Origin of the sequence: Bacteroides cellulosilyticus (assembly GCF_020091405.1) — a bacterium.
GTDB lineage: Bacteria > Bacteroidota > Bacteroidia > Bacteroidales > Bacteroidaceae > Bacteroides.
On record NZ_CP081903.1, the window covers coordinates 2,827,881 to 2,885,551 of the forward strand.

The window sequence follows — 57,671 nt, forward strand, 5'->3', positions numbered from 1 at the left end:
AATCATCAGATGGAAAGAAAATAGTGCCTAGTATTTATAGAGCGGACCAGCCTATTCCACTTTTGGCAGGCATTTTACCCAATATAGGCATCAGTACGAAAGCATATGCTGAAAGGATGGAATACTTCAAAACATATTCCACCATATCATTGAAGGAACAGTCGCAAACCCGTTCGACCCATAAGGGGATAATAAACAATATTGTTATATACATTTCTTTCAAAGACCAACAGACTTTCTTAACTAAAAGAAGTGTATATGATGCCCGATTAAATAGCATGACTAATAGCGCAGGATCTCTAAAGCACTATTATGATGAGGTTTCTTATGGGCAATTAGATATTCAATCATACCATTTTCCGGCTACAGACGATATGGGAACGGTTACAACTGGTTATGTTGATTACAGAAATCGTGGCTTTTACCGGGCATATAATGCAACTACGAATCCGGAGGGTTATAGTAGCAGCACGGAGACCGTTGCACGTGAACACAGTTTAGTGGTAAATGCAATTGATGCTTTGAGAAGTGAAATAGAGCAAACTCTCACAGCAGAAGAGATAGACAGTGACAATGATGGCTATGTGGATAACATCTGTTTTGTCATACAAGGAAGAAGTGATGGGTGGAGTGATTTGTTGTGGGCACATCGTTGGTCACTCTACACTAGAGAATGTTATATTCACGACAAGAGGGTTATGGACTACGTCTTTCAGCCGGAAAATCAAGTAACTACCAATACTCTTTGCCATGAGATGTTTCATGCTTTAGGGGCTCCGGACCTATATCACTATAATGATGATGCCAAATATTTAGATCCAGTGGGAAACTGGGATCTAATGAACAATGGATGGTGCCACATGGGAGCTTATATGAAATGGAAATACAGTGGGCAAATGTGGGTTACAGATATGCCACAAATCACGGCATCAGGACGTTTTAATGTCGTAGCTCTTGCTAAAGGGCCTGAAAATGTATGTTACAAGATAGCATCTACGTCGCCTGATGAATATTATGTTGTTGAATATAGGAAAAAAGAAGGCATTTATGAAAAAAATATCCCTCGCTCCGGAATATTGGTTTATTTGATAAATACCAAAGTTACAGAAGGAAATAGGAATGGACCACCCGATGAGGTATATATCTATCGTCCTTATGGTACATTGGAAAGTAATGGAAATATTGATGAAGCTGCTTATCCTACTACTAAAGGTCCTGTGATTACGAATCACACCTATCCAACTCCCTTCCTATCCAATGGAGAAGATGGAGGACTACGATTAAGTAATATTGAAATTAATGGGGATATAGCTTCTTTTGACATTGAAATAATAACAACTGATATCCATGAGGTGGAAAAAGAAGATGTGGTCGTGTATGCAGACGGGTATTTGATTATAAAGAATGCGGAAGGAATAAGTCAAATAGAAATTTGCAATATGCAAGGAATAGTCGTTAAGACTATTACCGACTTATCGAACCAGATTCCTATAACGGACTTATCAAGTGGCATTTATATTATGCGTGTCAACACCTCATTAGGTGAATACATCAAGAAAATGATAATTAAATAAAAATGTTACTATGAAAAAATACATTGTCTTTTTACTGCTTAGTAATATCTGTTTCCTCTCATTAGAAGCTCAGACTGTTAAGCATTTTGTTTTTCCAAATGAAATGGAAGCCGTCATCCTCAAAAAAGGAGGAGGTAAATCTTCGATGAAACTAAATTATAACAAGGCAACAGAAGAAATGGTCTACTCTGATACTGATGGGCAAAAGAAAGCACTATATCCTATCAGTCAAATTGATACAATATACTTTAGTTCAAGGAAATTCATCCCTTCAGGAAAGGGCTTTGAAGAAGTATTGCTGACAGGGAAGTACCCTCTATATGCTTCTTACCGTTGCCGGCTGAGTGCCGGAACTCAGAATATAGGTTATGGTAGTTCTTCTACAACAGCTGTTGATAACATTTCATCGCTTAACACCGGAGGGGAGATATATCAATTGAAGTTGCCGGAAAATTATAAAGCTGAGCCTTATACTGTATATGCAATAGCGATTAATGGTCAAAACAAGCATTTCAGGAGAATAAAGGAAATTACAAAGATATTTCCAGAATTAAAAAAAGAAATAAGCGACTTCCAAAAAAAGAATAAGCTGAAAAATAATAATGATGGAATCATTTCGATTATTCGATATATCTCTTCACTATAATTACATTTACATACTTCCTAATATATAGATAAAGATAAATAATTGAAACACAAATGCAGGGGGATATTCACATGAGCATACCCTCTGTATTTGTGTTTTAATCATTTTAGTAAAAGTAGTCTATTCTTACATATTCTATTTCTAGGAACACTAAAATAGATGAGCCAATAAAACAAATGTAAGAATTAAAATCTTTATCTTATTAAATATAAGCATATTAACCATTATGATGGGATTATATATAGTAGAACATTAGAATGCACATAGACTAGTGGTATTAACATATATGTCTTATTATCAATTATATACATTATTATTCTATGAAATATCATAGTTCTCTAAATATTCATATTTATCTGATATAAAACATTATACGTATATTGTAGTTCTGCGAAGACTTTGCGGGTTTCGTATATTGGTATGCAGACACAAGAAGTGGGCATTAAACCGAATGTAAAGATCATAATGAAGCCCGATACCGAGATGCTTGAAGAGGTAATGGTGGTAGCTTTCGGTACGGCGAAGAAGTCGGCCTTTACTGGTTCGGCAACGGTCGTTAGTGCTGAAAAGCTTGAGCAGTCACAGGTGACGAGTGTCACAGATGCTTTGGCAGGTGCTGTGCCGGGTGTGACGCTGACCTCTAATAACGGTGCTCCGGGTGCATCTGCATCCATCAAAATTCGCGGTTTCAGTTCGTTGAATGCCGGAAACGACCCTTTGATCATTGTTGACGGTGCTCCTTACAGCGGTGACCTTAGCAATATCAATCCTAATGACGTTGAATCAATGACCGTATTGAAGGACGCTGCCTCGAATGCACTTTACGGTGCGCGTGGTGCCAACGGTGTGATTATCATCACCACTAAAAGAGCCAACATGAGTGGTGAAGCCAAAGTGACTTTCGATGCCAAATGGGGTGCCAATACTCGCGCACTGAAGAAGTATGATGTGATTACTGACCCTGCGATGTATTACGAAATGCATTATGGCGCAATGAAGAACTATTATATGAACCAAATGAACATGAGCGACCAAGCTGCATGGATTGAGGCAAACAATAATTTGTTTGGCTCCAACGGCGGTTTGGGTTACAATGTCTTTACTGTTCCCGAAGGGCAATATCTGATTGGACAAAACGGCAAGCTTAACCCCTATGCTACATTGGGTAGGGTAGTGAACTACAAAGGACGTGACTATCTGCTCACTCCCGATGATTGGGATAAGGTTGGTTCGCGTACCGGCTTGCGTCAGGAGTACAACTTCTCGATAAGCGCAGCCAACGAAAAATCTTCTTTCTATGTCTCTTTGGGCTATTTAGGAAATGAAGGTATCACTGAAGGCTCTGACCTGAAGCGTCTGACTGGTCGTTTGAAAGCTGATTATCAGGCTAAGAAATGGTTGAAGGTGGGTGCGAATATGTCGTACGCACGTTTTGACAGCAATTCATTAGGTAACAATGGATCAAGTTCTTCTACTGCTAACGTCTGGGCATTCACTACTCAGATGGCTCCCATCTATCCCGCTTACGTGCGCAATGCTGACGGAAGCATTATGGTTGATGGCAATGGCATCGAAATGATGGACTACGGTAGCGGTATCAATGCCGGTATGCAACGTCCCTTTATTGCTGACGCCAACCCTATTCAGGATAATAAGCTTAACACCAGAAATGCCGAAGGAAACGCCCTTAGCGGTAACGCTTTTGTGGACATCACTCCGCTGCCGGGACTGAAGGTGACACTGAACGGTACTTTCAACTTGGATGAGACACGTTGGACTTATGTCTACAACCCTTATTATGGGCAGTTTGACTCCACAGGTGGTACAGTGAGCAAGTCTCATCAGCGTGATTATGATTATAACCTGCAACAGCTTGTTTCTTATGCCACCTCGTTTGGTGACAACAACTTCGACATTTTGTTAGGACACGAATATTACGATTATCGCCTAAACTATCTGGGCGCCAGCAAGTCTAAAATGTTCTCTCAGGATAACCATGAATTAGATGGTGCTGTAATTGACGGACAGGCAGCTACTTCTTACAAGAGACGTCGCAATAATGAAGGTTACTTCGGCCGTTTACAGTACAATTTTGACGAGCGCATTTTCGGTTCCGCTTCTTTGCGTCGCGATGCTTCCTCACGTTTCCACCCGGACTATCGTTGGGGTACATTCTGGTCAGTAGGCGGTGCATGGCTCATCAATAAGGAAAGCTGGTTTTACGCTCCATGGGTGCAGGAACTGAAAATAAAGGCGTCTGTTGGTTCGCAGGGTAATGATAATATCGGAGATTTCCGTTATACCGATGTATTCGATATCATCAATTCCGACAATAAGGTTGGTACTGCATTTTACAGTAAAGGTACTAAGGATATTACTTGGGAGACCAACACTAACTTCAATATCGGTGCGGAATTTCAGCTGTGGAACCGCGTGACCGGTAGTATTGAGTACTATAGACGTAAGACTTCGGACATGCTGTTCTCATTCTCTGTAGCTCCCTCTTTGGGCTATTCTTCCTACTTCGACAATGTGGGTAACATGGTGAACAGCGGTGTGGAAATGGACTTCAACGTGAACATCTTCAACACTCGCAACTTCACATGGGACGTTAATCTCAATATCTCCACGCTGAAGAACCGCCTGACAATGCTCGACCCCGACAAACAGATTTCTACCGAATACGCTGCCGACGGCAAGGGATATAAAGGTTATTCCAGCGGTAATTTCTTCATTGCTGAAGACCTGCCCATGTTTACATGGCGCATGAAAGAATATGCCGGAGTGAACGAGGACGGTGAATCCCTGTGGTATCGTAACACTAAAGATGAAGAGGGAAACGTCACTGGACGTGAAACTACCAAAACTTATGCCGATGCTGACTATTATATCACTGAAGAGACCTCCATTCCTAAGGTATACGGTGGTTTCGGCACCAAACTGAAAGTATATGGTGTGGACTTTGGTATTAACTTCACATATCAGATTGGCGGCAAGCAGTATGACGGTACGTATGCCTATTTCATGTCCTCACCTTCTGGTTCGGCCGGTTCCAATTACCACAAGGACTTACTGAATGCTTGGACTCCTGAGAACACCGGCAGCAATATTCCGCGCTTCCAGCTCAATGACCAGTATTCGGCATCAGCGTCCACACGCTTCCTGACCAATGCCAGCTTCCTGAACATTCAGAACATCAACGTGGGTTACACGCTGCCTTCCAGATGGACAAAGAAGATGGCCATCAGTTCATTGCGCCTATACATGTCGGCTGAGAACGTGTTCTACTGGTCTAAGCGTAAAGGTTTCGACCCGCGTCAGTCGTACAACGAGACCACCAACGCCACTTATTACTCGCCGATGCGTACCATCTCCGGCGGTGTGACATTTGAGTTCTAAACCTAAAACATAGATTATAATAATATGAAGAAGAATATATTCAAACTATTTTCGGCCATGGCGATATCGGCTACGGTATTGACAGGCTGTATAGAAGAGATTTTCCCTGAAAACTCTACCGCAACCTCCGAGCAAATCGGTGCTTCGGCTTCAGCGCTTGAGGCTGCAATCAATGGTCTGCCGTCGCAGATGGTGCAAGGCTATCTGGTGTACGGAAGGCAAGTTCGCGAAAGCGACCTCGCTTACCCTTCGCTGATGCTGGTTCAGTCCGAACTTCTGGGTGATATTGTTGCCACAGAATACGGTTATGACTGGTGGTGGCGCTACAGCGCAAACTACGGCATGGCTGATAACACTTATGAGTCGTTCCTGCCTTACTTTGCCCTGTATAAGTTTATCAAGTCGGCCAATGATGTGATAGCAGTAGTTGATGTTACCGACCCCACCATTTCCGATGAAATGCGTGGATACGGAAGTATGGCTCATGCCTTCCGTGCTTTGGACTATTATACACTGATGGTGCTTTTCGAACCGGTGGAAAACATCTACACCGATTGCAGCAAGATATTGGGACTTACAGTGCCCATCGTGACCGAGGCGACCACCAACGACATGGCTAAAAACAATCCACGTGCAACACGTGAGGAGATGATGGCTTTCATACTTTCTGATCTTGACAAGGCCGAAATCGGTTTAGCAGATTACACGCCTACTAGCAAAACTTTCCCCGACTTGTCAGTGGTGTATGGCTTGAAGGCCAAGGTGTATATGTGGAATGGAGAGTATGCCAAGGCAGCCGAGTATGCCCGCAAGGCTATCGATGCGTCGGGTGCAACGCCCATGACTGCCGCACAGTGGAACAACTCCATCACAGGCTTCAACACCGCCACTTCTTCATGGATGTGGTATCTCCATCCCACAGCCTCCAATATGGGTAATCTTGCTAACTTTATAGGTCACATCTCCAATGAGGCTGGCTGGGGTTATGCGGACTTGTCGAAACTTCAGATAGCGCGTTCGCTCTATGACGAGATAGCCGACAACGACTTCCGTAAGTACTCTTTCCTCGATCCGGACAGAAGTTTCTATAATTATCAGTCGGTGCAAGGCAAGGAGTGGCTGGATGAACAACCCGACTATATGTCGCTGAAGTTCCGTTGCGTCAATGGTGACTACAAGATTTACTCCGTTGGTGCAGCCGGTGATATCCCCGTAATGCGTGTGGAAGAAATGTATTTCATAGAGGCCGAAGCCGTAGCTGCCAGTCAGAATGTGGCGGCAGGCGTGCAGCTGCTGAACGATTTTATGAAACGATACCGTCAGCCTGACTATAACTGTGTGCTGACCGACCTACGTGCTGTTCAGCTTGAAGTGCTGAAGCAAATGCGCATCGAGTTCTGGGGTGAAGGCATCGCATTCCCCACGGCCAAGCGTCTGAAACCGGGTGTAATCCAGAACTATGAGGGAACCAACTACATAGAGGATATTTTCAAGATAAACTGTGAAGGCGTGAAACCCAACTGGGCATTGGTGATTCCAAAAGATGAAGTGGATTCAAATATAGCTCTCCAGGGCAAGAACAATCCTGATCCTTCAGGTTCCATCCCCACACGTCCTACTCCGATAGGCACGTATGCACCGGGTAATAATTAACCAACAAGTTAACTTTTAATAGAATTTGTATATGAACAAGATAAAGAACATATTGAGTGCCATGCTTTTGCTGGCACTTCCACTGGCTTTCACTGCCTGTGGTGACGATGTGGAATATTCACCTGCTGACAAACCTGTAAACGCCCAAGTGTATTTCCCGACCACAAATGGTGCGACTGTTGATTTGAGCAAAGACAAGACATCGTTCGACGTGACTCTTATGCGTGCCAAGACTGATGAGGCGATTACCGTGCCTATTACAGCTACGGGGGGTGGCAGCTTTTTCACTATTCCAGCTTCTGTCAGCTTTCCCCAAGGCGTTGACAAGGCTGTGTTGTCCATCAGCTATAACCCCGAGTCGCTGGAGTATGATGCATATTCTGAAATCAAACTGACTATTGGAGATGAAAGTGCGACCACTCCTTACGGTATGGCTCAGTATGTGTTCAAGGCGGGTATTCCGGCTCCTTGGACTTCTCTGGGGAAGGCTACTTTCAGCGATGCTTTCTTGTTTGCCAATAAATATAGTGTGGAGCTGCAACGCAACGATCTCAATCCGAGTTTATATCGTCTGGTTGATCCGTATTCTGAAGGGTTAACTAAGGAAGGCTTTACTTCTAATGGCGACCAGAGCCCCTACGTGGAATTCACCCTATTGAAGCCGGGAGACAAGATAGGCAATGTGACCATTACAATGGAAGATCTGGTTTATTTCCCATATTACTGTACCGGTTTCTTTAATACATCAAATGACTATAATACAAATGTTGACGCCCACCATCCTTCCGACTTCTCCAGCCTTAACAGCGAAGCTGCTTGGACGTTCAACAGGGTTCTCCAGTATCAGGCTGATGGCACACCTGCAGGAGTGCAGCTTGCCCCATATTACTATATGGATGGACATGGCGGATGGAACAACACGCAGGCCGACGGTGTTGTGACCATCATTTTCCCTGGAGCTGTGCTTTCCGACTTCTCCGTAACCATGGAGTATAAGGGTAGCCTTACCGACCCCAGTGGATATAATTATGCCCTGGCTGCTGTGGAACTTGGAGCTGATGTGACAGAAGCTCGTTTGGCTCTTGTTCCTGCTAGCGCTGACCTGGATGAAGTGGTTGATGGCATCATTGAGGAAACGATTGAGTATGTTTCTCTCAAAGAAAACGGTGAGGTTAAATTACAGGCTTCCGGCAATGGCGTATATTACTTGGTGGCTGTGTCGTATGGTGCCAACCCGGATGGTGAGACTGAGGCTCAGGAAGCGTCTTATATTGAGTTCAAGCACGTGGCTTCTTCAGAACCTGCGACTCCGATTGAAGCCTATGCGGGCGATTGGACTCTTGATGGCGTAATTGGTAACAGAAGGTACACCTTGCCTGTTACTATTACCAAGGTTGACGAGAAAACCTTGACTGTGCAGGGTGCGCTTCCTTTGGAAGGTTATGATGACACTTTCACTTTATCGTATGATGATGGACGGGGATATGTCATTCTGAAACCGCAGGCAGTGGCTCCTCTCAATGATGATCCGATGCGGGTAGTTCCTTTAAACTTGGACGCCGGTAGTTTTACTAGCACGGAAACTATGACAGGACGTATGTCGGACAATAGCATCGTTTTTGAAAATACGTTTGGTAATCAAGGCAATTGGACGTCATTTGCTTATCTGGCCAGTACTGAAGAAGGCGCTAGTTTGATATCTTATTATTCTTCGGTATTCGCACCGCTTGCCAGCCAAGCACAGGCGCTTAGCTTTAAATCGCTTGCTACCGTTGCTGTCAGGGATATGAAGTTGGTGAAAGTTGCTCCCGAAAAGACTGCCAAATCAGTGAATCTTAATATATTCATCAAAAACTTGAATGGTAATAGCTGGGAAAGACGTTCGCTTGATACGGGAATGCCCGTCTTGAGGAAGTAAGGACTTTCCGAGATATACTAAAGGGAGTTTGCAATTAATCCGTGTGAATATTTGCATACTCCCTTTTTGTTATTCGGGTAATGACCGCATGAAACCTGTATTCTAAGTTTAATTATTCTAATAAATAGTTTCTATGAGAAAATTACTACTCCTGTCTTTAGTCCTTTTATGCAGCTTAACAGCATGGACGGCCCAACGTTCTCCGGAAGAAGCTTTTTCCGTGGCGCGAACCTTTTTCATGCAGTCATCCGCTGCCGTGACTCGCACTGCCGGTGATATTCAATTGGTGGCGGTTTCTAATGATTTGCTCGAGTCCGCATCTACCCGTGGTGTGGGAGGAACGGCCTTTTATGTCTATAACTATGCGCAGTCTGCCTATGTCATAGTATCCGGTGATGATCGTATGAAGCCGATACTGGGGTATTCGGATAGTGGCGGTTTTGTTACTGAAAACTTACCGGTGAATATACTTGGGTGGCTGGAACTGTACAATTCCGTCTATGCTGAACTGGCTAATGGCGGAAAAGCGGTTGCCGAATCTAAACAGCTAACTACCACCAGCTTTCCGCCGTCTGTAGCTCCTTTGTTGGGAAGCATCTGTTGGGATCAGGATGCACCTTATTATAATGCCTGCCCGCTTTATCGGGGAGAGCGCTGCGTAACGGGATGTGTAGCTACGGCAATGGCTATGATTTTAAAATATTACGAATACCCGGTAAAAGGAAAAGGTACTCATTCTTATAAAACTCCTAATGGAATTGAATGTTCTTTTGATTACGGAAATACTACCTTTGACTGGAATAATATGCTTCCGCAATATTCTGGAACCTATACTGCCGAACAGGCTGATGCTGTTGCTCAATTAATGTTGGCCTGCGGTGTAGCGGTCGATATGCAGTATTCACCTTCCAGTTCCGGAGCTTACTCATACCAGGTAGGTCAGGCCTTAATTGACTACTTTGGATATGATGGTAATTTAGGCTTGGCATATCGTCAATATTTTACTTCTGCCGAATGGATGAACCTGATTAAATCGGAGATTAATGAGAAACGTCCTATTTACTATTTCGGATCATCGGATGATGGAGGGCATGCATTTGTTTTTGACGGTTATGATGCACAGGATATGGTTCATGTTAATTGGGGATGGAGTGGCATTAATAATGGATACTTTGAAGTCTCTTCTTTGAATCCCAGTTCTCCCGGTATTGGTGGTGGAAGCAATCTTGGAGGTGGTTTTACACAAGGCCAGGCAATGTACCTGGGACTGCAACCGCCTAGCGCATCCTCAAGATATACTTCACACTTTTCTCTTGCAAAGTTACAAACGAATAAAAAAGAATTTTCCAAGGGTGAAAGCTTTACTCTTACGGCTACTGAAATATATAATATGAATCTGCTCTTCAAAGGCGGTTCGTTAGGGTTAATTGTAGAAAAGGATGGAAAGCAGTCTGTGTTGTGGAGCAGAGAATTGGAGAGTATAGAGACTTACTATGGATACGGAAGAATATCTATTTCAAATGTTACGATCCCCAACGATTTTGCCAATGGAACTTATGCAATGTATTTAGCGACCCAAGATATACGTGAGTCGACTTGGAGTCGCGTACGTGGTGATTATGGTTCAGAGACGCAGTTTACGCTTGTCGTGACCGATGATCGATGTACCTTGACTCCATTTACGGGAAATCTGATGATTGGGGAAGAATTAGATGGAAGGCTCGAAATCTTACATAATCTCTATAGTGGGCGTAGAGCCGATTTTAGGGTGTTGCTTTCCAATAGCAGCCCTACCGATGAATTTTATGGTGATGCAGGCGTACTGTTTGCTACGGCGGATGGCAACTATACGATTGTGGGCCTGGTGGGGGCTACCCAATTAGAACTGAAACCGGGAACGGATAATAGAGATATATCGATTTCCACGGATTTGGTTTATAAACGGGGAGATGTCTCTACTGAAATTCCGGTTGGAGATTATTACATTTGCCCGTATGTGCAATGGGGAGGATCTGTGTATAACATTAGTGGAGAATGGATAGCCGTTACTGTCGGCAGAGCGTTGGGAAGCCCGACTTTGGTTATAGACAATGTACGTTTGGAGAATAGCCAACTTCAGGTGGGAGAAAAACTTAAGCTATTGGCCGATTTGTCATTAGGTGGAACGGGTAATGTATATGACGGAACTTTGAGGGCAGCGATTTTTGCAGTCGGTCAAGGTACTACGTCCAACTTGCATTATGCTAATGTGTTTGTAGAAGAAGGCCGGCCTTATGATTTTGAGTTGGAGATTGACCCTCAAATTGGGGAGGGCAGTTATACGATTAACTTATATAAGCAAAACCTTCTGGGAGGATATGATAACACTCCGGTAAGCAGGCTCAATTTCTCTGTAGGACCGGTCACTGGCATTGAAGATGAAATAGCCGATAAAGACGGGATTATCATTGTCCGGCAACCGGTAGAAGATATTCTTAGTATCCATACTTCTCATGCGGCCCGAATGATCTCTATCTATAATCTATCCGGACAGCAGATGATGATGCAAAAAGAGTTCGAAGATAAAAAAGAGTATTCAATTTCGGTAAAGGGGCTGGCAACTGGTTATTATATTGTAATCTTACAATCTGTTGACGGAAAGACTTATCGAAGTAAGTTTATCAAGAAATAAAGTTTTTTATATATGTTGATCCTTTTCAGACATTTATTCATTTTTGAGCGGTTATGAATCTTTTCACCACAGAGGACACAGAGAACGCAGAGTTTTTAGACTTCTAATTCAGAGATAATTATAACCTCTGTGCTCTCTGTGTCCTCTGTGGTGAAATAATTCCTTTCTGTACCGTTATGAATCTGTTTCAACTTCTGATTCGCATGATTAGTTTGCACGTCTAAGCGTAACCAATTTCAAGTGATGCCTGAATTAATTGTTTTCGCTCCATCAATTAAGTTTTTTTATTGCAAGAAATAAGTAAGATGTTTATAGGCAACTTATCGGTTGGTTATAGCCGTCCAATAAGTCGGCTATAGACAGCTTATTGGATGGCTATAAACATCCTACTTATTTCTTGCATGAAAGAAAATTAATTATTGCACTGTAGGAAGTTAATTGATGCACAGCTTGAAGTTAGTTATTCCTAATCAGAACAACCGCATCAAAAGTTTGATCATTTCTTTTCCCTAATGAACCTATTTCAACTACTGAATCGCATTATTTGCAAAATAGTAGCAGGAAATATTTGTAAAGTGATAGATTTCTGTAACTTTGCGATTTCTTGTTTATTATTGTTTAATTATCCTAATAAATAATGCCTATGAAGAGATTACTACTCCTGTCTTTAGTTCTTTTATGCAGCTTATCAGCATGGACAGCACAACGCTCTCCGGAAGAGGCTCTTTCTATTGCACGAACTTTCTTTATGCAGTCATCCGGGGCTGTAACCCGTAATAGCGGTGAAGTTCAATTGGCGGCAGTTTCTACTGACTTGCTAAAATCTGCATCTACCCGCAGTGTAGGAGGAACAGCTTTTTATATCTATAACTATGCACAGTCTGCTTATGTTATAGTATCCGGTGATGACCGTATGAAGCCTGTACTGGGCTATTCGGATAATGGAAGTTTCATAACTGAGAACTTACCGGTGAACATACTTGGGTGGCTGGAACTTTATAATGCCGCTTATGCTCAACTGGGTAATGCCGAAAAAACGGTTACTGAACCTAAACTGCTTACTAAAACAAATTTTCCGGCATCTGTATCTCCTTTGCTGGAAAATATATGTTGGGATCAAAGTGAGCCTTACAATAATACCTGTCCTCTTTATAAAGGAGAACGTTGTGTGACGGGATGTGTAGCCACGGCAATGGCTATGATTTTGAAATATCATGAATATCCTGTAAAAGGAAAAGGTACCCATTCTTATAAAACTTCCAGTGGAATTGAGTGCTCTTTTGATTATGGAAATACTACTTTTGACTGGGATAACATGTTGCCGCAATATGTTAACTCTAGCTATACGGCTGAACAAGCAAATGCAATTGCTGAATTGATGTATGCTTGCGGTGTTGCGGTTGATATGGAATATTCTCCTTCCGGTTCTGGAGCTTTTTCTTTTAAGGTGGGACAAGCTTTGATTGACTATTTCGGTTATGATGGAAATATAGGATATATATACCGCCAGTATTTTACTTCTGAAGAATGGATGAATATGATAAAGACTGAACTCAGTGAGGGACGTCCTGTACTCTATAATGGTGTATCCAAAGATGTAGGGCATGAATTTGTTTTTGATGGCTACGATCCTCAGGATATGGTTCATGTGAATTGGGGCTGGGGTGGTTCCAATAATGGTTATTTTGAAGTCGTTTCCCTAGATCCCTCATCTCCGGGTATTGGCGGAGGTACAAATCTTGGCGGCGGTTTTATCTATCAACAGGGAATGCTTATCGGGCTTCAACCTCCTGTCACATCGTCAAAATATACTTCTCATTTTTATCTTTCAAAACTTGAAGTTGATAAAAAAGAGGTCGTTAAAGGAGAAAGTTTTGATTTCACAGTGACTGAACTTTATAATATGAGTACGAAATTCCAAAATGGTCAACTGGGTTTAATTGCTGAAAAAGACGGTAGACAGTTGGTATTATGGAATACATTTTTAGGAGATGTAAATACTAATTATGGAACTAAAGGGCAGGTATTTTCGAATATCAGAATTCCCAATGACCTGGCAGATGGAAGCTATGCACTATATTTAGCGACTAAAGATGTACGTGAAACAAGTTGGAGTCGTGTACGAGGCGGATATGGTTTTGAATCCCAGTTCACACTTACTGTTACTGGTAATAAATGCATGTTTACCCCATTTACCGGCAACTTGATGCTACAAGAAGATCTAGATGGGAGTGTAGAAATCTTGCATAATCTATATAGTGGGCGTAAAGGTGATTTCAGGATGTTATTTTCCAATAAAAACGCAATAAGTGAATTTTATGGTTTGGCAGGTGTAATGTTTATTACTACAGATGAAAAACCGCAAATCATAAGCCTGACTGGATATACTCAGTTGGAACTAAATCCGGGTACAAATAATAGAGAAGTCATCATTTCAGGAGATTTGGTTTCTAACCTAACAGAAATATCTACGGATATTCCTGAGGGAGATTATTATATTTGTCCGGGTGTACAATGGGGAGAATATGTATATGGCATTGGAGAATTGCTTCCTGTCACTGTTAATAAAGCCTATGGAAATCCAACTTTAGTGCTAGCTAATGCATGTTTAGAGAAGAATCAGCTTCAGGTAGGGGAAAGGCTTAAGCTGATGGCGGATTTGTCATTAAGTGGAACTGGTAATGTATATGATAAGACTTTGATGGCAGCTATTTTCACTGTTGGTCAGAGTTCAACATCTAATTTGCACTATGCAGATGTTTTTATAGAAAAAGACAAGTCTTTGGACTTTCAAATGGAAATTGATCCGCAAATTGGTGAAGGCAACTATAGTATCAATTTATATAAACCTGAACTACTGGGGGGGTATGATGGAAATAAACCACTATGCAGGCTCAGCTTTTCTGTAGGACCGGCCACCGGTATTGAGGATGAAGTAGCCGATAAGGACGGGTTAGTTATCTATCAGCAGCCGGTAGAAGATATTCTTAATATCCGTACTTCTCATGCAGCCCGAATGATCTCTGTCTATAACCTGTCCGGACAGCAAATGATACAGCAAAAAGAATCAGGGGATAGGAAAGAGTATTCTATTCCGGTAGGAGGGTTGGATGCAGGCTGTTATATTGTAGTATTGCAATCAGCTGATGGTAAGATATACCGGAGCAAATTTATGAAACGTTAGACTATATATATTTATAATGGTGAAACGAGGCTGTTCTATTAACTTAGGATGGCCTTGTCTTTTTAAAAAAAGTATTTAAAATCATTTGACGAACCATATATTTCAGTAATTTTGTCTTTTCTAATGAACAACAAGATAGTGATTTGTGTCATTCGTTGAGGTGCTACTAAACCAACTAACCCCTAACTATATGAGGTGTACGCTACTCTTTCTATTTATTCTTCTTGCAAATCGGCTTCTTGCTGATAATGTAACAGCAGAGCAAGCTCATGCTTTAGCTACCGATTTCTTTAAAACGAATGTTCAAACCCGTAGTACTGCCGCGTCACCACAGTTACAATTAGTTTGGGATGGAGAAGATGCGAATACCCGTAGTGTAGGGAATCTTCCGGCTTTCTATGTCTTTAATAGTACCGACCGGAAAGGTTTTGTTATTATTGCCGGAGATGATGTGGTTATGCCTGTACTAGGCTATTCTTTCACAAACAGCTTTGTGAAAGATGGGATGCCTTCGAATCTGAAAAGTTGGATGAATGGACTGAAAGAACAGATCAATGAGGCAAGAGAGACGGGACTGAATACTTCTGATGTTGTATCTGAAGCGTGGAGAGGGGTGTCGGATATGACAACCGGAGATGTGGTAAAGCAATATAAAACAGCGGAGTGGGATCAAGAGAGTCCTTATAATACGCTTTGTCCTAAAATTGAAGGCACACAGACTGTTACAGGGTGTGTGGCAACTGCTATATCCATATTGATGCGATATCATCAATGGCCGAATGCAGGAACGGGTACTCTTCCTGCTTATAGTTATGATGCGCTAGTTAGTGGAGCCAAAATTCACCAAAATGTATCGGGGAGAACTTTGGGACATACTTATGCTTGGAACGATATGCCACTTCAATATGATCGGAATTCATCCGAGATTTCTAAAAATGAAGTTGCTACTTTGATGTACGACTGCGGTGTTATGGCTCAATCACAGTTTAATATCGCTTCTGCCGGTGGAACCGGTGCCGCTACATTGACAGCTATTCATGGATTGGCAGAGTATATGAATTACAATAAAAGCATGTTGTGTCTTCGTCGTGAATGGTATTCGGATGCAGAGTGGATACAAATGCTGGAAAATGAAATAATGACAGTAGGCCCTGTGCTTTACGGTGGAGCTACTCTTAGTAATGAAGGACATCAATTCATATTGGATGGATATACAACGAAGGATTATTTTAGAGTAAATTGGGGGTGGAGTGGCCATAGCAATGGTTATTTCCTGATTTCAGCTTTGAATCCGAATAATCAGGGAGCAGGTGGCAGTACTGGCGGTGGCTTTGTCGCGAATCAAGACGCTTTGTTCGGGCTAAAGCCGGCGGAAGGAAATTCAAGCTATCAAACATTATTGGCCATGCTTGCTGGGAAATCTCAAGATGGAACTTATTATTCCGGCTTGGAAACCTCTGAAACTCAATTTAATGTAAACTCTTCCTTTATTGTGAAGTGCGGCTTCCTCTGGAATTTGGGATTAGACTCGTTCTCGGGAAAAGTAGCTTTGGCTATGGTTGATAAGAATCTGAATATAAGAGAATTTATATCAAGAATTTCGGATATTCCAAGTATGCAGACATATTATACAGTGTCCTTTGCTCCTTCCTGTAGAATCTCATCGACTCCACAACCCGGTGATCGTATTGTTGCAGTCTACAAAGGAACAAATGATGGCGAATGGAAAGTGGTTCATGGTGGTCCTGATACCACGAATGAGATTATTGTTAAGGCTGATCCTACTTCAATTATAGAGACGAGGCAAGAAATACGATTTACTGCTTTCTGTGATAAGCAACAGGAAACCGTGGTTGTTCATTTGCCGGAGAATTCCCACAGGGTGAATCTATATGATGTAAATGGGCGTCTGTTGAAACAAATATTGTCTGAAGGAAAAGAAACTATAACTTTTTCTTGCCGGGAATATCCTACGGGAGTGTATCTTTTGCAGGCTGTAACGGACAAGGGAATCCATCAATGTAAATTTTTAAAATGAAAAAGAGGATTAATATTGTAATCGCAACCTTACTTGTACTATTGGCGGGTTGTCGTTCTGCGAAAAAAGAAACAATGGTCACATCTGATATGCAAAAGATAGAAATGAATTCTGGAGCAATTACTCCACAGCTGACAGGTGGTAATCCGGCCTCCACCTCTCCGGTGGTTTATATTTATAAAACCAAGGCTGATTATTCACACCAGGTACCGGTGATGATGGATGAGGCTCGTACCCGCATTTTGTCCTATCCTGCGCCCGGGGATTTGAAAATGGGGGATGGGTTACGTCTGCCTACTCTTTTGAATAAGGGATACTTGCTGGATAATAAGGGAATAGGTCCTAATGTGGCTTTTCTTACCTATACGTATGAAGAGTATAGCCAGTTGCCCACAGCACCTTCCATGGCCGATCTGATGTCACATATTCTTGATAAGTATCCTTTACTGGAAATTCGTGCATGCGGTCGCCGTGCTGATTATAAAGATATTGTTATAGAATTAAATGAGAAAATAGCAGAAGGATTTCTGCAAAAATAATTATATTTGTCGCCCAATATATAATAAATAGGTATAGTAAATGAAAGAATTTGTAATCTCCGAAGTACAGGCAGAAACGGCGGTATTGGTTGGTCTCATCACAAAAACACAGGATGAGCGTAAGACAAACGAATATCTCGATGAACTGGAATTCTTGGCTGAGACAGCCGGGGCGGAAGTAGTGAAACGATTTACCCAGAAGCTGGATCAGGCACATTCTGTGACCTACGTCGGCAAAGGTAAACTGGAAGAAATTAAAGAATATATCCGGAACGAAGAGGAAGCCGAACGGGAAATCGGTATGGTGATTTTCGACGATGAACTCTCCGCGAAACAGATACGTAACATTGAAGCTGAGTTGAAGATCAAGATATTGGATCGCACCTCGCTTATTCTTGATATTTTTGCCATGCGTGCACAGACAGCCAATGCAAAGACGCAGGTGGAACTGGCACAGTATAAATACATGCTTCCCCGTCTGCAACGTTTGTGGACCCACTTGGAACGCCAGGGTGGCGGTTCCGGTGCCGGTGGCGGTAAAGGTTCAGTGGGACTTCGTGGTCCGGGTGAAACGCAGTTGGAAATGGACCGTCGTATCATCCTGAACCGTATGTCATTACTGAAAGAACGTCTGGCAGAGATCGATAAGCAGAAGTCAACCCAGCGAAAGAACCGTGGACGTATGATACGTGCGGCATTAGTGGGATATACCAATGTGGGCAAATCCACATTGATGAACCTGCTTGCCAAGAGCGAAGTATTTGCAGAAAATAAACTGTTTGCAACATTGGATACTACAGTGCGCAAGGTGATTATTGACAATCTGCCGTTCCTGCTTTCAGATACGGTTGGTTTCATCCGTAAGTTGCCTACTGACCTGGTGGACTCTTTCAAGTCGACACTGGACGAAGTGCGCGAGGCGGATCTGCTGTTGCACATTGTGGATATTTCACATCCGGATTTTGAAGAACAGATAGAAGTAGTCAATAAAACATTGGCGGATATCGGTGCATCCGGTAAGCCAATCATACTTGTATTCAATAAAATAGACGCTTACACCTATGTGGAGAAAGCGGCTGACGACCTTACCCCCAGAACAAAGGAAAACTTAACACTCGAGGAACTGATGAAGACTTGGATGGCAAAGATGGAGGATAATTGCCTCTTTATCTCTGCCCGTGAGAAGATCAATTTGGAGGAACTGAAGAGTGTGGTTTATGCACGCGTGAAAGAACTGCATGTACAGAAATACCCTTATAACGATTTTCTTTATCAGACCTACGAAGAAGAGTAATCAATGATGAATGAAGAATGATGAATGAAGAATCAGGCTGCACACTATTGTGCTGCATGGTAATTCTTCATTCTTCATTCATCATTCTTAATTTAATTGTTATGAATTACAGACATTTAACCGAAGACGAAGTACTCCGGTTGAAAAGCCAGTCGTGTCTGGCGGATGATTGGGGGAAAGTAATGGTAGCAGAAGACTTTGTTACCGAGTTTGTACATCACACCCGGTTCTCGGGAGATGTGCGTTTAGGCGTGTTTCAATCAGAGTTCACATTGCCGGGTGGAATTAAAAAACATTCCGGTTTGCGTCATGTAACGCTCCACAATGTCACGGTGGGGAATAACTGTTGCATTGAGAACATCCAGAACTACATTGCTAATTATGAGATCGGGCATGACACATTCATTGAGAATGTAGACATCATCCTGGTGGACGGATTGAGTAAATTCGGTAATGGGGTAGAAGTATCCGTACTGAATGAAACCGGTGGGCGTGAAGTACTTATCAATGATAAACTTTCCGCGCATCAGGCTTATATCCTGGCGCTTTACCGCCACCGTCCGGAGTTGATTTGCCGGATGAAGTCTATAACAGACTTCTATTCCAATAAGCATGCCTCCTCGGTAGGTACTATCGGCAATCATGTGATGATACTCAATACAGGATCTATCAAGAATGTACGTATCGGAGATTATTGTCACATCTGCGGAACTTGTCGTCTTTATAATGGTAGCATTAATAGTAATGCGGAAGCACCGGTACATCTCGGCCATGGAGTTATTTGTGATGATTTTATCATCTCCTCCGGTTCACATATAGACGATGGAGCTATGCTGAGCCGTTGCTTTATAGGTCAGGCCTGTCGTTTGGGACATAATTATTCAGCGTCCGAATCGCTTTTCTTCAGTAATTGCCAGGGAGAGAATGGCGAGGCATGCGCTATCTTTGCCGGACCGTTCACGGTGACGCATCATAAGTCCACTTTACTGATTGCCGGTATGTTTTCATTCATGAATGCCGGTTCGGGTTCCAACCAGAGTAATCACATGTATAAGTTAGGCCCTATCCATCAGGGAACATTGGAACGTGGTGCTAAAACTACTTCCGATTCCTATATTCTTTGGCCCGCCCGTGTAGGCGCTTTTTCATTGGTAATGGGCCGCCATGTGAATCATTCCGATACTTCTAACTTGCCTTTCTCCTATCTGATAGAGCAGAACAATACTACTTATCTTGTACCGGGTGTCAACCTGCGAAGTGTAGGAACCATCCGTGATGCACAGAAGTGGCCGAAGCGTGATGGACGTACGGATTCCAACAAACTGGATTTCATCAATTACAACTTACTCAGTCCCTATACCGTGCAGAAGATGTTCAAGGGACGGGAAACTTTGCAGAACCTGCGCCATGCTTCGGGCGAACTTTCCGATATCTATTCTTTCCATAGTGCGAAGATCCGTAACTCGGCATTGGTGAAAGGTATCAAGTTCTATGAGATCGCCATCCATAAATTCCTTGGAAACTCTGTCATCAAACGTCTGGAAGGTATTGAATTCAAAAGTAATGAAGAAATACGTACCCGCCTGAAGCCCGACACCACAGTGGGTAGCGGTGAGTGGGTGGACATTTCCGGCCTGATAGCTCCGAAGAGCGAGATAGATGCCCTGATCAATGATATCGAGTGTGGCAAAGTAGACCGTCTGAAGTACATCAATGCTGAATTTGAGAAGATGCATCAGAACTACTACACTTATGAGTGGACCTGGGCTTATGAAAAGTTGGAGGAATACTACGGAATCAAACCGGACAATATAACGGCTACAGACATCATCCGCATTGTAGAGAAGTGGAAAGAAGCGGTAGTCGGGTTGGACCGTATGGTGTATGATGATGCCAAGAAAGAATTCTCACTTGCCTCCATGACGGGCTTCGGTGCCGACGGTTCGCGCGCAGAGAAAGAAATGGACTTTGAGCAGGTACGCGGCGACTTTGAAAGTAATCCGTTTGTCACCGCTGTGCTGAAACATATTGAAGATAAGACAGCGTTGGGTGACGAATTGATAGGCCGTATGCAGAGAGTGTCATCATTTTCACTCTAATTAAAGAAATATTTCAATAATAGTTCTTACCTTTGCTACACGATTCATTAATTTAATTTACGAGTAATTATGGCAACAACACCTCCGTTCAAGTATCAACCTATGTTTGAGCATGGGGAAGATAAGACTGAGTATTATCTGCTTACAAAAGATTATGTATCTGTAAGCGAGTTTGAAGGAAAGCCCATTCTGAAGATTGAAAAAGAAGGTCTTACGGCAATGGCTAACACAGCTTTCCGCGATGTGTCATTTATGTTGCGCCGTTCGCACAATGAGCAAGTTGCTAAGATTTTGCGCGACCCCGAAGCAAGTGATAATGATAAATATGTAGCACTGACCTTCCTGCGCAATGCAGAAGTTGCTTCAAAAGGCGTGCTTCCTTTCTGTCAGGATACCGGTACGGCTATCGTTCATGGTGAAAAGGGACAGCAGGTATGGACTGGTTATTGTGATGAAGAAGCTCTTTCGCTGGGTGTCTACAAAACATATACTGAAGAAAACCTGCGTTACTCTCAGAATGCTCCGTTGAATATGTACGACGAGGTAAACACGAAGTGTAACCTGCCTGCACAAATAGATATCGAAGCTACCGAGGGTATGGAATATAAGTTCCTTTGCGTGACCAAAGGCGGTGGTTCGGCCAATAAGACCTACCTGTATCAGGAAACAAAAGCAATCCTGAATCCCGGCACTCTGGTTCCTTTCCTCGTTGAGAAAATGAAGACGCTGGGTACAGCTGCTTGTCCTCCTTACCACATCGCTTTCGTTATTGGCGGTACTTCTGCTGAGAAGAACCTGCTGACGGTGAAGCTGGCTTCTACTCATTATTATGATGAGTTGCCCACTACGGGTAACGAATACGGACGTGCCTTCCGTGATGTAGAACTTGAGAAAGAAGTGTTGGAAGAAGCTCATAGGATTGGCCTCGGTGCACAGTTCGGCGGTAAATATCTGGCTCATGATATCCGTATCATCCGCCTGCCTCGTCATGGTGCATCTTGTCCGGTAGGTCTGGGCGTTTCTTGCTCTGCCGACCGTAACATCAAGTGTAAGATCAACAAAGAAGGTATCTGGATTGAAAAACTGGACAGTAATCCGGGCGAACTCATCCCGGAAGAAATGCGTCATGCAGGCGAAGGTGCCGTGGTTAAGATAAACCTGAACCAGCCGATGGCAGATATCCTGAAGGAACTGACTAAATATCCGGTGGCTACACGTCTGTCATTGAATGGTACGATTATCGTAGGCCGTGACATTGCACATGCTAAGCTGAAAGAACGTCTGGACCGTGGTGAAGATTTGCCACAGTATATCAAGGATCATCCGATTTACTATGCCGGCCCTGCCAAGACTCCGGTTGGTATGGCTTGTGGCTCTATGGGCCCCACTACTGCGGGACGTATGGACTCGTATGTAGAGTTGTTCCAAAGTCATGGTGGCAGCATGGTTATGCTTGCTAAGGGTAACCGTAGCCAGCAGGTGACGGATGCTTGCAAGAAGTACGGTGGTTTCTATCTCGGTTCTATCGGTGGTCCTGCCGCTATCCTGGCACAGAACAACATCAAGAGTATCGAATGTGTAGAATACCCCGAACTCGGTATGGAAGCTATCTGGAAGATTGAAGTGGAAGACTTCCCTGCATTCATTCTGGTAGATGACAAAGGCAACGATTTCTTTAAACAACTGAAACCTTGGAATTGTAGTAAATAAGAGGAATCTTTCTATAGATTAAGTGAAAGCTGTCCCGAAGAAGTTGATTAACTCCTTGGGATAGCTTTCTTGGTTTTCATACGACCTCCTTCCCATCTTTCTTATTTGTTCCTAAGTATTCTATTGTGGAATCTATATATCAGAAAAATAATAAGATATCCTTGTATGCCGATACTAATTCCTATCTTTACGCCTTTAAAATCAGATTAATCTTATTGACAGTTATGGAAACTACTCCTCACATTTCTCTGAAGGCGAGCTCCCGTGTCGTCTGGCTGGATGTTGTGCGACTGATAGCCATGTTTACCGTGGTTTGTTGCCACTGCACAGACCCTTTCAACTTTTATCCGGGAACGGCTCCGAATATTGAAGATATCAAATTCTGGGGTGCCGTCTATGGAGCGGTACTACGTCCGTGCGTGCCTCTTTTTGTGATGATAACGGGAGCTTTATTGCTCCCTGTGCGTGGCGATGCATCCGTATTCTATAAGAAACGTATTCCACGTGTGTTTTTTCCGTTTCTTATCTGGTCGGTGATTTATAATCTTTTCCCTTGGATTACAGGATTGCTGGGAGTGGAACCGCGGGTGATTCTTGACTTCTTCCCGTACTCGGGCGAAGAAGTGATGCGCCAGTCTTTAGCTGTCAGCATGGGATATATTGCAGAACTTCCTTTTAATTTTTCTATCCTCGATGTACACATGTGGTACATTTATTTGCTGATAGGCCTCTATCTGTACTTGCCGATATTCTCCGCTTGGGTAGAGAAAGCTTCGGAGAAAGCCAAACTCTGGTTCTTGGCTGTATGGGGAGTGACATTGCTTATACCTTATTATAATGAGTTTGTAGCGCAATACTTATGGGGAACTTGTTCGTGGAACTCATTCGGCATGCTTTATTATTTTGCCGGTTTTAATGGATACCTGCTTCTGGGACATTATCTGCGCAACCATGACTGGACTGTACGGCAATCCGCACTGATAGGCGTTCCTATGTTTGTGGTGGGCTATACGGTTACTTTCTTCGGTTTCCGCCACATGACGGCATTGCCGGACTTTACGGATGAAATGCTGGAATTGTTCTTCACCTACTGTTCGCTGAACGTGGTGATGATGACTATTCCTGTATTTATGTGGGCAAAGAGAGTGAACATTCGTTCGGAGCGGGTGATAAAAGCATTGTCCAACCTGACGCTTTGCGGTTTTGGAATCTATATGATACACTACTTCTTCACAGGGCCCGCAGTGGTACTGATGCGGGCGGCAGGTGTTCCGTTGTGTTTGCAGATACCTGTCGCCGCAGTGTTGGCATTTGGCGTTTCCTGGCTTCTGGTGGCAATGGCGTACCGTTGCTTCGGAAAGAAGACGAAATGGGTATTGGGATAGGATAAAAAATAGGGGCAGTGTATGCTGCCCCGAAGCTATTATTTATTGTGTTTCTTTTTCCACTGCTCGTACTTCTTCAGCACTTTCAGCCCGTCACTATTATACCAACTGTATCCGTTGCGGCGCTCATATCCGATTTCGGAAATATCGAACTTCTTCACCCCATCACGATCGCTAACGAACGGACGATTGTCTTCTAAAGTATAGAAGCGTGCCCACAGGGGAGGGCAATCCGTACACGGAACCATACGGAAGTCCTTCTTGCCTTCATCATTCGTGAAGAACTCTTTTTTCATCCCTTCAATCTTTGATGCTTTGAACCATTCGATTGCGTTCTCTATACATGCGATGACCTCTTTTGAAGGATTAGGCAGAGACATTAGCAGGATGACGATGTTGTCCGATTCGGCGCCACTCAGTGAGGGAAGTTCGTAGGCACGTGCTTTGGCTGGGGCAAGGGTATGTTCATCATGCTGCGCACACCACACGGTAGGCTTGCCGTTCAGGATAACCTGCGTTTTGAGGATACATTCCACACCCTTATCGAAGGCGGTGCGGGCACGGTCGCAAATGCTGTCGGGAACATATATGTAGGGAGCTTTCTTCTCGTATACCTGACGCAGCAACTCCATAACGTTTACCATTGCATTGTCGTTGTAAGTGATATGAGTATAATAACCCTTGGGACGGGGCCAGAACTGCGGCCAGCCACCGTTGGGATATTGGGCTTTGAGAATATACCGGATACCATCCAGAGCGGCATTTTTGTACTTTTCGGTATTAGTGGCCAGATACAGGCGGGAGAGGTATTCGATTTCCGTACTGGTTGCATCGTTGTCTATCGTACTTTCGTTTACATCATCCTTGGAGGCGAGTACGTCTTCACGTTCTTGCTCTGTCAGTTCGGCAGGCATATAGATGTTTTTGGGCCAACCGCCGGTGGTTTGTTGATAAAGCAATACATTGTCGCCAATGCGGATGGCCTCAGTTGTTTTAAAGAATTCATCGTCCAATTTAGGAGCCATTTTCACCCAGGTTTTATAGGGCTTCTTCTCTTTGTAGTTTACGTTCTCTTGTGCAAATACATTTGTCAGGCATAACAAGGCCAGACAACACAGGCAAATCTTTTTCATGGTCGTTGTTTTTTATAGTTCTATGATGGCAAAAGTAGAGGAAAAAAACTCGCCTGATGGGGAATATTTGTTTTATTCCAGGTATTTTGTTACTTTTCCACTGATTTGCAACAAAGAAATTTCGCATAATTTAGTGTTGTACTCTGCTGAAAGAATTCTTTCTTCTGCATCTAAAAGGCTCTTCTGTGCTTCACGCATTTCGATACCTGAAAGGTTTCCCAGCATATAACGCTCCATGGCAATTTCATGGTTTTCTTTAGCAGCTACAAGGTTCTGGCGTTCCAGGTTCAGCATTTGCAGATTGTTTTGGTAAGCTTGCCATAAGTTGCTCAGGTCTGCACGTAAGGCTTGTTCCAGTTGTTCGCGTTCCAGGCGGGCATTCTGAATGGCAATACGTGCATTGTTGCGTTCCCGGCGACGGTTTCCATCGAATAGGTTGAAGCCGATAGTCAGGCCGAAGTTGGCACCAAGATTACCGCGTTGGATGTTAGTGGCGATATCGTATTTGTTGAAGGTATAGCCATAACCACCGTTCATCTTCAGATAAGGATAGTCGCGGGAACAAACCTTTTTGTAATCCAGCTGGGCAAGCGTGTTGTTTTGATAGGCTTTCAACAGAGAAGCGTTGGTTTGCAGAGTCATGTTCCAAAGCTCTTCAAAGTTTAGTCCACCGTCTACGTTGATCAGACTGTCCTGAACGATGATGGGCTGGTCTACATCTTCGTTCGCCATCAGTTCGTTCAGTTGGATACGGGAGGTATGCAGCAACTCTTGCTGTTTCATATACTGGGCACTGTCTGCATTGAAGTCTACCTTTGCCTGTTGGTAATCCAGACGGGAGAAGTTACCGATGTGATAACGCTCTTCCACGATACGCAAACGCTCTTTGGACAAAGATACGGCATAGCGGAAATTATTCAGACGGATCTTATGTTGCAGATAGTTGTAATATTCGGCAGCGATGTTGGCTATCAGGTCTTCTACGGCGATACGGGTATTGGTTTCACCTTGTCTTTCCAACTCTTTCAGACGTTGGTAGTTGGCGGTGATGTTGAAGCCGTCGAAGATAGTCCAGTTCAGATTAAGCCCCACGTTCATGGTCTGATCGAATACACCATTCTCTTTGACATGTTCTCCGGTAGCCCGCACTTTACTGTCTGTATTGTCTACGGTTCCTTTATAACTTGCAGAGAGGTCAAGTGTCGGCAGATAACCGGCGTTTCCCAGCGTGGCGTTGTTTTTGCTGACTTGTTCCTCGTTGCGGGTAATGCGCAGCGAGTAGTTATTTTGAAGCCCGTATTCCAAGCAGGACTTTAATGTATAAGATTGCGGCATCTGCGCTTGCAATGCAAGCGAGGTGCTACAAATGGCTATGAGGGATAAAATCGTACGTTTCATGATTTCTTTAACTTACTTCTGTTAGTGGATACATAACTATATATGGCAGGTACGATATACATAGTGAGGAATGTGGATACCAACATACCGCCCACTACGGCTGTACCCATGGCAATGCGCTGGTTACAACCTTCACCCGAAGCGAATGCCAACGGTATTAGTCCGAGAATGGTAGAAGCACTCGTCATTAGGATGGGGCGCAGACGTTGCAGGGATGCATCCTTGATGGCTTCCATTTTATCTTCTCCGGCTTCCTGTTTCTGGTTGGCAAACTCTACAATAAGGATACCGTTCTTTGCCACCAGACCAATCAGCATGATGATGCCAATCTGACTGAATATATTCATCGTAATATCGTTGAAGTACATGAATACCAAGGCTCCGGCAATAGCCAAAGGCACGGTAAGCATGATAATCAACGGATCTTTGAAACTCTCGAACTGCGCTGCCAGAATCAGGTAGATCAGCAGAATTGCCAATACAAAGGCAAACATCAGACTGGAAGAACTTTCCCTGTACTCTTTGGAGTCTCCCGTCAGTGCGGTACGGAATGTCTCATCCAATGTTTCTTTGGCAATCTTATCCATCTCGTCCAATCCTTGTCCGATGGTTTTCCCATCAGCAAGTCCGGCAGAAATAGTGGCGGAAACGAAACGGTTGTAACGGTACAATTGCGGAGGGGCGATACCGCCGGTCAGTTCAATCAGGTTGTCCAACTGCACCATTTCACCTTTATCACTACGAATATAGATGCCTTTCAGGTCGGAAGGCTTGTTGCGTTGCTGGCGGTTGATTTCACCCAATATTTCGTATTGCTTTCCGTTCATATAGAAATAACCCATACGCTGACCGCTCAATCCGTATTGAAGCGTTTGCGCGATATTGCGTGTGCTTACTCCCATGATACTTGCCTTGTCGCGATTGATATTGATGCGGGCTTCCGGCTTGCTGAATTTCAGGTTCACGTCGGCCATCTGGAAAACCGGATTTTCATAAACCTTCGCCATAAATATCGGCAACACCTCTTGTAATTTCTCAATGTTGGTAGCCTGCAATACATATTGAACCGGCATACCACCGCGTCGTCCACCGAAAGAGGACGATTGCTGTACGAACGAACGCGCCTTGGTCTTTTTCTGTACAGCCTGCGAAATCTTTTCGGCTACTTCCATCTGTGTGTAGTCACGCTCTTTCATGTCTTTCAATGTGATACGCACGTTACCGCTACCACTTGACACGCGTGCCGTTACCGATTCTGCATCCGGCAGAATGGAATCTACCAACTGGTTGATGTCTTCCGTATAATCCCGTATGTATTCGTAAGTCACACCCTCCGCACCACGCACGTTGATACTGATTTGCGAGCGATCTTCCAATGGTGCCATTTCGGCAGGGATGGCATTCCACAGATATACGATAATGATTAATGTTCCTAATACAAGTGGCATGGCCAGCCAGCGTTTACGGAGAAAAATTTCCAATGACCGGCTGTAGATGCGGTTCATTCCTTCAAAGAATGGTTCGGTTTTTATATAGAACCAGTTTTTCTTTTCTTGTTTCACTAACAACTTGGTGGCAAGCATCGGAGTGAAGGTCAATGCGGCAAAGGAGGAAATGATCACCGAACCGGATACCACGATGCTGAATTCGCGGAAAAGCCGTCCCGTCATTCCGTCCATAAATACGATAGGGAAGAACACGGCTACCAGCGTGATGGTGGTAGAGATTACAGCAAAGAAAATTTCCTTGGCGCCCTCGATGCCGGCCTCTTTCGGCGGCATTCCGCGTTCAATGCGGACATAGATGTTTTCCGTCATTACAATGGCGTCATCCACCACCAGGCCTACTGCCAGCACTACCGCCAGCATGGAAAGCACATTGATAGAGAATCCTGCCAGATACATCACAAAGAATGCTCCGATAAGCGAAACGGGGATCACGATACAGGGCACCAGCGTTACACGCCAGTCGCGCAGGAAGAGGAAGATGATGATGATGACGAGAATGAATGCCACGTATACCGTTTCCTTTACCTCATTGATAGAGGCGCGGATAAACTTGGTATTGTCGAAACCATAAGAGTATCGCACATCATCCGGAAGGTCTTTCTTCATCTGTTCCATGCGTTCGTAAACGGCATCGGCAATCTTGATGTGGTTGGCGCCCGGTTGAGGTACCACAACAATACCTACCATTGGTACGCCATTCATTTTCATGTAGCTCTTGATGTCCGCAGGACCCAGTTCCGCCCGTCCGATATCACTGAAACGGACAATGCGGTTGTTGTCTTCCCGCAGGATAAGATTATTGAATTCTTCTGCCGTGTGCATCAATCCCAATGTACGGATGGTAAGTTCCACCGTATTACCTTCGATACTTCCGGACGGGAGTTCCACATTTTCTTTATCTACCGCATTCTTTACGTCTATGGGGGTAATGCCGTAACCCGACATCTTGATAGGATCGAGCCAAAGGCGCATGGAATAACGCTTTTCCCCCCAGATACTGACACCACTTACGTCTGCAATGGTCTGCAATTGCTCTTTGACGGTGAGGTCTGCAATCTCGCTCAATTCCAGCAAGGAACGTTTGTCGCTTTGCAATGCTACCATCAGTATAGGCATGGCGTCCGCATCTGCTTTTGATACGGTAGGAGGGTCACAGTCGCGAGGCAAATAACGTTGGGCGCGTGAAACTTTATCACGCACGTCGTTTGCAGCCGTTTCCAGGTCTACGGAGAGTTCAAATTCTACCGTAATACGGGATGAACCTTGCTGGCTGACGCTGGACAAGGAACGGATTCCCGGAATACCATTGATGTTTTGCTCCAATGGCTCGGTAATCTGGTTTTCGATAACATCGGCATTTGCACCCGGGTAGGAGCAGGATACCGAAATGATGGGATTGTCCACTGACGGATATTCGCGGACGCCGAGATAGCTGTACCCGATCAGTCCAAAAAGCAGGATGATAAGGGTAAGCACTGTGGAGAGTACCGGGCGCCGTATGCTGAGTTCGGATATGTTCATAAGGCGTCTGGTTTAATAGATGTTATCCAATGTTACGGGTAGTCCTGTGCGGAGCTGCAATGTTCCGGAAATTATAATTGTATCTCCGGTCTGCAAACCCTGCAATACTTGGGTTTCAGCTTCTGTACGTATGCCAGTTTGTATTTCTACAGGCTGGGCTTTTCCCGATTTATAAAGGAAAATCTTGTCCTTACCCATTTCCGGAACGATAGCTTCGGATGGAACGGCAAGGGCATCATGGATTTCATTTTTACTTAAACGGATATCCGCATAGCGTCCGGGCATTACATTACCGCTGGCATTGGGGTAGAGGGCACGCAATGTCAATGTATGGGTGTTTTGATCCATTCTCGATTCACGTGCGTACACTTTGGCATGGAAGGTTTCAAGTTTACCCTCAAGTCCGAAGTTTACTCCTGCACCGATTTTAACGTCATTGGCATAACGTTCGGGAACGGAAAATTCTACTTTCAGCGGAGATATTTTTGTGAGTTTGGCAACGATAGTAGTGGGGGAAGCATAGGTTCCGACACTGACCTGACGCAGACCGATTACACCGTCGAACGGGGCACGAAGCTCGGTTTGTGCAATGTTAGCTTCTATCAGGTCTATGTCTGCATTCAGGGTTGCCAGTTCAGTTTTTACCTGCTCGTAGGCTTCCTTACTGACTGCATCCCGCTCCAATAATGCATTCTGGCGAAATACGCGGTCTTCTGCCAGTTTCAGTTGGGCAACAAGACGCTGCAACTGTGCCTGTAAAGGCCGGTCGTTCACTTTAGCCAGCAGTTGACCTTTTTTAACCTGGCTGCCTTCCTCAAAATTGATTTCTATGATTTTACCTGAGGTTTCGAAAGAAAGATCCACTTCTTCATCAGGTAACAGGCTACCGCTGATTTTGATTTCATCTTTGAGCAGCTGTGGCTTTATGATCTTTGCGTTTACATTTAATGCTTTTTTGCCATTGCGGTTACTGCTCATAACTTTGTCGGCAGCTGCCAATTCTTTATTCTCTTTAGGAAGCTGGGAATAAATACCCCAACCTATCAGTCCGGCACCAATGAAAATGATAATGCCCCATTTAACTTTTTTATTCATGTATCAGTATTAGTATTATATCAGATATTAAGTTAGATTATGTAGCACTAATTGGACATATTAGGAACAGAAAGGTTTAATGCGAGAAGCGTTAAAAAAGGTGATAAAGTGATATGAAAAAGGGTGATAAGGTGATAAAGTGATAAAATGCTAAAGTGATAAGCAAATGCTTTATCACCTTATCACCCTACCACTCTTTTTTTAATACGCCGCTCTGTATTTACCTTCCTCTTTGTCTTCCAACATGTTAAGGTATGAGGCATAACGTGATTCGCTGATGTAGTGCTCCTCCACGGCTTTTCGTACAGCACACCCCGGTTCGTGGCGATGCGTACAGTTACCGTAACGGCAATCGGCGGAGAGCTTAAATATCTCCGGAAAGTAGTGTCCTATTTCCTCCTCTTCCATATCGAATGTTCCGAAACCTTTGATGCCTGGTGTGTCAATGATATATCCGTCTCCCGGAACGGGAAACATCTCAGAGAACGTAGTGGTGTGCATTCCTTTGTTGTGGTAGGTGGAAATCTCACCCGTTTTTACGTCCTGTTCAGGCAATATTGCGTTGATGAGCGTTGATTTTCCTACACCGGAATGACCGGAGAAAAGTGTTACCCGCCCTTTAAGTTCTTCCTGAATGAGTTCAATGCCTTCACCGGTTTTGGCGGAGACTTTGAAGCAGGGATAACCGATAGTGGTATAGAGATTGATGAGGCTGTTCATATAATGAAGTTCCTCTTCATTGTATGCGTCTATTTTATTGAAGATGATTTTTACCGGAACACGGTATGCTTCGGCAGAAGCCAGAAAACGGTCGATAAAGGTGGTGGATGTTTCCGGATAGTTGACCGTTACGATAAGCATGCTTTGGTCAAGGTTTGCAGCGAGAATATGCGATTGCTTGGAGAGATTGGAAGCACGACGGATAATGTAATTTTTCCGGTCTTCTATTTCACTGATGAAAGCAGTTCCTTCCGGATTCAGAATGATTTGGACATAGTCTCCCACAGCTACCGGGTTGGTACTGCGAATGCCTTTTAACCGGAAGTTACCCTTGATTTTGCACTCCACACATTTACCTTCGTCGGTTTTTACCAAATACCAACTACCTGTATTTTTTATTACCAGTCCCCTCAATTCAATTGACAGTTGATAACTGACAATTGACAATTAACGTTTGGCAGAATCCCTTTACTATTATGTCATAGGGTAATTGTCAATTATTAATTGTCAATTGTCAATTGGTTTTTATACGGTCATGATTTCTTTGTCCTTTGCAGCCAGCATATCATCAATTTGCTTGATGTATTTATCGTGAATCTTCTGCAATTTCTCTTCACCTCCCTTTTGTGCATCTTCTGCCAGGCCGTCTTTAACAGACTTTTTCAGGCCATCGATTGCATCACGGCGGGCATTACGTACGCTCACTTTGGCAGTTTCGCCTTCACCTTTACATTGTTTGGCAAGTTGTTTACGACGTTCTTCGGTCAGCGGTGGAATGCCGATACGGATGATTTCACCGTTATTTTCCGGCATGATGCCAAGGCTGGAGTCGATGATGGCTTTCTCAATCACCTTGAACATGCTTTTGTCCCAGGGCTTGATGACTATACTACGGGCATCCGGAGTATTTACGGCAGCTACGTTATTGATGGGAACCATGCTTCCATAGGAATCCACACGGATACCGTCCAGCAAACGAACGTCTGCTTTTCCGGCGCGGATGTGAGCCAATGCTTCTTCCAGATACATGACGGCCATATCCATTTTTTCTTGCGCTTCATCTAAGATTTCTTTTACTTCTCTCATATTCTTTGGTTTTGGAGTTTTACTTCTCTAATTTTGATTGAACAAAAGTAGATTATTTTTTGATAATCTGCAAGCTCTCAAGGCAGAAAGCAGGATAAGAAAACTTATTTCTTATCCTATCGGAAGCTCTATCACCATCCGTGTCCCTTCCGTATAGGTAGAATCGATATATATTTTCCCTCCCAAGTGCTTTGTTATTTCATGACAAACATAAAGTCCAAGCCCGGTGCCAGGTATAAAATCGTCTATCTTTGTGAATGCTTCAAATACCCATTCCCTTTTTTCCGGTGGAATGCCGGGACCGGTATCTGTGACGGATATAATCAGCTTGCTTCGGGTGTCGTTTTCGTGGCAGTTAAGGATGATACTGCCTTGTGGGGTAAATTTGTTGGCATTGGCCAGCAAATTACAAATAGCTTTGGCAAGGTATTGGCGGTTTGTCTGATAAGTCTGTGAAATACATTGATTCTCAATCCGGTACTCAGTGTTCGGTTTGCGGAATTTCCGTGTTTCTATTGTCATGCATTCTTCGCACAACTGCCCAATGTAAACCGTACCTACTGGGAGCATATCATTGGTGCAGCCCAGTTGTGATATTTCCATCATATCGTCCATCAGGTTGGTTAATTGTGTTATGCCTTGTTCAATGCTTTCCTTCATTTCAGTTTTCATATCCTCTTCAACTTCTTCACTCAGAATGATACTGCTGAACCCTTGAATAGCGTTGAGAGGGGTACGTATCTCATGCGACATGGAGTTCATGAAGATTGTTTTCATCTTCTCACTCTCTTTGGCTTTCCGGCTCTCTGTCTCCAGATTCAGTTTTAGATGACGGGTGATGCGCAAAATGCGATAGACGTGTATGAGCCATCCGGCAAGAACTACCAGCAAGAGACTTATCAATGCGATGTATATGCCCTGTTGGCGGGATATCAGGTTAGCTTTGTCCAGTTCCAAACGGCTGACGTCGTATTGGGTCTGTAGCTCTGTCAGTTCTTCGGATATGTTTTGTGACTCGATGGAATCTTTAATGGTGATGTAATCCGTAATTGCCTGGTAGGCTTCCTGCCAACGACTGGATAGGGCAAGATATTTGCTCCTTTCTTCGTAATAATATGAATTGTCCATCCCATATTGGGGAGCGGTTCTGATGACAGAATCACAGCACTCAATGGCTTTGGGATAGTCTTTTATATAGCTATAATAATTTCGCGCTACATCGTAATAATAAAAGTCCAATGGAGGCACCACGTCCTGTGGATAAAGTTTTACCATACGCTGGAACTCTCCAAAGTAGTAATCCATCTGGTTGCGCCCTATTTCATCACCATGATTCAGCATGCGGGCAATGGCTGCAATCTCTATCTGGTGTGAGAGGAATATGCGTTTTTTTACTTTGGGCAGTTGGCGGTATTCTTTGTAAAGCTCCATCAGTTCCTGGGTATACTTCAAATCCGAGCTGCCTAATCCCAACAAAAATTGGGTTCTGAACAGGTAGTCTTCTTCAAGTGGTATGGTGCGTGCTATTTTCAATCCCTCTTGCAGATAGCTATCCCAAGGCCTTAGCTGGTCATTGCTGCCTTCCAGCATTAGTGAGATGACTCCAAGCGCATACAGTCTCCTCATGTAAGGATAAGGGTTTGATGCCTGAAATACTACTTGACTATCTGCTACTAATCTCTGTGCCAGTTCTTTCCGCTGTGTAAAACTGCGTATGTCATGCATCATGCCCAGATATTGCAAAACTACTTCTTTGGGCTTTCCCCGCAGATGGATGCGGGCTTTTTCAATCCACAAATCGGCAGAATCCAATTGACAGAGATTGAGGTGACGCAGTGCCAGCGAACGAACGGAGGTGAACATAGCGTCTTGATTGTTGCTCGCTACAGCTTGTTCCCATAACTTTTCCGTATAGGTATAGTCGTCCTGTATCAGCCCTATGTCGCTAAGGTGAGTCAGCAACTCCAGTCGCCTTGAAGAAACTGACGCTGAATCCAACAGGTGAATTAAACTGTCTTTAGAGGCGGTCAGATTCTCAGAGGCATACCCCAACGTCAGGGTGCAATGGAAAAGTAGGTAGCAGATGACGTAGGGTTTAAGCCGGTTAGCCGCTTTTCCCATTTATTTATGTTTGTTTGGTGTACTTATTTAATTGTGTACTAATGTTCCGATTTCTTCTCCTTGCATTACTTTTTTCAAATTACCCACTGTATCCATGTCGAACACGATGATTGGCAAATTGTTTTCTTTGCACATGCAAGTGGCGGTGAGGTCCATCACTTTCAAACCACGTTTCAATACTTCGTCATAAGTGATATCGTCGAATTTTGTAGCAGTCGGATCTTTTTCCGGGTCTGCGGTATAGATACCATCCACACGTGTACCTTTTAGCATGACATCGGCTTCAATCTCGATACCGCGTAGAGAAGAGCCCGTGTCTGTAGTGAAGAACGGATTTCCCGTTCCGGCAGACATAATAACGACTTCGCCTGCTTCCATGCTTTCGATGGCTTTCCACTTATTATAAAATTCTCCGATAGGTTCCATGCGTACGGCTGTAAGTACACGTGCCTTTACGCCGGTGGCTACCAGGGCAGAGCTTAGTGCCAAACTGTTGATTACAGTTGCGAGCATACCCATTTGGTCGCCTTTTACGCGGTCGAAACCTTTGTTTGCACCACTCAATCCACGGAAAATATTTCCACCGCCGATGACGATACCTATCTGAACGCCCAGTTCATGGATTTCCTTGATCTGTGCTGCATATTCGGCAAGGCGCTTCTCGTCAATGCCATATTGTTTTTCGCCCATCAGGCTTTCGCCGCTGAGCTTTAACAGGATTCTTTTATACTTTGCCATATGATATTACATTTAGTTTCTGCAAATATACGCTTTCTGTCTGTAAAGATTAACTTTGGTACAGAATTTTTCTACTTAAAACTGCCTGCATGATGCCACGGAGAGATAAATAGACGATGAAAGCGAGCCAGAGGGCATGATTTCCCATCCATTCGTGTAAAGAGTAATAGACAAGGAAGAAGCTGCCGGAAGCTACCAGCATGGAGTAAAACATTTGTCGGGTGGCAGTGGCTCCTATAAAAATGCCATCCCACAGGAAAGCGGCAAAACCTGTAAGTGGGATTGCCAATACCCAATAAAAGTAATTTCCGGCTTCCCGAATGACGGAGGTTTCATTAGTCAGCAGTCCCAGGAATGACTTGCCTCCAAAGAAATAAAGCAAGGTGAAACCTGTGGAAAGACCGACACCCCAAATGAAGAGCTGGCGAACCGTGCGATATAATGCCGGTCGATTATTGGCACCAACATATTTACCCACTAACGCTTCTCCTGAATAAGCAAAACCATCCATGATATAAGAAAATAGAGTGAATAATTGCATTAGCAAAGTATTGACGGCCAATACTATTTCTCCTTGTGCCGCTCCGGCAGAAGTGAAAAATAGAGTGACAATGACCAGACAGAGGGTTCGTAGAAAGATATCCCGGTTTACCTGGAAAAAACGCAGCATGGCTTCCTTTTTCAGCACTTCATGCCAAGCAACGTGCTTTTTAAGTCCTCCATAATATCGCCTCCATAATAATAATGCCATCAGGAAACCGGCATATTGAGCCGTAAGTGTTCCCCAAGCTACCCCGGCAACTTTCATGTGGAACAGATAAACGAAACAAAGGCTTGCGGCAATATTCACAATATTTTGTGTGATGGCGATGTACATCGGGAAACGTGAATTCTGCATACCGATGAACCAACCTGCGAATCCATAGAGTCCGAGCATAGCAGGCGCTCCCCAGATACAGATCCGGAAATAGAGTGTAGCCAATCGCTCTACTTCCTCTGTAGTTTGTATAAAAGTGAATGCCAGCTTCCGGATGGGATATTGCAATGCCACTAAGATAATGGCGATAAGCAATCCTACTCCGACCGACCGTAATAAAAGTCGTGCAACTTCATCCAGATCATGTTTGCCGTATGCCTGTGAGGTCATTCCACTGGTCCCCATTCTCAAAAATCCGAAGATCCAGTAGATAATATTGAATAACATTCCGCCCACGGCAATGGCTCCGATATATGCAGCGGCTCCCAGATGCCCTACGATTGTTACATCAATCAGTCCCAGCAGGGGAACTGTTATGTTTGATATAATCGAGGGTACAGCTATCTGAAGTATTCTTTTATTGATAATATTCGGAGTTTGAGCAATCATTTTAAAACTCTGGTTTGTTCTATTTACCGACAAAGGTACTCTTTTTGTCGCAAACGGTAAAAAAGCACCTGATAATAACAATTTTTATAGTACATAATGTTTGAAAAATGAATATATTTGCGGTAACAAAAACTGGGTAATATTTAATAAGAGATGAGAACCTTAACTTTGCTATTTTCATTAATGGTTACTTTCCCCTTTGTGCTCTCTGCGCAAACGGCGGGAGAACTGCTACAGAAGGTGTCTGCCGCCTTGTCTGAGGGGCAGGATGATTATGTTGTGAGTCTGTTTCGTCAGGCGATAGCTGCCGGAGCAGATCAGACTGAAATGTATTATTGGACTCAAATAGAAAAAAACAGTGCCGTGGCTCCCCGTCTGGTCAATGAGTTGGCAACCTATTACAAGCGTAAGCGGAATTATGACAAAGCTTATCTTTTTTACAGAGAATTCTTGCAGTATCATTCCGAAGATGTTCCTGCACTTGTGTCGTGTGCCGAAATGGAGATGATGAGAGGTAAGGAAAAAGATGCCGTCAAAACTTATGAAAAAGTTTTGATGCTGGATGCCAATAATCTGCAAGCCAATATTTTTCTGGGGAGTTATTACTACCTGCAAGCAGAACGCGAAAAGAAGAAGCTGGAGGATGATTATAAGAAAATAACTTCTCCTACACGGATGCAATACGCCCGCTATCGTAACGGACTTTCTGATGTCTACTCCAATGGTTACTCCAAAGCAAAGGACTATTTGCAGCGTGTGTTGCAACTGTTTCCTTCCACAGAGGCGGGAAATACCTTGGAAAAGATCAGGAAACTGGAAGCGGAAATTAAGTAAGCTGTAATTAAGTAAGCTATAATAAGCTTTCCGCGTTTTCTACTGCTCTTTTGCAATAATAGCCCGATGCAATCTTTTGGTTGATCTCCTTTATATTTCTGACCATTTCGTCATAGGATTCTGCGGAAATGGATGATAATATGGAGTCTAACTCTTCCAGTGAATCAATACACACGCCTATTTTGTTCTCTGCAACAAATGAGGCCAATGCTGCTTCTTTCCATATAATTATGGGAAGATTGCAGCGTATGTATAAGGATACCTTGTGCGGATTGTTTATCCTCAGGTATATCCCGAAATCTCCCGAGCAGGTATGGATAGAGTCTCCTTCCCATATTAAGCCAAAGTGTGCGCTGACCTGTTCTATTAACTGATCAGAAGGCACAAAACCTTTAAATTTGAACAACGTCTTGTCTTCTATTTTGTCTTCTTCGAATCCTCCGCCGTAAAGTTCAAATTGCCATTTTGACATCACATCATTCAAAGAGTACAGGTATCTGTTTTTCTTGTAAGTCAGTGCTCCTGCATAGATCACCTTAATTGGTTTCTGGTTAGGTTCCTGGGTATTGTTGTTTACGGAAGGAGATAGATAATCGAAAATCTCCAGGCATACCATAGGTTTGCTGTATCCTTGCTCTTTCAGCCATATCTCCATCTTATCGTTGTGTACGATCAGTACATCCGAATGGTTGAGGCGTTTGATTTCCTGCTCTGCTGTCAACTTCTTTCTTCTGAAAGTTCCCAAGTCATGGATAATCGTGATAACCTTTCCCCGTTTCAAGTGTATGATATTACATACGAAAGAGTAATACTTCTTGAAAGGATACTGGACGACTACCACGTCATTGGCAGAAACTGTAAACAAAACTTTTAGTACTCCGGCAAGGGTTATTAAAAAGCCTGCTATCTTGTTGGAATAAGTGGTTTGCGGTAGTCCGGCATTTTTATATCCCAGTTTAGAGAGAATTTCTTCTATATCTGTTTTTGCCTTATTACCTGCATTGTTCAGGCCATTATAGTTTTTGGATAGATAATATCGGGTCATTATTTTGTTCTTTTAGATTGATAACTCCTTTTTAGTGAGCAATATGGCGGATGCAATAGTATCATCCATATCGAAATATGCATATTGTCCCAAACGTCCTCCGAAAATGACACGGGAATCTTTTTCTGCCAATGCCTTATACTTATTGAAGCATTTTAAATTCTTTTCATCATTGATGGGATAGTAAGGTTCGTCGGAAGGTGTGTATTCCTGAGGATACTCCTTGGTTATGATAGTTGAAGGCTGTTTTCCGAATTCAAAATGTTTATGTTCGATGATTCGTGTAAACGGGTATTTTGCTTCATTGTAGTTGATTACGGCATTACCTTGATAATTGTCAGTATCCAGATGGATATGTTCAAACTTCAGGCTTCTGTAATCCAGTCTGCCAAATTTATATTCAAAATACTCGTCAATGCAACCTGTGAAAAGTATCTTTTCGGCTATACTCTGAAAATAGGGTATGTTGTCAAAATAGTTCGTATCGGTTTGAACATCGATATCCTTTAACAGATTATTGGTGAGTGCAGTGTATCCATCTTTAGGGATGCCTTGATAGGGATCGTTGAAGTAGTTATTGTTATAAGTAAGGCGGAAGGGTATTCTTTTGATGATGGAAGCCGGCAGTTGGTTGGCGGGGCGTCCCCATTGCTTTTCCGTATATTCCTTAATAAAAGTGTAATATATGTCGTCTCCGCAAAGTTTCAGTGCTTGCTCTTCCAGATTATCAGGCTGGGATATGTCTTTATATTTAGAGCATTGTTCCTGAATTTTATGTTTTGCTTCTTCCGGAGTATTTACGTTCCATAACTTATTGAATGTATTCATATTAAAAGGAAGATTGTAAAGCCTTCCTTCGCTGTATGCCAGAGGGGAGTTAACGTAATTATTGAATTTTGCGAATCTGTTTATGTAATGCCAGACTTCTTCATTGTCCGTATGGAATATATGTGCTCCATACCAATGTATTTTTATATCATTTTCTTCTTTAGTGTAAATATTTCCTCCAGTGTGGTTACGCTTGTCAATGACCAGGCATTTCTTTCCGTTTTCATTCATAATCTGAGCAAAAACAGAACCGAATAAACCGGAACCCACAACGAGATAGTCATATATACTTTTTCATTTATTTAATGCTTCTGGTTTGCAAAGTAACAGAAAAATAAAATCTTATCAAAGCATTTGAATATGTAAAAGTATGTGGTGCAATGCAATTATAGCGTTATCCGCCTGGCAAACGAGTTGGCTACGTATTATAAATGTCTTGATATGAGTGAAATATGATATCAAACAGGTGGGAAATATGCTACGTTACACTGTGTTTTAGCCTTATTGTTCTTTCTCAAAGCAATGTATGTTTATTGCTAAAAGTATGTAGGTTGTCTTGCAAAACAGTACCCAGGGCTGACGCATTAAAAATATTTCATGGATAAAAGTTCACAAAGTAGTTCATTATCCCATCCTGCTGCCTTTCTTTTCCCTTTTACGCTTCCTTTTCTTTCATTTTTCTTAATAACCATCAGTGCTATTTTATTCATAAGTGAAACGTTTTGTGCCGCATTTCCGGTTTTTCTGCCTGCATCTTCATTAAAAGAGACATCCAACTGCCAATGCAAATTGTTTTCAATAGCCCAATGTGCCCGTATAGACTCTGCTATTTTTTGAGGTTCCAGCCCTAAAGAGGTGATATAAAACCTATGGCTTACAGAGGTTTCGCCTGTTGTTTTGATTGTTCTTTGTGAAGATATTCTCACAACCGCCTTCAATCCCTTCCATTCTTTGAACATTCCGGTTAAAGCCTGGCAACTGTACACAAAACATTCACGGCGTTCGTGTCTGCCATGAGACTCTTCCTCTGTTATATATTTGCCGTATCTGGTGGCATAATGTGCTTTGTTCACATCGATATTTTTATCATCCAAATCATCAAACCAACTTTTGACGGTATTATAAAGATTCTTATGGTTTTCTTTCAGAGCTAAGACATAATCTGCTCCACCCTCTATTATTTTTTTAGCAATATCCGTTTGACACCCCATTGCATCAATGGTTACAATGCACTTGACTAAATCCAAGGCTTCTAACAACAACGGGATAGCCACGATCTCGTTATGTTTTTCATTAACTTTCAGCTGTCCAAGACTGATGCCATTAGCTGTAGCCCAAGCACTAACCATATGAAGTTTAAAATTTCGATTACCAGTGGGGTGAGATGAGCTACATTTACTGGCACCACGAATGGTTTTGCCGTCAATAGCTACAACACCCTCATATTTCTCGCAGATTTCAAACATCCAATGCCGAAAAATACGTTCGAAATACTCAGGATTCAGAGCACTGAAAAAACGATTGAAGGTATCGTGACTGGGGATAGATTCCAATCCGGGCAGCCGTTCGCGGAAAAAGTCAATCTTGGCATTGCCGAAATCTTCTACTTCATACCAGGATTCTGCACCACATATTACAGCAGCCATTGAAATATAAACGATAGCATCGGCAGAATGTACACGTTTTCTGTCAATACGAGGATCATTGATTTGTTTACAAATACTAAATATTGCCATTATTTTAGTCAATTTATGTTTCTTAATTGCTTATAAAGATAAGAATTTAAGATGACATATAAAAATAGTTTATACATTAATTGTCAATTATATATAGTGCGATTTTAATAAATTGAATATAAGTATTTATGGTAAAAACTATAATGCGTCAGCCCTGGTGTACAGTTGCAGGGCTGACGCATTAAAAATATTTCATGGATAAAAGTTCACAAAGTAGTTCATTATCCCATCCTGCTGCCTTTCTTTTCCCTTTTACGCTTCCTTTTCTTTCATTTTTCTTAATAACCATCAGTGCTATTTTATTCATAAGTGAAACGTTTTGTGCCGCATTTCCGGTTTTTCTGCCTGCATCTTCATTAAAAGAGACATCCAACTGCCAATGCAAATTGTTTTCAATAGCCCAATGTGCCCGTATAGACTCTGCTATTTTTTGAGGTTCCAGCCCTAAAGAGGTGATATAAAACCTATGGCTTACAGAGGTTTCGCCTGTTGTTTTGATTGTTCTTTGTGAAGATATTCTCACAACCGCCTTCAATCCCTTCCATTCTTTGAACATTCCGGTTAAAGCCTGGCAACTGTACACAAAACATTCACGGCGTTCGTGTCTGCCATGAGACTCTTCCTCTGTTATATATTTGCCGTATCTGGTGGCATAATGTGCTTTGTTCACATCGATATTTTTATCATCCAAATCATCAAACCAACTTTTGACGGTATTATAAAGATTCTTATGGTTTTCTTTCAGAGCTAAGACATAATCTGCTCCACCCTCTATTATTTTTTTAGCAATATCCGTTTGACACCCCATTGCATCAATGGTTACAATGCACTTGACTAAATCCAAGGCTTCTAACAACAACGGGATAGCCACGATCTCGTTATGTTTTTCATTAACTTTCAGCTGTCCAAGACTGATGCCATTAGCTGTAGCCCAAGCACTAACCATATGAAGTTTAAAATTTCGATTACCAGTGGGGTGAGATGAGCTACATTTACTGGCACCACGAATGGTTTTGCCGTCAATAGCTACAACACCCTCATATTTCTCGCAGATTTCAAACATCCAATGCCGAAAAATACGTTCGAAATACTCAGGATTCAGAGCACTGAAAAAACGATTGAAGGTATCGTGACTGGGGATAGATTCCAATCCGGGCAGCCGTTCGCGGAAAAAGTCAATCTTGGCATTGCCGAAATCTTCTACTTCATACCAGGATTCTGCACCACATATTACAGCAGCCATTGAAATATAAACGATAGCATCGGCAGAATGTACACGTTTTCTGTCAATACGAGGATCATTGATTTGTTTACAAATACTAAATATTGCCATTATTTTAGTCAATTTATGTTTCTTAATTGCTTATAAAGATAAGAATTTAAGATGACATATAAAAATAGTTTATACATTAATTGTCAATTATATATAGTGCGATTTTAATAAATTGAATATAAGTATTTATGGTAAAAACTATAATGCGTCAGCCCTGAAACAGTACCTTATTCCGTTTGACCACATTAGTGGAGCACGTACTCCATTATTGTGAAGCAACAGGACCACGATTGTGAAGCACGTGATTTATAATTGTGGGTCAGGGCTGACGCATTATAGTTTTTACCATAAATACTTATATTCAATTTATTAAAATCGCACTATATATAATTGACAATTAATGTATAAACTATTTTTATATGTCATCTTAAATTCTTATCTTTATAAGCAATTAAGAAACATAAATTGACTAAAATAATGGCAATATTTAGTATTTGTAAACAAATCAATGATCCTCGTATTGACAGAAAACGTGTACATTCTGCCGATGCTATCGTTTATATTTCAATGGCTGCTGTAATATGTGGTGCAGAATCCTGGTATGAAGTAGAAGATTTCGGCAATGCCAAGATTGACTTTTTCCGCGAACGGCTGCCCGGATTGGAATCTATCCCCAGTCACGATACCTTCAATCGTTTTTTCAGTGCTCTGAATCCTGAGTATTTCGAACGTATTTTTCGGCATTGGATGTTTGAAATCTGCGAGAAATATGAGGGTGTTGTAGCTATTGACGGCAAAACCATTCGTGGTGCCAGTAAATGTAGCTCATCTCACCCCACTGGTAATCGAAATTTTAAACTTCATATGGTTAGTGCTTGGGCTACAGCTAATGGCATCAGTCTTGGACAGCTGAAAGTTAATGAAAAACATAACGAGATCGTGGCTATCCCGTTGTTGTTAGAAGCCTTGGATTTAGTCAAGTGCATTGTAACCATTGATGCAATGGGGTGTCAAACGGATATTGCTAAAAAAATAATAGAGGGTGGAGCAGATTATGTCTTAGCTCTGAAAGAAAACCATAAGAATCTTTATAATACCGTCAAAAGTTGGTTTGATGATTTGGATGATAAAAATATCGATGTGAACAAAGCACATTATGCCACCAGATACGGCAAATATATAACAGAGGAAGAGTCTCATGGCAGACACGAACGCCGTGAATGTTTTGTGTACAGTTGCCAGGCTTTAACCGGAATGTTCAAAGAATGGAAGGGATTGAAGGCGGTTGTGAGAATATCTTCACAAAGAACAATCAAAACAACAGGCGAAACCTCTGTAAGCCATAGGTTTTATATCACCTCTTTAGGGCTGGAACCTCAAAAAATAGCAGAGTCTATACGGGCACATTGGGCTATTGAAAACAATTTGCATTGGCAGTTGGATGTCTCTTTTAATGAAGATGCAGGCAGAAAAACCGGAAATGCGGCACAAAACGTTTCACTTATGAATAAAATAGCACTGATGGTTATTAAGAAAAATGAAAGAAAAGGAAGCGTAAAAGGGAAAAGAAAGGCAGCAGGATGGGATAATGAACTACTTTGTGAACTTTTATCCATGAAATATTTTTAATGCGTCAGCCCTGAATTGTGGGTAATGCTAAACTGTTGGTTTATAATGTAATAACATAGGTAGCTAACCGGAAAAACATAGGCAGTCAACGTAAACAAACACTGTTCTGAGCATCACTGTAAGGCGGGGATTCTCCCACCGGGATGGCGCAAACTACTGCTACTTGGCACATTCGACGTCTTTGTGATGAAGAAAAAAACGAAAAATGAGGGGTGTTGAAACAGTCGATTTATCTGCTAAAAGAAGTGTAATAAGCCTATTATTAGCGGTATAACTCTGTTTTACGTTGGTGTAGGCAATTTTACTTACACCTTTTTAAAATTTGCCTACACCATCGCTCATTGCCGATGAATAGGGCGATACAGAGCATGGGTGTAAGCGTGTAGGTAAAAGTGTGCATAAACTCTGGGTAGCGGTTGAATTCAATTTTTAAATGCGGCATCTGTTTTTTGAGTTTGTCAAAGAATGTATTGTACTTCCTTAAACAGATATCCGCGTACCTTTCCTGCCTGATCTTCAAGAATAAATCGCCCGTCCGGTTCTACGCATAACAGGCGTGCAAGGAATTCACCGTCTGCATCGGCATAGCGGTGGAAACCTTCCCGACGGAAAAGAGAGCGGGCATATCGTTCGGCAATACAGTTGGCGGCATCGCCCGAAGAGTCTGTTTGCAGAAGGATATAGTATTCTTTGAGTCGCCTCATGATGTTGGCGAGTATCAGATAGCGTTCATGTTCTTGTCCTGTGATCTGCTTTAGAGATACCGGGTTGGGGGCATTGCTCCGAAAAGTTTCCTGGTTTATGTTGACACCAATGCCGGAAATGCTGCGTCCGATGTGATGTCCGGAGAGGTCGTTTTCTATCAGTATGCCGCAAATCTTCTTTTCGTTCCAGTAGATGTCATTCGGCCATTTGATGGAAATGCCTTTTGTCCATTCGTCCAACTCTTCTTTAATGGAAAGGGAGACGATTTGAGAAAGGATGAACTGGCGACGGGCTTCAACGAAAGTGGGATAGAGCACGAAGCTGAATGTGATGTTCCGGCAATCTTCGGACTCCCAACTGTTGCCACGCTGCCCTTTACCGGCAGTCTGGCGCTCGGCTATGACCGTCGTGAACTCTCGGACAACGGATTGCTGTTCACCGCAAAGTTGAGTTAAATAGTTATTCGTAGAGTCTGTTTCCGGCAATATGATCAGTGGGACAGGAAACTCTGCGGGAGTAATCATCAAATTCGGTTCTTTCTTCATATCAGGGCAGGGCATCATATTCGGTACGCATTTTCTTGGTGAACTTCTTTAGTACTTCCTCATAAGCATGGTCGATGAGGCTCTTTATCAGTTTATCGTCCGCATCGCCATCAAGGAAGATCTGGTTCCAGTATTTCTTGTTAAAGTGGTAGGCGCCCTCAATAGCTGAGTAATGCTCACGCAATTCTATTGCATACTCCGGATCGCACTTCATACAGATTTTGTTAGAGCCTTCCAAGTCAATCAGTACAAACATCTTATCCATTACTTTCATCACAAGTGAATACTCGTCGAACGGAAGACATTCCGTTACGGCTTTCTTTGCGAGACAGTATTCGCGGGCGGTTTCTATATCCATACTTTCTGTTTTTAATTTCTATTAGTTTGCGGGTGTCCGGTTACGAAATTTGCTTGAATTTCACCAAATCCCATCCGCGGAACACCAGGGCGATTGCGATGATTTCCGTAGTACCTTTCTTTTCCTGTACTTTCGGACAGGCTACATATTGCGCCAACTGCATTCCTGCATCTTCCAGCAACTTCTCCACTTCTGCATCTTTGGCGTCGCGGGGGCAATACTTCACTTCAATGGCATAGCTGTACGGCATATCGGGCAGTTGCGGAAGGTTGGGTATCAGGTAGAAGTCGGAGAAGCCTTTGTTCATTTCGTATTCGGGCATTGTTATGTAGTAACTGTTCATGCCCATATAGCTGAGGAGAAAGCCCTTGACGTGCGCTTCACCTTCCATGAATTCGCGGATGGAACTTTGTTCCTTTAGCCGGGTGGCGATATATTGAAAGTAGCTTTCCCATTCACGGGAATAAGCCATGCCGTACATCAGTTGGTTCAGTTCGTCAACATCCAGGTCCATGTGTCCGGCGGTGCGGTATGCGTCTGCCAGATAGCCGTATAGTTGTTCGCGCACCACTTGGTTGGGGATTGTCAGTTGCAGCATCGGTCCGCGTGTACCCGCTATTGTCAGCATTCCGTAATAGAAGAGCAGACTCTTGAAATTATCCGTTTGCGCTATCTCCACGGCGGGGAAGGACTCTTTTATCCTGCCAACCGTTTCACCCTGTGTGATGATTTCTTGAATGATACTGGCATTTTTGCCGAAGTTTTTGTCTATAAGGATGAGGTGGCGCAGCTTGTTATAGTCAGTGCGGCAGTTAGTGTCGAGCATGTTTTCGGGTGGCAGTTGCGTGCTTAAATAACTGTTCACGAAGTAGAGAACCATATCTGAATTATACATCGGCAGTTCCTTTAGTGAACGACCTGAGAAACAGTAATTATCATACCACGGTTTCATCATGCTGATCAACTCATCAACGGGATGAATGATTTTTCCTTGCTGCCGGTAGTATTCCAGCAATTCCCGTACTTCGGCTTCGGTGAACCCGATCATGTTGTTGAATACCGGGTTGGTGCTTTGATTGCTGGCGATATTGAAGCCACTTATGAGATCGTCCATCGTTACAGGACTGACACCGGTGATGTACATACGTTCCACAACCCTGTCAGTATAGTCTTTGACGGTTTTGAGAAAGTTCCGCAGAAAACCGTCGCCATGGGTGAGGGCGCGATAACGGGTATTACCGTAGTTGGCCAGTACGTTGTTGGCAAAATTGTCGTATTCGTCGAGGATGAGGTACATCTTCAGGCCTTGTCTCCGCAATGACAGGCATATTGCGGTCAGCTTCTCAGAAGCCACTTCCTTTTGTTGTACCATTTCAAGGGTGTCCGGTGGCAGTAAATCTGCATATTTCAGACAAAAGTCCGTAAATATCATGTCGCAGTTACTGTTGAATGAGGCTTCCATTTTTTCCGGGTCGGAGACGATACTGGAGAAGCTCATCTTCAGCACAAGATACTTGTTGCGGTCCGGGGTAGGATGTTTTCCCACGTATAAGTTGCCAAACAGTTCATCGAACTGTTTTTCTGCCTTACAATCATAATAGCATTCCAGCATATTGAGGAAAAGACTCTTTCCGAAACGGCGGGGGCGGACGAAAAAGAAGAAACGGGCAGTCTGTTCTATCTGTCTGATATATTCCGTCTTATCGACATAATAATAGTTATTACGGATAATTGCTGGAAAGTCTGTCATCCCGTAAGGGATCAGCTTGGTGGAATTTGCCTGATTCATGATAGAGTTTTTTTAGAATATTTCTGAACGAAGATAGAGAGTTTTCCCGAAACGGACAAGAAGAATTACGAAAATGCTGTGTAAAAGCACTTTTCATGTTTGATTTAGAACATTGGCGGATAAAATGCATCTTTGATATGCTCTATTTTAAATGCATTAGCTTCACCGACAACGGTAATGATATCAAAGCGGACAGGGGCATCAATACTGAAATGTTTGATGTAAGCATCAGCGGCTACTACAATATGGCGTACTTTCTGCCAGTTAACGGCATCTTGCGGTTCGATGTATTCTGTATTGCTGCGGGTTTTTACCTCCACCACGATTAATTGTCCATCCTTGACTGCCACAATGTCCAGCTCAAGACGATTTTTCCGCCAATTACGGTGACAGATAGTGTATCCGTTACATTCCAGATACGCCACTGCGGTGTCTTCTCCGGCCTTTCCGAGAGCATTGTGTGCTGCCATACCTGTATTCGTCTTTATTTTTAGCTGTTTCTATGCAAAAATACGTTTTTTCTGCTTTGTATTTACAGAAGTAAAACTAATTTTGCAGGAAATATGAGAAAGAGAGATAAAACGTGTGTGAAAGCAACACCTGAAGAGCCCAAACGCGAACAGCGCATTGTTTGCCTGATGAGCGAGGAAGAGCTACGGATTGTAGACCGTTATCTGGAAAAATACAAGATAACGAATAAATCGCGGTGGCTGCGGGAGACTATTCTCATGTTTATCCATAAGAATATGGAAGAAGATTATCCGACCCTTTTCGGTGAGCATGATATGAGACGATAAAGAGAATTCTTTAATTCTAATTAAATTGAAGCGGATGGACGATAACTATTATATGAAACAGGCGTTGATTGAAGCACGTAAGGCTTCCGAAAGGGGAGAAGTGCCCGTTGGCGCAGTCGTTGTATGCAAAGACCGTATTATAGCTCGCGCCCATAACTTAACGGAAACTTTGACTGATGTGACTGCTCACGCTGAAATGCAGGCTATTACTGCCGCAGCCTCTACTCTTGGCGGAAAATATCTGAATGAATGCACTCTTTATGTTACAGTAGAGCCTTGTGTTATGTGTGCGGGGGCGATTGCCTGGGCTCAGATGGGAAGGCTTGTGTTTGGTGCCGGAGATGAGAAACGTGGATATCAGCGTTATGCATCTCAGGCTTTGCATCCTAAGACAGTAGTTTTACAAGGTGTTTTAGCTGAAGACTGTGCGGCATTGATGAAAGATTTCTTTGCGGCAAAACGGCGTTGAGGCTGATATAAAAGATGATTTATTTGTCCTTTATAGAGTTTTTGTTGAATTCTCAATTTGCTTTTGAATAGAACTAAGTACAAATCGTCAAAAAAAACATGAATTTATCAAAAGTATTATCTCTTTGTTCTGTAATTCATTGTTATATAGTATATTAAATTTTTAAGTGAAAAATACTATTATATGGAATAGTATTACTTTATTAATGTGTACTTTTGTGTTATTAATGGTTGGGTAATAAAAAGAGATTTTTCATTAAGTTAAAAGTAGATGAACTTTTTTTATTACTTTCTATTTTGTGCATTTTGAGGGTGTAAAATAGCTTTTATGTCATTTAATTATATAAATAATTTGCAATATGTATAAGTTGATGCAGAAGGAAAATAAGAGTAGGACTATTACAAACTCTTTTGTTCAGAAGAAGGAAAAACACCAATATGACAAGGGGAATCTCTTGGAAATTGTAATGGAAGGAAAAAAAATGCAGGGGACATTACTAAATCAACTGAATGCGATGCAAAGAGTGAAGATAGATGTAGCCTTAACTGAGACTGAGTCTCAGAAGGATGGAATTTGTAATTTTAGGAAAGCCAAACCGAGATGTATTACTACTAAAGTTGCTCCTTCTCCCGGAAGTCTTGCGATAGTTGCAGGTGGAGGGTTTTGGGGATACACAGAGGATGAGTCTATTACACCTACTCTAAATGTGACTAGAGATGCTAAGGATCATTTGTGGAGGGCTAAATTAGTTCAGTTGCTAGGGAATTATTCGCTTCAGGCAACGTTATTGCCTGGTGTGACAGAAGTTACAGGACCCGGTGGAAATACTAATGCTGCAAATTGGAGAGCTCAAGTAGATGATTTGGAAAACCTTGGGGATACACCGACTAATGCTTGGTATATGGTGAAAGCGGTAGAGGAGCATGAAAAGATCCATGCTAATAGTTTGCTGCCTGCATTAATAGATGTGAGTGATAAAATAGAAAAGAAATTTAATGGACTGAATGTGCCAATGGCTGCACAAAATAAACAAACTGCACTATCGCAAATAAAAGGGCAAGCAGCTTATGTTAATGCAGTTCAAGATGCAAGGGATTTATGGGATGCTAAATATGTTGAATACATAGATAGAGATCACATGAATAGAACACCGGATGCTGAACATAAAATAGTTGATCCCATGATTAAACGTATTAAGGGGATAGCCAAGGCTAGGCAATGGTAACTTTGACTGTTTCCTAAGTTTCATTATTGTACCGAAGACTTTGTGTCCGAAAAAGGTAGTGGTAGTAAAGATATACTTGCCGATGACTATACCGTACTTATGAAGGTTTATAATAAATGTCGTTGAATTCTAATATAGTTCCTCTTTTTGATCTGTATTTCGTGTTTTATCCGTATATTTGACTACTTAACGGATCCTTAAAATGCATTATGTAATGGAATATCATCGTATATCTTTTATTCACAACGATACAGAGTATTCATTTATCAAAGCTATGAATGACAGATTAGTGGGATATGCCTTAATGTCTGCTTGTCGACTGGAAGTTCAAATTTATATGAAGGAGCATAATCTGAGAGGCAAATACATTCTTACCGGCATGGCAAAAATCTGATTATTCTTTAATTTCTTCAAAATCCACGTATTCTCCTTCATCTTTAGAGAAAAGTTTCTTGTGTTTTCTATGGATATCATTTCCAGAGGAAGTTGTTTCTCCGTTGGATTGCGAAGAATTATTCTGCTGTTGATCACCCGAGAAAGAATAACCTCCACCGGATTGATAACTTCCTCCGCCATTCTGGTAAGTACCTGAAGAACTACGGCGTTTCCCCAGTCCGAAAACAGTTCGGAGAACGGTGCCGATGATGCTGAGTCCGATGACCAGAATAACAACTATAATGATAAATAAAAATCCTAAGATGTGAAACATGGGCTAATCGTTTTTATATATTGTTCGTCTTACGAACGATAGTACAACAACCGTGCCAGAAGATTTGTTTAGAGCTTCTTTCTCACAAACCAGCACAGAATGATGTACCAGCCAATGACAGCTGCAAGTCCTACAAAGATGAGCAAAGGAATGCTGACTATCAAAAACAAATAACGGATTTTATTTTCTTCCCAAGAGAAATTCTTCAGTTTGAAGGCAAACATTGGGAATTCAGATACCAGTAACAGAGAGAATAATACGATGCAAATCAACAAACCATACAGGACTACTCCACCTTGTATCAGCCAATCATGGTATTGTGCCGCAGCTGCTGCCCAAAATAAGGTATTGGCAGGAGTATTCAGGCCGATGAATGAGCTGGTCTGGCGTTCGTCAATATTAAATTTAGCCAAACGCAATGCTGAAAATACAGCGATGAGGAAAGCAAAATAGGGAACATATTCTTGAAAACTGCTCATCCAGTAGGGATAAGTAGTTTCGCGCAATAAAGAGAATACAATTACTGAGGGTACTACTCCGAAGCTGACGTCATCTGCCAAAGAGTCCAATTCTTTTCCAATAGGAGAAGGAGCATTCAGCAACCGCGCTGACATTCCGTCGAAGAAGTCAAAAACAGCGCTGATAATAATGAAGATAAGAGCCCATTCATACTTGAACTCGAAAGCCATAACACATGCAATACAGCCTGAGAACAGATTCAGACATGTCAATGTATTGGGGATATGGCGGGTAATACAGTTAGGCATTGTTTAGTTATTTTAGTTTGGCTATCACAGTCTGGTTTCCTGTAGTGGTTTGTCCCATCTTTACGAACACTTCTGTACCCAACGGGAGATATACATCTACACGGGAACCGAATTTGATAAAGCCCATGTGTTCATCGATATAACAGTCTTCGCCGGGTTCGGCATAGGTGACGATGCGTCGTGCCATCGCTCCGGCAATCTGACGTGCCATTACTTCTACACCTTCGGGAGTTTCAATTACCACTGTAGAACGTTCGTTGTCCGTACTGGCTTTCGGTAACCAGGCTTTCATGAACTTCCCGTTATGATGGGCTACCTTCTTCACGGTTCCGTCTACCGGATACCAGTTAGCGTGTACATTGATAACACTCATAAAGATGGAAATCATGAGCCGACGATCGTGGAAGTATTCATTCTCATCCACTTCTTCTATGACTACTATTCTACCATCGGCAGGTGCCACCACAATCTTCTCGGTGTCTTCCTGGCCAAACAGGCGGATAGGGCATCGGAAAAAATTCACCAGCATTCCATACAGGACAATACTTACCACAGCTACGATATAGAATGGCAATTTGCATTCTAATCCAAAGTAGAGAGCGGAATTAACAACCAGTAGCAACAATAAACTGCCGGCCAGTGTATGTGTCCCCTCACGGTGAATTCGTATCTTTTTTAGTTTTTTTAGTCGACTCATGTAAGTTGTTTTATTCTTCGAATAGAAATTATCGGCAAAAATAGGCTTATTTTGAAAATCTAACAAGCATTTGGGGCGAGAAATGCAGATGTTGATAACTTTTAGGGAAATATTTTTGTTAGGTCTTATATACGTTGTACTTTTATGCTCTCAATTGAAAGGAGATATTTATGCAGGATTTTGTTCATTTGCACGTTCATACCCAGTACTCCCTCCTCGATGGTCAGGCCAGCGTAAGCGCGTTGGTGGACAAGGCTATGAAGGATGGAATGAAAGGGATAGCCGTGACTGACCACGGTAATATGTTCGGCATTAAAGAGTTCACAAATTACGTTAACAAGAAGAATGGCGGGCCGAAGGGAGAGATTAAAGATCTCAAAAAGCGGATAGCCGGTATTGAAAGTGGTGAGATAGCTTGCGAAGACAAAGACGCGGAACTTGCTGATTGTCGTGCGAAGCTTGCGGAAGCGGAAAATAAATTGTTCAAGCCGATAATCGGTTGTGAGATGTATGTGGCACGCCGCACCATGGATAAGAAAGAAGGTAAACCCGACCAGAGCGGTTGGCACTTGATTGTGTTGGCTAAGAATGAGAAAGGATACCATAATCTGATAAAATTGGTATCCAGAGCCTGGACAAAAGGATATTATATGCGTCCGCGTACAGACCGTAACGAACTGGAAAAGTATCATGAAGGATTGATCGTCTGTTCAGCTTGTATTGGTGGTGAGGTGCCTAAAAAGATACTTAACGACCAATTGGAAGATGCGGAAGAAGCCGTGCGTTGGTACAAAAATCTTTTTGGTGAAGATTATTATCTGGAGTTGCAACGTCATAAGGCAACCGTGCCCCGTGCCAATCACGAAGCTTATCCGCTACAGCAGAGGGCGAATGCCAAGCTGATAGAGTTTGCCAAAAAATACAATATCAAACTTATTTGCTCCAACGACGTTCATTTTGTAAACGAGGAACATGCTGAGGCACACGATCGTTTGATTTGTCTGAGTACGGGTAAAGATCTGGATGACCCTAAACGCATGCTTTATACCAAACAGGAGTGGATGAAGACAAAAGCTGAAATGAATGAATTATTTGCAGACATTCCCGAGGCTTTGTCCAATACGCTGGAAATCCTAAATAAGGTAGAATATTATTCAATCGATCATGCGCCTATCATGCCGACTTTTGCTATTCCTGAAGATTTCGGAACAGAAGAAGGGTATCGGCAAAAATATACTGAGAAGGATTTGTTTGATGAGTTCACTCAGGACGAAAATGGCAATGTGGTATTAAGTGAGGAGGATGCTAAGGCGAAAATCAAACGTTTAGGCGGATATGAAAAATTATATCGTATTAAACTAGAGGCAGACTATCTTGCCAAACTAACTTTTGACGGTGCTAAAGTCTTTTATGGTGACCCTTTGTCTGAAGAAGTAATGGAGCGATTGAAGTTTGAACTTCACATTATGAAGACAATGGGTTTCCCGGGATACTTCCTTATTGTACAGGACTTTATTGCTGCCGGGCGTAATATGGGTGTCTCGGTAGGTCCGGGACGTGGGTCAGCGGCCGGTTCGGCAGTAGCGTATTGCTTGCAGATTACAAAAATCGACCCCATTAAATATGACTTGCTGTTTGAGCGTTTCCTGAACCCCGACCGTATCTCCTTGCCTGATATCGATATCGACTTTGATGATGACGGACGTGGTGAAGTGCTTCGCTGGGTGACACAAAAGTACGGTCAGGAAAAAGTGGCGCATATTATCACATATGGTACGATGGCCACCAAACTTGCTATCAAGGACGTGGCCCGTGTGCAGAAACTTCCTCTGTCGGAGTCTGACCGTTTGGCCAAATTGGTTCCCGATAAGATACCTGATAAAAAGCTGAACCTGCGGAACGCTATTGATTATGTTCCTGAATTGCAGGCGGCTGAGGCTTCTCCCGATCCTTTGGTGCGTGATACGCTGAAATATGCCAAAATGCTGGAAGGTAACGTACGCGGTACGGGTGTGCATGCCTGCGGTACGATTATTTGTCGTGACGACATTACCGACTGGGTGCCTGTAAGTACGGCCGATGATAAAGAAACGGGTGAAAAGATGCTCGTTACTCAATATGAAGGTTCGGTAATTGAAGATACAGGCTTGATCAAGATGGACTTTCTGGGATTGAAAACATTGTCAATCATCAAGGAAGCCGTAGAGAATATTCGCCTGCACCGCAAGCTGGAGTTGAATATAGATAAAGTGCCTATTGACGATCCTGCTACTTATAAACTATATAGTGATGGACGTACGATTGGTACATTCCAGTTTGAGTCTGCCGGTATGCAGAAATATCTGCGTGAGTTGCAACCTTCTACTTTTGAAGACTTGATTGCAATGAATGCTCTCTATCGTCCGGGACCTATGGATTACATCCCGGATTTTATCGACCGTAAGCATGGGCGGAAACCGATTGAGTACGATATTCCTGTCATGGAGAAATACTTGAAGGATACGTATGGTATTACGGTATATCAGGAACAGGTGATGCTTTTGTCCCGTCTGTTGGCTGACTTCACTCGTGGTGAGTCCGATGCCTTGCGTAAAGCGATGGGTAAAAAGCTACGTGACAAACTGGATCACATGAAACCTAAGTTCGTTGAAGGCGGACGCAAGAACGGACATGATCCGAAAGTACTTGAAAAGATTTGGGGAGACTGGGAAAAGTTTGCATCCTATGCTTTTAACAAGTCTCATGCTACTTGCTATTCATGGGTAGCTTATCAGACGGCTTATCTGAAAGCTAATTACCCTGCCGAGTATATGGCAGCCGTAATGAGTCGAAGTTTGTCGAACATTACCGATATCACTAAGCTGATGGACGAATGTAAGGCTATGGGCATCAAAGTTCTTGGTCCGGATGTGAATGAGAGTAACTTGAAGTTCACCGTTAACCCGGAAGGAAATATACGTTTTGGCCTCGGTGCAGTGAAAGGTGTGGGCGAAGGTGCCGTGCTGAATATCATGGAAGAACGTGAGAAGAATGGTCCTTTCAAAGGTATATTCGACTTTGTGCAACGCGTCAATCTGACAGCTTGTAATAAGAAGAATCTGGAATGTCTGGCTCTGGCAGGAGGTTTCGATGAATTTCCGGAGTTGAAGCGCGAGCAATATTTTGCCGTGAACTCTAAGAATGAAGTTTTCTTGGAAACTTTGGTACGCTATGGTAACCGTTATCAGGCAGATCAGGCGGCTGCCGCCAACTCTTTGTTCGGTGGTGAGAATGTAGTTGACATAGCTACTCCTGAAATTCCTGAAGCTGAACGCTGGAGTGATCTGGATCGTCTGAACAGGGAACGTGATCTGGTGGGTATCTATCTTTCCGCTCATCCGCTGGATGAATATTCGGTTGTGTTGCAACATGTTTGCAATACGCGTATGGCTGAACTGGAAGACAAAGCGGCGCTTGCCGGTCGTGAAATAACGATGGGAGGAATTGTGACTTCCGTACGCCGGGGTATCAGTAAGAATGGTAATCCTTACGGCATTGCCAAGATTGAAGACTATTCCGGTTCGGCGGAACTTCCTTTCTTTGGTAATGACTGGGTAACCTATCAGGGGTATCTGGGTGAACGTACTTTCCTCTTTATAAAAGCGCGTTGCCAGCCTAAACAGTGGCGGCAGGATGAACTGGAAGTAAAGATTACCTCTATGGAATTGTTGCCGGATGTAAAGGAAAAGTTGATTTCCAAAATCACCATTCTGATACCGCTTTCCGTGCTGAACCAGGCTTTGGTTACAGAGCTTGCGGCGCTAATGAAAGGGAATCCCGGAACGACGGAACTTTATTTCAAAGTGAGTGATCCTGATAGTAAGACAGTGGTAGATATGATTTCCCGTCCAGTGAAACTTTCCGTAGGACGTGAGTTAATCTCTTATTTAAATGATCGTCCGGAACTGGAATTCCGGATAAATTAGTATCTTTGAACCGTCAACGGGATACCACAAAATGATGCCGGCTTGATACTTAATAATTAATACTTAATATTTAAAGAAATGGCTTTAGAAATTACAGACAGCAACTATAAGGAGATCCTTGCAGAGGGTAAGCCTGTAGTGATTGACTTTTGGGCCCCTTGGTGTGGTCCTTGTAAAATGGTAGGTCCTATCATTGAAGAATTGGCAGAGATGTACGAAGGACAGGTTCTCATCGGTAAGTGCGATGTAGACGAAAATGGCGATGTAGCTGCTGAATACGGTATTCGTAACATCCCTACTGTACTATTCTTCAAAAACGGTGAGTTGGTTGACAAACAGGTAGGTTCTGCTTCCAAATCAGCTTTTGATGATAAGATAAAAAAAATGCTCCTCTAAGGAGCATACTATAAATAAGGTATTAACCCTTAAAAAAACTAACTATTATGGGACTGGAAGACGATTTCTTAAAGGATGATCTCGATGACGAAAAAACCATCGAATACATCAAGAATTATTTGCCGCAGGAGTTAAAAGAGAAGTTCTCTGACGACGAATTCTATTATTTCCTCGATTTGATTGACGAGTATTATTCTGAAAGCGGCATTCTGGATGTAGAGCCGGACGAAGAAGGATGTGTCGAAGTGGATCTGGGGCAAATCGTGGATTACATCATCAAGGAAGCCCACAAAGACGAGATGGGTGACTATGATCCGGAAGAAATCCTGTTCGTGGTTCAAGGTGAACTGGAATATACGGAGTCATTGGATGATGATGAAGAATAGAAAGGTTCAGTTAAGTAAAAAAGGAGTCCGGACAGTTTGTTCGGACTTTTTTTGTGGAATTATTCCACACTTGTAGAGCAGGTTCTACACTCTTCATTATTCTTGTTAAGTCATTTAATGCGTTGGCTATGAATAATAAAGGTACAACCATCGAACTTTGGCACGCCAGTTGTGTTTTTTACTTATAGGGTTTTTAACATTAACATAAACAGAGAGCTTATGAAATCGTTTTTTAAGAAGAGAGAAATCAGAATAACGAAAAGGCAGGCAGTGATTGCCGCAATAGCTATAGTGGTGTTGGCAGCAATTTATTGGTTCGTTACCCACCGTCCGGCACCTGCACCGGATCTTCCGGTGGTAGCCGTGGAACCGGTGATACAGGATGACGTTGAAATCTATGGTGAATATGTAGGACGTGTCCGTGCCCAGCAGTTTGTAGAAGTCCGCGCCCGTGTAGAAGGGTATCTGGAAAATATGCTTTTTGAAGAGGGTACCTATGTGACGAAGAATCAGGTATTGTTTGTAATCAACCGCGACCAGTATGCCGCGAAGGCAGACAAGGCGCGTGCACAACTAAAAAAGGATGAGGCGCAGGTACGCAAGGCGCAGAATGACTTGGAGCGTATCCGTCCTTTATATGAGCAGAATGCTGCCAGTAGATTGGATTTGGATAATGCAGTGGCTGCCTATGAAACGGCTGAAGCAAGTGTTGCTATGAGTCA

The 57,671-nt window shown here is 42.8% G+C and carries 42 protein-coding genes and 1 pseudogene (2 of these 43 cut by a window edge); 23 read left to right on the top strand and 20 right to left on the bottom strand.

Features of this window, described 5'->3' with window-relative positions:
* The 13 genes and pseudogenes from K6V21_RS10075 to K6V21_RS10135 form a co-directional block, all read left to right on the top strand.
* Positions 1 to 1,574, top strand: partial view of a M6 family metalloprotease domain-containing protein gene (locus K6V21_RS10075; protein ID WP_224321676.1) — the 3' portion only. The gene continues 214 nt to the left of window position 1, outside the view; only the last 1,574 of its 1,788 coding nucleotides appear in the window; its start codon lies beyond the left edge, outside the window; it ends in the stop codon at positions 1,572 to 1,574.
* 10 nt (positions 1,575 to 1,584) lie between these two features.
* Positions 1,585 to 2,220: a hypothetical protein gene (locus K6V21_RS10080; RefSeq protein ID WP_224321675.1), complete on the top strand. Its 636-nt coding sequence runs from the start codon at positions 1,585 to 1,587 to the stop codon at positions 2,218 to 2,220.
* A 384-nt stretch (positions 2,221 to 2,604) separates the two neighbouring features.
* Positions 2,605 to 5,619, top strand: a pseudogene (locus K6V21_RS10085) (SusC/RagA family TonB-linked outer membrane protein); the annotation flags it as partial.
* A 24-nt stretch (positions 5,620 to 5,643) separates the two neighbouring features.
* The gene (locus K6V21_RS10090; RefSeq protein ID WP_217714784.1) at positions 5,644 to 7,272 is read left to right on the top strand and encodes a RagB/SusD family nutrient uptake outer membrane protein; all 1,629 of its coding nucleotides are present in this window, start codon (positions 5,644 to 5,646) and stop codon (positions 7,270 to 7,272) included.
* A gap of 31 nt (positions 7,273 to 7,303) precedes the next feature.
* Positions 7,304 to 9,190, top strand: a complete 1,887-nt coding sequence (locus K6V21_RS10095) for a hypothetical protein (RefSeq protein WP_224321684.1) — start codon at positions 7,304 to 7,306, stop codon at positions 9,188 to 9,190.
* Between the two features lie 133 nt (positions 9,191 to 9,323).
* Positions 9,324 to 11,861, top strand: coding sequence for a C10 family peptidase (locus K6V21_RS10100; protein WP_224321685.1), 2,538 nt, complete (start codon positions 9,324 to 9,326; stop codon positions 11,859 to 11,861).
* Between the two features lie 643 nt (positions 11,862 to 12,504).
* Positions 12,505 to 15,045: a thiol protease/hemagglutinin PrtT gene (locus tag K6V21_RS10105; RefSeq protein WP_224321686.1), complete on the top strand. Its 2,541-nt coding sequence runs from the start codon at positions 12,505 to 12,507 to the stop codon at positions 15,043 to 15,045.
* A 190-nt stretch (positions 15,046 to 15,235) separates the two neighbouring features.
* On the top strand, positions 15,236 to 17,083 hold the full coding sequence (locus K6V21_RS10110) for a thiol protease/hemagglutinin PrtT (protein ID WP_224321687.1): 1,848 nt from the start codon (positions 15,236 to 15,238) through the stop codon (positions 17,081 to 17,083).
* A complete protein-coding gene (locus K6V21_RS10115) occupies positions 17,080 to 17,622 on the top strand; it encodes a hypothetical protein (protein WP_224321688.1) in 543 nt (180 codons plus the stop codon). The genes K6V21_RS10110 and K6V21_RS10115 overlap by 4 nt, the downstream gene beginning before the upstream one ends.
* 40 nt (positions 17,623 to 17,662) lie before the next feature.
* On the top strand, positions 17,663 to 18,916 hold the full coding sequence (hflX, locus tag K6V21_RS10120; protein ID WP_217714776.1) for a GTPase HflX: 1,254 nt from the start codon (positions 17,663 to 17,665) through the stop codon (positions 18,914 to 18,916).
* Between the two features lie 101 nt (positions 18,917 to 19,017).
* Positions 19,018 to 21,015, top strand: coding sequence for a DUF4954 family protein (locus K6V21_RS10125; RefSeq protein ID WP_224321689.1), 1,998 nt, complete (start codon positions 19,018 to 19,020; stop codon positions 21,013 to 21,015).
* A 69-nt stretch (positions 21,016 to 21,084) separates the two neighbouring features.
* Entirely contained in the window at positions 21,085 to 22,725 is a 1,641-nt protein-coding gene (locus K6V21_RS10130) for a fumarate hydratase (protein WP_224321690.1), read from the top strand.
* A 224-nt stretch (positions 22,726 to 22,949) separates the two neighbouring features.
* The gene (locus tag K6V21_RS10135) at positions 22,950 to 24,110 is read left to right on the top strand and encodes an acyltransferase (RefSeq protein WP_224321691.1); all 1,161 of its coding nucleotides are present in this window, start codon (positions 22,950 to 22,952) and stop codon (positions 24,108 to 24,110) included.
* A gap of 38 nt (positions 24,111 to 24,148) precedes the next feature.
* On the opposite strand, the gene pelA is transcribed toward K6V21_RS10135, so the two are convergent.
* The 9 genes from pelA to K6V21_RS10180 all read right to left on the bottom strand — a co-directional run bounded on the left by pelA (position 24,149) and on the right by K6V21_RS10180 (position 36,796).
* Positions 24,149 to 25,243, bottom strand: coding sequence for a pectate lyase (gene pelA, locus K6V21_RS10140; protein ID WP_217714772.1), 1,095 nt, complete (start codon positions 25,241 to 25,243; stop codon positions 24,149 to 24,151).
* Positions 25,244 to 25,315: 72 nt separating this feature from the next.
* Positions 25,316 to 26,641, bottom strand: a complete 1,326-nt coding sequence (locus K6V21_RS10145) for a TolC family protein (RefSeq protein ID WP_044269688.1) — start codon at positions 26,639 to 26,641, stop codon at positions 25,316 to 25,318.
* Positions 26,638 to 29,670, bottom strand: coding sequence for an efflux RND transporter permease subunit (locus K6V21_RS10150; protein WP_044269686.1), 3,033 nt, complete (start codon positions 29,668 to 29,670; stop codon positions 26,638 to 26,640). The genes K6V21_RS10145 and K6V21_RS10150 overlap by 4 nt, the downstream gene beginning before the upstream one ends.
* Before the next feature lie 12 nt (positions 29,671 to 29,682).
* Positions 29,683 to 30,765, bottom strand: coding sequence for an efflux RND transporter periplasmic adaptor subunit (locus K6V21_RS10155; RefSeq protein ID WP_044269684.1), 1,083 nt, complete (start codon positions 30,763 to 30,765; stop codon positions 29,683 to 29,685).
* Between the two features lie 201 nt (positions 30,766 to 30,966).
* Positions 30,967 to 31,899, bottom strand: coding sequence for a ribosome small subunit-dependent GTPase A (gene rsgA, locus K6V21_RS10160; RefSeq protein WP_224321692.1), 933 nt, complete (start codon positions 31,897 to 31,899; stop codon positions 30,967 to 30,969).
* Between the two features lie 111 nt (positions 31,900 to 32,010).
* Complete coding sequence (gene frr, locus K6V21_RS10165) at positions 32,011 to 32,571, bottom strand: ribosome recycling factor (RefSeq protein ID WP_007213330.1); 561 nt, start codon at positions 32,569 to 32,571, stop codon at positions 32,011 to 32,013.
* A 111-nt stretch (positions 32,572 to 32,682) separates the two neighbouring features.
* Positions 32,683 to 34,692: a sensor histidine kinase gene (locus K6V21_RS10170; RefSeq protein WP_224321693.1), complete on the bottom strand. Its 2,010-nt coding sequence runs from the start codon at positions 34,690 to 34,692 to the stop codon at positions 32,683 to 32,685.
* Positions 34,693 to 34,719: 27 nt separating this feature from the next.
* Positions 34,720 to 35,430, bottom strand: a complete 711-nt coding sequence (gene pyrH, locus K6V21_RS10175; RefSeq protein ID WP_224321694.1) for a UMP kinase — start codon at positions 35,428 to 35,430, stop codon at positions 34,720 to 34,722.
* A gap of 49 nt (positions 35,431 to 35,479) precedes the next feature.
* A complete protein-coding gene (locus tag K6V21_RS10180; RefSeq protein WP_224321695.1) occupies positions 35,480 to 36,796 on the bottom strand; it encodes an MATE family efflux transporter in 1,317 nt (438 codons plus the stop codon).
* 153 nt (positions 36,797 to 36,949) lie between these two features.
* On the opposite strand from K6V21_RS10180, the gene K6V21_RS10185 reads away from it, so the two are divergent.
* Positions 36,950 to 37,630, top strand: a complete 681-nt coding sequence (locus tag K6V21_RS10185; RefSeq protein ID WP_044269661.1) for a tetratricopeptide repeat protein — start codon at positions 36,950 to 36,952, stop codon at positions 37,628 to 37,630.
* 16 nt (positions 37,631 to 37,646) lie between these two features.
* Here the strand turns inward: K6V21_RS10185 and K6V21_RS10190 are convergent, their stop codons facing one another.
* The 4 genes from K6V21_RS10190 to K6V21_RS10205 form a co-directional block, all read right to left on the bottom strand.
* Positions 37,647 to 38,675, bottom strand: coding sequence for a galactofuranosyltransferase (locus tag K6V21_RS10190; protein ID WP_217714768.1), 1,029 nt, complete (start codon positions 38,673 to 38,675; stop codon positions 37,647 to 37,649).
* A 12-nt stretch (positions 38,676 to 38,687) separates the two neighbouring features.
* Positions 38,688 to 39,791, bottom strand: coding sequence for a UDP-galactopyranose mutase (gene glf / locus K6V21_RS10195; protein WP_262903784.1), 1,104 nt, complete (start codon positions 39,789 to 39,791; stop codon positions 38,688 to 38,690).
* Positions 39,792 to 40,087: 296 nt separating this feature from the next.
* Complete coding sequence (locus K6V21_RS10200) at positions 40,088 to 41,239, bottom strand: ISAs1 family transposase (RefSeq protein WP_224319883.1); 1,152 nt, start codon at positions 41,237 to 41,239, stop codon at positions 40,088 to 40,090.
* Between the two features lie 181 nt (positions 41,240 to 41,420).
* Positions 41,421 to 42,572 (bottom strand): ISAs1 family transposase, encoded by a 1,152-nt coding sequence (locus K6V21_RS10205; protein ID WP_224319883.1) that lies wholly within the window; start codon positions 42,570 to 42,572, stop codon positions 41,421 to 41,423.
* A 417-nt stretch (positions 42,573 to 42,989) separates the two neighbouring features.
* Between K6V21_RS10205 and K6V21_RS10210 the strand changes: the two genes are divergently transcribed.
* Entirely contained in the window at positions 42,990 to 44,141 is a 1,152-nt protein-coding gene (locus K6V21_RS10210; RefSeq protein WP_224319883.1) for an ISAs1 family transposase, read from the top strand.
* Between the two features lie 458 nt (positions 44,142 to 44,599).
* On the opposite strand, the gene K6V21_RS10215 is transcribed toward K6V21_RS10210, so the two are convergent.
* From K6V21_RS10215 to K6V21_RS10230, 4 genes are all read right to left on the bottom strand, one after another.
* Positions 44,600 to 45,409, bottom strand: a complete 810-nt coding sequence (locus K6V21_RS10215) for a biotin--[acetyl-CoA-carboxylase] ligase (RefSeq protein WP_258771379.1) — start codon at positions 45,407 to 45,409, stop codon at positions 44,600 to 44,602.
* A complete protein-coding gene (locus K6V21_RS10220) occupies positions 45,393 to 45,749 on the bottom strand; it encodes an MmcQ/YjbR family DNA-binding protein (protein ID WP_217714766.1) in 357 nt (118 codons plus the stop codon). Before K6V21_RS10220 ends, K6V21_RS10215 begins: the two co-directional genes overlap by 17 nt.
* A 40-nt stretch (positions 45,750 to 45,789) precedes the next feature.
* Positions 45,790 to 47,538 (bottom strand): AAA family ATPase, encoded by a 1,749-nt coding sequence (locus tag K6V21_RS10225; protein ID WP_224321698.1) that lies wholly within the window; start codon positions 47,536 to 47,538, stop codon positions 45,790 to 45,792.
* Positions 47,539 to 47,642: 104 nt separating this feature from the next.
* Positions 47,643 to 48,008, bottom strand: a complete 366-nt coding sequence (locus K6V21_RS10230) for a YraN family protein (protein WP_217714764.1) — start codon at positions 48,006 to 48,008, stop codon at positions 47,643 to 47,645.
* A 93-nt stretch (positions 48,009 to 48,101) separates the two neighbouring features.
* Here K6V21_RS10230 and K6V21_RS10235 point away from each other — a divergent pair, with 93 nt between their 5' ends.
* From K6V21_RS10235 to K6V21_RS26730, 4 genes are all read left to right on the top strand, one after another.
* Complete coding sequence (locus tag K6V21_RS10235) at positions 48,102 to 48,335, top strand: hypothetical protein (RefSeq protein ID WP_217714763.1); 234 nt, start codon at positions 48,102 to 48,104, stop codon at positions 48,333 to 48,335.
* Between the two features lie 34 nt (positions 48,336 to 48,369).
* A complete protein-coding gene (locus K6V21_RS10240; RefSeq protein WP_224321699.1) occupies positions 48,370 to 48,804 on the top strand; it encodes a nucleoside deaminase in 435 nt (144 codons plus the stop codon).
* Positions 48,805 to 49,162: 358 nt separating this feature from the next.
* Positions 49,163 to 50,029 carry a hypothetical protein gene (locus tag K6V21_RS10245; RefSeq protein WP_224321700.1) on the top strand — a complete coding sequence of 289 codons (867 nt, stop codon included), beginning with the start codon at positions 49,163 to 49,165 and terminating at the stop codon, positions 50,027 to 50,029.
* A gap of 214 nt (positions 50,030 to 50,243) precedes the next feature.
* Positions 50,244 to 50,423: a hypothetical protein gene (locus tag K6V21_RS26730; protein ID WP_044269634.1), complete on the top strand. Its 180-nt coding sequence runs from the start codon at positions 50,244 to 50,246 to the stop codon at positions 50,421 to 50,423.
* Here the strand turns inward: K6V21_RS26730 and K6V21_RS10250 are convergent, their stop codons facing one another.
* From K6V21_RS10250 to K6V21_RS10260, 3 genes are all read right to left on the bottom strand, one after another.
* Positions 50,424 to 50,738 (bottom strand): DUF4834 family protein, encoded by a 315-nt coding sequence (locus tag K6V21_RS10250; protein ID WP_217714761.1) that lies wholly within the window; start codon positions 50,736 to 50,738, stop codon positions 50,424 to 50,426.
* A gap of 68 nt (positions 50,739 to 50,806) precedes the next feature.
* Complete coding sequence (gene pssA, locus K6V21_RS10255; protein WP_224321701.1) at positions 50,807 to 51,505, bottom strand: CDP-diacylglycerol--serine O-phosphatidyltransferase; 699 nt, start codon at positions 51,503 to 51,505, stop codon at positions 50,807 to 50,809.
* 7 nt (positions 51,506 to 51,512) lie between these two features.
* Positions 51,513 to 52,202: a phosphatidylserine decarboxylase family protein gene (locus K6V21_RS10260; protein ID WP_007219622.1), complete on the bottom strand. Its 690-nt coding sequence runs from the start codon at positions 52,200 to 52,202 to the stop codon at positions 51,513 to 51,515.
* Between the two features lie 170 nt (positions 52,203 to 52,372).
* On the opposite strand from K6V21_RS10260, the gene dnaE reads away from it, so the two are divergent.
* From dnaE to K6V21_RS10280, 4 genes are all read left to right on the top strand, one after another.
* Positions 52,373 to 56,167: a DNA polymerase III subunit alpha gene (dnaE, locus tag K6V21_RS10265; RefSeq protein ID WP_224321702.1), complete on the top strand. Its 3,795-nt coding sequence runs from the start codon at positions 52,373 to 52,375 to the stop codon at positions 56,165 to 56,167.
* A gap of 78 nt (positions 56,168 to 56,245) precedes the next feature.
* On the top strand, positions 56,246 to 56,563 hold the full coding sequence (gene trxA / locus K6V21_RS10270; protein ID WP_007212267.1) for a thioredoxin: 318 nt from the start codon (positions 56,246 to 56,248) through the stop codon (positions 56,561 to 56,563).
* 47 nt (positions 56,564 to 56,610) lie between these two features.
* Positions 56,611 to 56,949, top strand: a complete 339-nt coding sequence (locus tag K6V21_RS10275; RefSeq protein WP_007212268.1) for a hypothetical protein — start codon at positions 56,611 to 56,613, stop codon at positions 56,947 to 56,949.
* Between the two features lie 219 nt (positions 56,950 to 57,168).
* Positions 57,169 to 57,671, top strand: partial view of an efflux RND transporter periplasmic adaptor subunit gene (locus tag K6V21_RS10280; protein ID WP_217714758.1) — the beginning only. It continues 718 nt past the right edge of the window; 503 of the gene's 1,221 nt are visible here — the first part of the coding sequence; it begins with the start codon at positions 57,169 to 57,171; its stop codon lies off the right edge, out of view.

Bases quoted from the DNA above. Each gene is read 5' to 3' on its own strand.
- K6V21_RS10080 (WP_224321675.1), top strand. From the start codon at position 1,585: ATGAAAAAATACATTGTCTTTTTACTGCTTAGTAATATCTGTTTCCTC.
- K6V21_RS10090 (WP_217714784.1), top strand. From the start codon at position 5,644: ATGAAGAAGAATATATTCAAACTATTTTCGGCCATGGCGATATCGGCT.
- K6V21_RS10095 (WP_224321684.1), top strand. From the start codon at position 7,304: ATGAACAAGATAAAGAACATATTGAGTGCCATGCTTTTGCTGGCACTT.
- K6V21_RS10100 (WP_224321685.1), top strand. From the start codon at position 9,324: ATGAGAAAATTACTACTCCTGTCTTTAGTCCTTTTATGCAGCTTAACA.
- K6V21_RS10105 (WP_224321686.1), top strand. From the start codon at position 12,505: ATGAAGAGATTACTACTCCTGTCTTTAGTTCTTTTATGCAGCTTATCA.
- K6V21_RS10110 (WP_224321687.1), top strand. From the start codon at position 15,236: ATGAGGTGTACGCTACTCTTTCTATTTATTCTTCTTGCAAATCGGCTT.
- K6V21_RS10115 (WP_224321688.1), top strand. From the start codon at position 17,080: ATGAAAAAGAGGATTAATATTGTAATCGCAACCTTACTTGTACTATTG.
- hflX (WP_217714776.1), top strand. From the start codon at position 17,663: ATGAAAGAATTTGTAATCTCCGAAGTACAGGCAGAAACGGCGGTATTG.
- K6V21_RS10125 (WP_224321689.1), top strand. From the start codon at position 19,018: ATGAATTACAGACATTTAACCGAAGACGAAGTACTCCGGTTGAAAAGC.
- K6V21_RS10130 (WP_224321690.1), top strand. From the start codon at position 21,085: ATGGCAACAACACCTCCGTTCAAGTATCAACCTATGTTTGAGCATGGG.
- K6V21_RS10135 (WP_224321691.1), top strand. From the start codon at position 22,950: ATGGAAACTACTCCTCACATTTCTCTGAAGGCGAGCTCCCGTGTCGTC.
- pelA (WP_217714772.1), bottom strand. From the start codon at position 25,243: ATGAAAAAGATTTGCCTGTGTTGTCTGGCCTTGTTATGCCTGACAAAT.
- K6V21_RS10145 (WP_044269688.1), bottom strand. From the start codon at position 26,641: ATGAAACGTACGATTTTATCCCTCATAGCCATTTGTAGCACCTCGCTT.
- K6V21_RS10150 (WP_044269686.1), bottom strand. From the start codon at position 29,670: ATGAACATATCCGAACTCAGCATACGGCGCCCGGTACTCTCCACAGTG.
- K6V21_RS10155 (WP_044269684.1), bottom strand. From the start codon at position 30,765: ATGAATAAAAAAGTTAAATGGGGCATTATCATTTTCATTGGTGCCGGA.
- frr (WP_007213330.1), bottom strand. From the start codon at position 32,571: ATGAGAGAAGTAAAAGAAATCTTAGATGAAGCGCAAGAAAAAATGGAT.
- K6V21_RS10170 (WP_224321693.1), bottom strand. From the start codon at position 34,692: ATGGGAAAAGCGGCTAACCGGCTTAAACCCTACGTCATCTGCTACCTA.
- pyrH (WP_224321694.1), bottom strand. From the start codon at position 35,430: ATGGCAAAGTATAAAAGAATCCTGTTAAAGCTCAGCGGCGAAAGCCTG.
- K6V21_RS10180 (WP_224321695.1), bottom strand. From the start codon at position 36,796: ATGATTGCTCAAACTCCGAATATTATCAATAAAAGAATACTTCAGATA.
- K6V21_RS10185 (WP_044269661.1), top strand. From the start codon at position 36,950: ATGAGAACCTTAACTTTGCTATTTTCATTAATGGTTACTTTCCCCTTT.
- K6V21_RS10190 (WP_217714768.1), bottom strand. From the start codon at position 38,675: ATGACCCGATATTATCTATCCAAAAACTATAATGGCCTGAACAATGCA.
- K6V21_RS10200 (WP_224319883.1), bottom strand. From the start codon at position 41,239: ATGGCAATATTTAGTATTTGTAAACAAATCAATGATCCTCGTATTGAC.
- K6V21_RS10205 (WP_224319883.1), bottom strand. From the start codon at position 42,572: ATGGCAATATTTAGTATTTGTAAACAAATCAATGATCCTCGTATTGAC.
- K6V21_RS10210 (WP_224319883.1), top strand. From the start codon at position 42,990: ATGGCAATATTTAGTATTTGTAAACAAATCAATGATCCTCGTATTGAC.
- K6V21_RS10215 (WP_258771379.1), bottom strand. From the start codon at position 45,409: ATGATGCCCTGCCCTGATATGAAGAAAGAACCGAATTTGATGATTACT.
- K6V21_RS10220 (WP_217714766.1), bottom strand. From the start codon at position 45,749: ATGGATATAGAAACCGCCCGCGAATACTGTCTCGCAAAGAAAGCCGTA.
- K6V21_RS10225 (WP_224321698.1), bottom strand. From the start codon at position 47,538: ATGAATCAGGCAAATTCCACCAAGCTGATCCCTTACGGGATGACAGAC.
- K6V21_RS10230 (WP_217714764.1), bottom strand. From the start codon at position 48,008: ATGGCAGCACACAATGCTCTCGGAAAGGCCGGAGAAGACACCGCAGTG.
- K6V21_RS10235 (WP_217714763.1), top strand. From the start codon at position 48,102: ATGAGAAAGAGAGATAAAACGTGTGTGAAAGCAACACCTGAAGAGCCC.
- K6V21_RS10240 (WP_224321699.1), top strand. From the start codon at position 48,370: ATGGACGATAACTATTATATGAAACAGGCGTTGATTGAAGCACGTAAG.
- K6V21_RS10245 (WP_224321700.1), top strand. From the start codon at position 49,163: ATGTATAAGTTGATGCAGAAGGAAAATAAGAGTAGGACTATTACAAAC.
- K6V21_RS26730 (WP_044269634.1), top strand. From the start codon at position 50,244: ATGGAATATCATCGTATATCTTTTATTCACAACGATACAGAGTATTCA.
- K6V21_RS10250 (WP_217714761.1), bottom strand. From the start codon at position 50,738: ATGTTTCACATCTTAGGATTTTTATTTATCATTATAGTTGTTATTCTG.
- pssA (WP_224321701.1), bottom strand. From the start codon at position 51,505: ATGCCTAACTGTATTACCCGCCATATCCCCAATACATTGACATGTCTG.
- K6V21_RS10260 (WP_007219622.1), bottom strand. From the start codon at position 52,202: ATGAGTCGACTAAAAAAACTAAAAAAGATACGAATTCACCGTGAGGGG.
- dnaE (WP_224321702.1), top strand. From the start codon at position 52,373: ATGCAGGATTTTGTTCATTTGCACGTTCATACCCAGTACTCCCTCCTC.
- trxA (WP_007212267.1), top strand. From the start codon at position 56,246: ATGGCTTTAGAAATTACAGACAGCAACTATAAGGAGATCCTTGCAGAG.
- K6V21_RS10275 (WP_007212268.1), top strand. From the start codon at position 56,611: ATGGGACTGGAAGACGATTTCTTAAAGGATGATCTCGATGACGAAAAA.